The sequence below is a fragment of the Microvirga sp. TS319 genome, assembly GCF_041276405.1.
In the GTDB taxonomy this organism is placed as follows: Bacteria; Pseudomonadota; Alphaproteobacteria; order Rhizobiales; family Beijerinckiaceae; genus Microvirga.
On record NZ_JBGGGT010000001.1, the window covers coordinates 1 to 57,671 of the forward strand.

Annotated in this window: 41 protein-coding genes (1 of these 41 running past the window's edge); 29 read left to right on the top strand and 12 right to left on the bottom strand. The window is 62.2% G+C overall.

Annotated elements, in window-relative coordinates:
- A partial coding sequence (locus AB8841_RS00005; RefSeq protein WP_370433836.1) for an enoyl-CoA hydratase-related protein occupies positions 1-499 on the top strand: 499 nt, incomplete at its 5' end.
- Positions 500-792: 293 nt separating this feature from the next.
- Here the strand turns inward: AB8841_RS00005 and AB8841_RS00010 are convergent.
- The 6 genes from AB8841_RS00010 to AB8841_RS00035 form a co-directional block, all read right to left on the bottom strand.
- Positions 793-1,392, bottom strand: a complete 600-nt coding sequence (locus tag AB8841_RS00010) for a YigZ family protein (RefSeq protein WP_370433837.1) — start codon at positions 1,390-1,392, stop codon at positions 793-795.
- A 141-nt stretch (positions 1,393-1,533) separates the two neighbouring features.
- Positions 1,534-2,694 (bottom strand): RHE_PE00001 family protein, encoded by a 1,161-nt coding sequence (locus AB8841_RS00015; RefSeq protein ID WP_370433838.1) that lies wholly within the window; start codon positions 2,692-2,694, stop codon positions 1,534-1,536.
- 262 nt (positions 2,695-2,956) lie between these two features.
- Entirely contained in the window at positions 2,957-4,105 is a 1,149-nt protein-coding gene (gene repC / locus AB8841_RS00020) for a plasmid replication protein RepC (RefSeq protein ID WP_370433839.1), read from the bottom strand.
- Positions 4,106-4,275: 170 nt separating this feature from the next.
- A complete protein-coding gene (repB, locus tag AB8841_RS00025; RefSeq protein ID WP_370433840.1) occupies positions 4,276-5,292 on the bottom strand; it encodes a plasmid partitioning protein RepB in 1,017 nt (338 codons plus the stop codon).
- Positions 5,289-6,473 carry a plasmid partitioning protein RepA gene (gene repA, locus AB8841_RS00030; protein ID WP_370433841.1) on the bottom strand — a complete coding sequence of 395 codons (1,185 nt, stop codon included), beginning with the start codon at positions 6,471-6,473 and terminating at the stop codon, positions 5,289-5,291. Before repA ends, repB begins: the two co-directional genes overlap by 4 nt.
- Before the next feature lie 2,859 nt (positions 6,474-9,332).
- Positions 9,333-10,424, bottom strand: coding sequence for a LacI family DNA-binding transcriptional regulator (locus AB8841_RS00035; RefSeq protein ID WP_370433842.1), 1,092 nt, complete (start codon positions 10,422-10,424; stop codon positions 9,333-9,335).
- Between the two features lie 93 nt (positions 10,425-10,517).
- On the opposite strand from AB8841_RS00035, the gene AB8841_RS00040 reads away from it, so the two are divergent.
- The 8 genes from AB8841_RS00040 to kduD all read left to right on the top strand — a co-directional run bounded on the left by AB8841_RS00040 (position 10,518) and on the right by kduD (position 20,359).
- Positions 10,518-11,621: a glycoside hydrolase family 105 protein gene (locus tag AB8841_RS00040; protein WP_370433843.1), complete on the top strand. Its 1,104-nt coding sequence runs from the start codon at positions 10,518-10,520 to the stop codon at positions 11,619-11,621.
- Positions 11,618-12,451: a 5-dehydro-4-deoxy-D-glucuronate isomerase gene (gene kduI / locus AB8841_RS00045; protein WP_370433844.1), complete on the top strand. Its 834-nt coding sequence runs from the start codon at positions 11,618-11,620 to the stop codon at positions 12,449-12,451. Before AB8841_RS00040 ends, kduI begins: the two co-directional genes overlap by 4 nt.
- An 8-nt stretch (positions 12,452-12,459) precedes the next feature.
- Positions 12,460-15,006 carry a hypothetical protein gene (locus AB8841_RS00050; protein WP_370433845.1) on the top strand — a complete coding sequence of 849 codons (2,547 nt, stop codon included), beginning with the start codon at positions 12,460-12,462 and terminating at the stop codon, positions 15,004-15,006.
- Between the two features lie 26 nt (positions 15,007-15,032).
- Positions 15,033-16,304: an ABC transporter substrate-binding protein gene (locus AB8841_RS00055; RefSeq protein ID WP_370433846.1), complete on the top strand. Its 1,272-nt coding sequence runs from the start codon at positions 15,033-15,035 to the stop codon at positions 16,302-16,304.
- Between the two features lie 17 nt (positions 16,305-16,321).
- A complete protein-coding gene (locus AB8841_RS00060) occupies positions 16,322-17,353 on the top strand; it encodes a carbohydrate ABC transporter permease (RefSeq protein WP_370433847.1) in 1,032 nt (343 codons plus the stop codon).
- A complete protein-coding gene (locus tag AB8841_RS00065; RefSeq protein ID WP_370433848.1) occupies positions 17,350-18,402 on the top strand; it encodes a carbohydrate ABC transporter permease in 1,053 nt (350 codons plus the stop codon). Before AB8841_RS00060 ends, AB8841_RS00065 begins: the two co-directional genes overlap by 4 nt.
- Positions 18,403-18,430: 28 nt before the next feature.
- Positions 18,431-19,519, top strand: a complete 1,089-nt coding sequence (locus AB8841_RS00070; RefSeq protein WP_370433849.1) for an ABC transporter ATP-binding protein — start codon at positions 18,431-18,433, stop codon at positions 19,517-19,519.
- Between the two features lie 81 nt (positions 19,520-19,600).
- A complete protein-coding gene (gene kduD, locus AB8841_RS00075; protein WP_370433850.1) occupies positions 19,601-20,359 on the top strand; it encodes a 2-dehydro-3-deoxy-D-gluconate 5-dehydrogenase KduD in 759 nt (252 codons plus the stop codon).
- Between the two features lie 484 nt (positions 20,360-20,843).
- Here the strand turns inward: kduD and AB8841_RS00080 are convergent, their stop codons facing one another.
- Complete coding sequence (locus tag AB8841_RS00080) at positions 20,844-21,482, bottom strand: TetR/AcrR family transcriptional regulator (protein ID WP_370433851.1); 639 nt, start codon at positions 21,480-21,482, stop codon at positions 20,844-20,846.
- Between the two features lie 226 nt (positions 21,483-21,708).
- On the opposite strand from AB8841_RS00080, the gene AB8841_RS00085 reads away from it, so the two are divergent.
- The 8 genes from AB8841_RS00085 to AB8841_RS00120 all read left to right on the top strand — a co-directional run bounded on the left by AB8841_RS00085 (position 21,709) and on the right by AB8841_RS00120 (position 31,327).
- Positions 21,709-22,878 (top strand): efflux RND transporter periplasmic adaptor subunit, encoded by a 1,170-nt coding sequence (locus AB8841_RS00085; RefSeq protein WP_370433852.1) that lies wholly within the window; start codon positions 21,709-21,711, stop codon positions 22,876-22,878.
- Complete coding sequence (locus tag AB8841_RS00090) at positions 22,875-26,021, top strand: efflux RND transporter permease subunit (protein WP_370433853.1); 3,147 nt, start codon at positions 22,875-22,877, stop codon at positions 26,019-26,021. Before AB8841_RS00085 ends, AB8841_RS00090 begins: the two co-directional genes overlap by 4 nt.
- A gap of 73 nt (positions 26,022-26,094) precedes the next feature.
- A complete protein-coding gene (locus tag AB8841_RS00095) occupies positions 26,095-26,625 on the top strand; it encodes a TetR/AcrR family transcriptional regulator (RefSeq protein WP_370433854.1) in 531 nt (176 codons plus the stop codon).
- Between the two features lie 499 nt (positions 26,626-27,124).
- A complete protein-coding gene (locus tag AB8841_RS00100) occupies positions 27,125-27,772 on the top strand; it encodes a YoaK family protein (protein WP_370433855.1) in 648 nt (215 codons plus the stop codon).
- A gap of 329 nt (positions 27,773-28,101) precedes the next feature.
- Complete coding sequence (locus AB8841_RS00105; RefSeq protein WP_370433856.1) at positions 28,102-28,272, top strand: hypothetical protein; 171 nt, start codon at positions 28,102-28,104, stop codon at positions 28,270-28,272.
- A complete protein-coding gene (locus AB8841_RS00110) occupies positions 28,269-28,988 on the top strand; it encodes a BON domain-containing protein (protein ID WP_370433857.1) in 720 nt (239 codons plus the stop codon). The genes AB8841_RS00105 and AB8841_RS00110 overlap by 4 nt, the downstream gene beginning before the upstream one ends.
- A 152-nt stretch (positions 28,989-29,140) precedes the next feature.
- Positions 29,141-30,094 (top strand): NADP-dependent oxidoreductase, encoded by a 954-nt coding sequence (locus AB8841_RS00115; protein ID WP_370433858.1) that lies wholly within the window; start codon positions 29,141-29,143, stop codon positions 30,092-30,094.
- A 219-nt stretch (positions 30,095-30,313) separates the two neighbouring features.
- Entirely contained in the window at positions 30,314-31,327 is a 1,014-nt protein-coding gene (locus tag AB8841_RS00120) for an SDR family NAD(P)-dependent oxidoreductase (protein ID WP_370433859.1), read from the top strand.
- Between the two features lie 447 nt (positions 31,328-31,774).
- On the opposite strand, the gene AB8841_RS00125 is transcribed toward AB8841_RS00120, so the two are convergent.
- Together AB8841_RS00125 and AB8841_RS00130 are read right to left on the bottom strand one after the other, a co-directional pair.
- A complete protein-coding gene (locus AB8841_RS00125) occupies positions 31,775-33,580 on the bottom strand; it encodes an ABC transporter ATP-binding protein (RefSeq protein WP_370433860.1) in 1,806 nt (601 codons plus the stop codon).
- 62 nt (positions 33,581-33,642) lie between these two features.
- Positions 33,643-34,629 carry a beta-glucosidase gene (locus tag AB8841_RS00130; RefSeq protein ID WP_370433861.1) on the bottom strand — a complete coding sequence of 329 codons (987 nt, stop codon included), beginning with the start codon at positions 34,627-34,629 and terminating at the stop codon, positions 33,643-33,645.
- A 755-nt stretch (positions 34,630-35,384) separates the two neighbouring features.
- On the opposite strand from AB8841_RS00130, the gene AB8841_RS00135 reads away from it, so the two are divergent.
- Both AB8841_RS00135 and AB8841_RS00140 read left to right on the top strand, forming a co-directional pair.
- Positions 35,385-35,984 carry a phosphotransferase family protein gene (locus tag AB8841_RS00135; protein ID WP_370433862.1) on the top strand — a complete coding sequence of 200 codons (600 nt, stop codon included), beginning with the start codon at positions 35,385-35,387 and terminating at the stop codon, positions 35,982-35,984.
- Positions 35,981-36,241 carry a hypothetical protein gene (locus tag AB8841_RS00140; RefSeq protein ID WP_370433863.1) on the top strand — a complete coding sequence of 87 codons (261 nt, stop codon included), beginning with the start codon at positions 35,981-35,983 and terminating at the stop codon, positions 36,239-36,241. The genes AB8841_RS00135 and AB8841_RS00140 overlap by 4 nt, the downstream gene beginning before the upstream one ends.
- Before the next feature lie 122 nt (positions 36,242-36,363).
- On the opposite strand, the gene AB8841_RS00145 is transcribed toward AB8841_RS00140, so the two are convergent.
- The gene (locus AB8841_RS00145; RefSeq protein ID WP_370433864.1) at positions 36,364-37,797 is read right to left on the bottom strand and encodes a short-chain fatty acyl-CoA regulator family protein; all 1,434 of its coding nucleotides are present in this window, start codon (positions 37,795-37,797) and stop codon (positions 36,364-36,366) included.
- 134 nt (positions 37,798-37,931) lie between these two features.
- Here AB8841_RS00145 and AB8841_RS00150 point away from each other — a divergent pair, with 134 nt between their 5' ends.
- From AB8841_RS00150 to AB8841_RS00180, 7 genes are all read left to right on the top strand, one after another.
- A complete protein-coding gene (locus AB8841_RS00150; RefSeq protein WP_370433865.1) occupies positions 37,932-39,464 on the top strand; it encodes an acyl-CoA carboxylase subunit beta in 1,533 nt (510 codons plus the stop codon).
- Positions 39,465-39,753: 289 nt separating this feature from the next.
- The gene (locus tag AB8841_RS00155) at positions 39,754-41,754 is read left to right on the top strand and encodes an acetyl-CoA carboxylase biotin carboxylase subunit (protein ID WP_370433866.1); all 2,001 of its coding nucleotides are present in this window, start codon (positions 39,754-39,756) and stop codon (positions 41,752-41,754) included.
- Positions 41,754-43,688 carry a methylmalonyl-CoA mutase family protein gene (locus AB8841_RS00160; RefSeq protein WP_370433867.1) on the top strand — a complete coding sequence of 645 codons (1,935 nt, stop codon included), beginning with the start codon at positions 41,754-41,756 and terminating at the stop codon, positions 43,686-43,688. Before AB8841_RS00155 ends, AB8841_RS00160 begins: the two co-directional genes overlap by 1 nt.
- The gene (scpA, locus tag AB8841_RS00165) at positions 43,685-45,856 is read left to right on the top strand and encodes a methylmalonyl-CoA mutase (RefSeq protein WP_370433868.1); all 2,172 of its coding nucleotides are present in this window, start codon (positions 43,685-43,687) and stop codon (positions 45,854-45,856) included. Before AB8841_RS00160 ends, scpA begins: the two co-directional genes overlap by 4 nt.
- A 919-nt stretch (positions 45,857-46,775) precedes the next feature.
- Positions 46,776-49,073 (top strand): FdhF/YdeP family oxidoreductase, encoded by a 2,298-nt coding sequence (locus AB8841_RS00170; RefSeq protein ID WP_370433869.1) that lies wholly within the window; start codon positions 46,776-46,778, stop codon positions 49,071-49,073.
- A 1,211-nt stretch (positions 49,074-50,284) separates the two neighbouring features.
- Entirely contained in the window at positions 50,285-51,688 is a 1,404-nt protein-coding gene (locus tag AB8841_RS00175) for a M20/M25/M40 family metallo-hydrolase (RefSeq protein ID WP_370433870.1), read from the top strand.
- A 317-nt stretch (positions 51,689-52,005) separates the two neighbouring features.
- On the top strand, positions 52,006-52,737 hold the full coding sequence (locus tag AB8841_RS00180) for a hypothetical protein (RefSeq protein WP_370433871.1): 732 nt from the start codon (positions 52,006-52,008) through the stop codon (positions 52,735-52,737).
- Between the two features lie 140 nt (positions 52,738-52,877).
- Here AB8841_RS00180 and AB8841_RS00185 read toward each other — a convergent pair whose 3' ends face one another.
- Entirely contained in the window at positions 52,878-53,258 is a 381-nt protein-coding gene (locus tag AB8841_RS00185) for a DUF488 domain-containing protein (RefSeq protein ID WP_370433872.1), read from the bottom strand.
- 1,529 nt (positions 53,259-54,787) lie between these two features.
- Complete coding sequence (locus AB8841_RS00190; protein WP_370433873.1) at positions 54,788-55,372, bottom strand: acyloxyacyl hydrolase; 585 nt, start codon at positions 55,370-55,372, stop codon at positions 54,788-54,790.
- A 512-nt stretch (positions 55,373-55,884) separates the two neighbouring features.
- On the opposite strand from AB8841_RS00190, the gene AB8841_RS00195 reads away from it, so the two are divergent.
- The 3 genes in view from AB8841_RS00195 to AB8841_RS00205 are tightly spaced (at most 57 nt apart) and all read left to right on the top strand, a layout consistent with a single transcriptional unit that may run on beyond the window.
- Entirely contained in the window at positions 55,885-56,721 is an 837-nt protein-coding gene (locus tag AB8841_RS00195) for a transporter substrate-binding domain-containing protein (protein WP_370433874.1), read from the top strand.
- A 57-nt stretch (positions 56,722-56,778) separates the two neighbouring features.
- On the top strand, positions 56,779-57,441 hold the full coding sequence (locus tag AB8841_RS00200) for an amino acid ABC transporter permease (protein ID WP_370433875.1): 663 nt from the start codon (positions 56,779-56,781) through the stop codon (positions 57,439-57,441).
- Positions 57,442-57,445: 4 nt separating this feature from the next.
- Positions 57,446-57,671, top strand: partial view of an amino acid ABC transporter permease gene (locus AB8841_RS00205; protein ID WP_370433876.1) — the 5' end (the start) only. The gene runs 434 nt beyond the window's last position; 226 of the gene's 660 nt are visible here — the first part of the coding sequence; it begins with the start codon at positions 57,446-57,448; the stop codon falls past the right edge of the window.

Sequence of the window (57,671 nt, forward strand, 5' to 3'; positions counted from 1 at the left end):
GCTCGTGCGCCGTCTCCGCGCGTTCCGCTGCCCCGTCATCGCCGCCGTCAACGGCGTTGCCGCCGGCGCGGGCGCGAATATCGCGCTGGCCTGCGATATCGTCATCGCGGCGCGTTCGGCGCGCTTTCTTGAACTGTTTTCCAACCTCGGCCTGGTTCCCGATTGCGGCGGAACCTGGTTCCTCCCGCGGACGATCGGGACGGCCCGTGCCAAAGCCCTGGCCCTCCTCGCAGAGCCGCTCTCGGCCGAGCGGGCGGAAGAATGGGGGCTCATCTGGCGGATCTGCGAAGACGAGATGTTGCTGACTGAGGCCAAAGCGATGGCCGCGCGCCTCGCATCGAAGCCGATTCTCGGCCTGACATTGATCAAGCAGGCGCTGGAGGCTTCCGCGACCAACGACCTGAGTGACCAGCTCGACCTCGAGCGCGACCTGCAGCGTGAAGCGGGAAAGGATCCCGGCTACATCGAGCGGGTGCATGCGTTCATGGCAAAGCGCTGAGATTCAGCGTGGGGCTCCCCCGTCTTGGGACAGGTCCGGGATGAGCAGGAGAGCCCGCGGGAGCGTTTAAGCAGGTTCGCGGGTGACATGGCCGCAATTTATGCCGAGGCGTCGATGAAAGCCGCACCAGGACACGTCGTCGAGGCCCATTGATCGGTCAATGGCGATCATCGATGGAGCGACGAAGAGCACGCCAATCGCATGATCTGATCGGCTGGGGCCATCCACCTCAGGACCTTCCGACCTGAAGCCCGAAGGTCCCGTGGAACCGCCGTCGACTGCCCGGCTATCCGTCACGTGGAGATTGTCGGTGTCGTCCTGATGGATGCCCGTCCGCCGGTGATGTCCATGACCATCCGGGCAATGGCCGGGGCGTTCGCTTCAGGCAAGTCCACCGAGAGCGTTGCGCCGGATTCGGTGAAGCTCTCCTGGCGGATCCGGACGTCAGGCGTGCCCGTCAGCCGCGCCTTCACCAATGCAAGATCGGAAAAGACCACGACGATGATGGCTTCCTGTACGGGCACGATGTCGACCAGTTGCCCCGCCCGCAGACAGGCCGCAGCCGTTCCGCCATAGGCCCTGACGAGTCCACCGCTCCCGAGGAGAATGCCCCCGAACCAACGGGTAACGACAACCGCGACATTGTCGAGGATCAGCCGGTCGATCGCCTGCAGGATCGGCTTGCCGGCGGTGCCGCTCGGCTCACCGTCATCGCTGCATCGGTAGCTTTGGCCGACCCGCCAAGCCCAGCAATTATGGTTGGCCTCCTTGTCCGCATGCGCGGCAATGAAGTCCCGGGCATCCTGCTCGCCCGCAATCGGGCACGCAGTCGCGATGAACCGGCTCTTCTTGATGATCTGTTCGAGCGAGGTGAGGCGTTCCAAGGTCAACATGAGATGCAGGAAGGGTCGGGCCGACTTGGCAATGTCGGCAACAGATGTGAGTGTTCGTCTTCGTTCATGCCAATCCGATGCACGAATGCCTTATGGATGATCAAGCGGACGGTCGATGTGCGATCCGGAGATGGGGGCATCCTACACGATCCCCCATGCACGATAGCGGGTTCGGCCGGTGAGCTCGCGGGGCAGTGCGCCGCCGAGCTGCGCCAGCATGAGATCCACAGCCTTGGGTGTGACCTTCATCAGCTTGGCGGCGAGCGGCACTGTCACCAACGGACGCGACAGGAACAACTCGACCAGTTCCGGCAGCTTGGAGTTCGAGCGGCACTCCTTGGTAACCCGCTGCATCAGTTCGCGGGCAAGAATGAGCCGGTCGAGGTCCCGGTTGCCGATGCCAATCGCCTCCTCCACCATTGAGCAGAAGCCCTGGAGTTTTTCGAGTGCCCCTTCCCGGCCTTGCGGCCGGAATTTCGACTGCTTGAATCCGGCCGCGAGGGGAAGCAGATGGCTGGTCAAGCCCCGCGCCCGGAGGATGGCTCCGGCCATGATGAGACCGAGCCATGGCAGGCGGGTATAGAGGTTGAGATCGAGCCAGGCGTTCCAGGCAATGGCCGCGGCAGCGATCGCGGGCCAATGGGTGGTCCTTTTCACAACGTCGAGCCACAGATCTTCATTCTCGGTTTCGTCGAGGTCAGGATCGTAGACCAGGTGCGACCGGGTTTTCAGGAGCGGGGTTTCGCCGGCCAGCACCTTGTCGGTACGTTCGAGCAGGGCATCGATCTCGGCGAAATGCGCCTTCCACGGATCGGCATCGTTGGCGAAAGGCAGATAGGCCTCGTCGTCTTCCGGATCCGGCTTGCCCTTTGGCCGGTTGTGATTGCCCTCCCCTCTTCCGGGCCCGCTGCCACGCAGGGCCGCCAGGCCATCGATGGAGAGCGGCCAGGGAGCCGGACGCGCGAGTGCAGTCCGGCGGGCCCTCAGGGTTGTGGCGGCGCGCGTGAGCTCGTGGGTCGGATGGCGGATATCCATGCCGGCATCGTGGAGCACCAGATCGCCGATCTCGACCAGGTGTCCGTCGAGCATCAGCGCCCGCACGGCTTCCATCATGTCGCAGCGCGACTGCCAGCCGGTGGACAGCCCGCTTGCTTCCAGGCGGGCGTCGAAGCGAAGGATGCTGATCGTCAGCTGCTCGAGCCGACCAGCTATCGTCTCCCAGGGCAGCTCCGGCAGATCGTAGGAGCGGGGAACCGACCATTCTTCATCATCGAAGCCACTTCCTTTGCCGATGAAAGCCACGCTTGTATCCTGCGCCTAAGTTATTGATGCTATGAGATATAGCGTGGACGGACGTAGCTAAGCAAGTCATCGCTACGATGACGGACTGCTTGGAAACGAGCCTTTGAAGTCATATTCGACGGGTCATGAGAACCTCTACCCTTTCCGATCGGTGAAGAACTTCATTCGTAATCGACCCGAAGAGGATTTGGTCAATGGTTCGCTTTCGGAGAGGAAAATCGTCATCTCACTCGGATGCGAGCCTCTGGGATCGTTCGTGTGGCTAGCTCATTCTCCTCCGGCGCATTGCTTGGAGTTCTCCTTCGAGATTGAGTTTTCCGACCTTCACCATCCGAACCAGGGCGCGGAAGTAGCCGCCGGGATTCCGAATCCGGGATTCTCCGGCCGATACGTCGTCATCGTAGAGTTGCAGAACGTAGATTACAGCCGCTGCCGCTTTGACAGGGCCGATCTCAGCGACAGCTTCGTTCCATGCACTTTCATGGGCGCCGAGCGATGCCCGCAGATAGCGCCCTGCCCCGACGAGATCGGGGAGATCACGGATCGGTTTTCCGAAATCCGCCGTAATGGGACATGCCTCGACGATCAATCCCGGTGTCAGTTGAGGTGTCGATCGGCCCTTCGATGGAGGAGCCTCGATTTCATTGAGAGAGCCGTTTGTACAAGACTCTCTGGGAGATTCTTTTTCTGTTTCTATGTGTCGGTCCCAGAGTCCGCCATTGCCGGTCTGATCGTATGCTTCTTCGGCCAGATTCCTCAGGTTCTGCCAGTCTTGCAGCAGGTCCGCGGGAAGCTCTTCCGTTGAGCGGGCCGGGGTGCGGCTTAGAAGCTCTCTGTAGCGATTTTCGAGGTTGGAGCGATCCACGGTCGGGGCATGCTGAGCGAGGGCGCTGATGGCCTCCTCCGTGGCCCGTCTCGCAATCGTGACCTCATCATAGGTTCTCTTGCGGATTTCACGTGTGATCTTCTGTTCGGCCAGCATCGCGGTCCATTCTCCCCGCCTGGCGTAAATCGGAGTGAGATCGAAGCCGTAGGCATCGATGACGTCGCCCGCCACGTTACGGATCGCGTACCGCTTCCCGTTCGGAGAATCCTTCGCCACGATCAGCTTGAGGTCCGTGAGCTGTGCCAGGATACGCCGGATCGAGCGGTCATTGAGCCCCGTGCGGCTTGCCAGGTGATCGTTGGATGGCCACACCAGCAGCTTCTCCCATTCCTGCTCGCCCCAACAGGCGACGAGCTCGGAGAGCACCAGACGCTGCGCGGGGCGTAAGGCAAGCGCCTTCTCCGCATCTCGGGTGGCTGTCGAGAGTTCCTTTCGCGTCACCGTGCAGCCTGCCTCTAGGGCGAGCTTCTTCGCGACCAGAGCGGCATGAACCAGCCGCCGGCCTCCTGTCGATGCAATTTGCACCACACCCTCCTTATCGAGGGCAAAGCGAGATCGTTCACCGGCTCGGTGTCTTGACACTCGATTCGTCTGGGTGGATAAGAATGGTGTGACTTATCCTTGCCACCCAGTGGTGAGATCCAAAGGCCCCGAGGTCGCCAAACCTTGGGGCCTTTTGCTTTGCCGCGGTTACATCACGAAGTCCCCTCCTCCCTCGCCTCGGCATAAGCCTCGGCCAGGACTGGAAGCTGTTCGACGAGGTATGCCGCGAATTCCGCGTCAAATCCCTTGTCGAGACTGATCCTCAGATCGCGGCCGGCATGACTGACCTTGGCGACCTTCCGACCAGAAGCAGTTGAAATCATCCGAGCCCCTCCTCTACCGGACTGGGCGCTCTCGACGACCGGCTTCTTCGTGGCGACAGAGAGCACACGGGAGAAGCGGGTGTCGGTATCGAGGCTTGCGAATATCGGCTCGGCGATCGCGCTCTCGGCTGCGCTCCGGGCCGTTGCGTTCGCCAGCGCATCCGCGAGCGCGATCCAACGCGCCCTACCCGCTTTCGGGGCCGGGCCGATGGCGCTTGCGATGGTCTCGGGGATCGATTTCGCGACCGCGATGTAGCGGCTCAGATCCGCTTTGTCGGTGGACAGCGCCTGCATGATGACGGTTCGGTCGAAATCGAGAGCTTCGAGATGGAGTGCAAAGAACGCTTTCTCGATGAATGAGAGGTCTCGCCGGTCGAGGTTCTCCTTGCCCTGAGCGACGACGAGTTCCTGATCGGTCAGGTCGCGCACGACGGCCCTGACCTTGATCCCGAGTCGGCGGGCCGCCCTCACCCTTCGGTGCCCGAAAGCGATCTGATAGCGGTCCTTGGCGTTGGGATGCGGGCGCACCAGGATCGGTACCTGCTGACCGCTTTCCCGGATGCTTTCTGCAAGGGCATCGAGGCTCGCATCGGTCGCGTCCGCCATGCGGTCAGACACGAAGGATCCGTCGAGCAGGGTGGGATCCAACTCGATGATCGCGGATCCGGCTTCCACCTGATCGCGGATGTCCGTCAGTTGCTGCAGCGAAGCGCCCATGGCGGCGATCGCGCCGCTGCGGATGCGTGGCGCTGGCGCCGATTGAGGGGTCGCGTTGGGAGCTCCCAACTTCTCGGATGATTTGGCCGACGCCGAAAAGATGGCGTCCATTGCTGTCTTGCGGCTCATGCTGCACGACCCCACGCTTTGCGGACCATTGCCTCGACCTCTCCATTCACGGCATCGAGTGCCTCGATGGCGCGGTCATATGTTTGACGGTTCATGGACTCACGGCCGACCTCGTAGAGAGTCTGCTTGGTGAGGCCCGCGTCCGACACGGCCGACGACTTCACCATGGGGCTGGTGAGAACCGATTCGCCGAAAAGGTTGCGCAACAGAGCGGTAATACGGGTTTGCGGTCCGTCCTGAGGCTCGTAGCGCGTAATCAGATACCGCAGCGCGTCGTAGCGGATCACGCCCCCTGCCCCGCGTACAACCTCGAGAAGGTCGTCCGTCATGGCGAGGAACTGGGACATGGACGCGACGTCGAGCATCTGCGGATGAACGGTAATGAGCAGCGAGGTTGCCGCGCACAGCGCCGACAGCGTCAGGAAGCCGAGCTGCGGCGGGCAGTCGATCACGACCACATCGTAATTGTCGGCGACGGAATCGAGAGCCTTGGCGACCCGTTCGAAGAAGAGCTGATCGCGCTGGCGCGACGTGAGGGCCTTGGGGGTCTCGTGCTCGAACTCCATGAGCTCAAGATTGCCGGGCACGATGTCGAGACCGGTGAAGTAGGTCGGCCGGATGATCTCGGACAGCGGGCGTCTCTCCTCGCCGTAGCGGATTGCGCCGTACAGGGTTTCGCCGGGCCCGACGTCGATTTCGGGCTGTACGCCGTGCAGGGCCGACAGGCTGGCCTGCGGGTCGAGATCGACAGCTAGGACACGATACCCCTTGAGGACGAGATATTGGGCCAGATGCGCCGAGGTCGTGGTCTTGCCCGATCCACCTTTGAAGTTGACGACGGAGATGACCTGGAGATGCTCATCACCCTGGCGTCGCGGTGAGAATTTCCGGCCCGATTTGGTGGTCTCGTCGAAGAATTCGCGCAACGCATGAATGTCGGCCAGCGAATACGACCTCCGGCCATACTGGGTGATTTCCGGTTGCGGGCCCTGGCCTTCGATGGAAAGCTGCCGGAGCCTGCTGTCGGAGATCCCGAGGAGTTTCGCAGCCTCGCCGGAGGAAAACCGGCGTAGGACCTTCTCGGCGCTGGGGGGGTAAAAGGCGGCTGCCATCGCGTGCAGCTGCGAGCGTAGGATCGCAGCGTGCTCGCCGATGGCGGAGCCCGATTCGGGAGACGGCATTGCAGCGTCTGATCGCACAGCTTGCTGTTTCACGGCGGTCCTTTCATTTACGGCAAATCGACAAATACACGCCTAATACCGTAAGGGTTAATGGATTCTGCGATTCGGTTCGAGAGTCGAGTCTGTTGGCAAGTCCCAATGGCATTTAGCTGTTGAGAACCGAGACCTGAAAACGGTGTGAATCTGTTGCTGCGCAACCGATCCCACGTTCAAACTGGGTCCGATTCGGACCCGCACGACAGTGCGGCACGTCTCAAGATGCAACTCAATACTCATTCTCGATCGCCGCGATGGGGCCGCACGCAGAGCCTGCGTCAATGGGCGGTCGATCCTGCAGCTTGTTCGGCAGCGCCACGCTTTGCCGCCTGCGGAAGGCGCCATGCCGACCGAGGGGCGCGGGATGGAGGCGCAGGGGAGCATTAGCGCATCGTGCGGAAAAGTGGACCCGGTTTTTCGCAGGAAGGATGCGCTCACCTAAGAAGGGAGCACCGGATTCAATCCCAAGAGTGGATTCCACTTTTCACGTCCGATGCTCGAAGAGAGCGACCGAATCTCTCATGGATATGGCTCCGGCGCAGACGACTCCTGGCTCAGAAGGCGAGGTATTGCTCTGAGGGGTCGGGCGGCTCGCCGTTACGTCCTGCTCAGGGGAAGGCACTCATTGAAGGCTTTGAAGCGCATCGGGAAGCCGCCAATTCCACCTCAAGGGGCACACACATAAAGAAGTCCGGGTTTTACCGTGAGGAGGGCTGCGAACCAGATGTGCATGCATCGGTGCAGTGCGGCGTCGGGATCTCCATTGTGGCAGTCGGTCCAGGGCAAGGGCGCGTTTGCTGCGAGGCAAACCTTATGGAGTTGACCGGCCGTACCTTAACGGACGGTCTTGATCCTTTCGGGCCCAACAGTCGCTCAAAGGGCCCCATGCTCCCGCACCGTTCTCGGCCATGCGGAGCAAGGAAAGCGGCGGCCTCTCCATGCAAGCGAGGCCAGGATCGTCGCGGAAGAGCCTCATTGCCGTCAGACCGGGACCCTTGGGTGTGAGGGCCGATCAAAGGTGAGGCAAGGGATTTGAAACGCGGGGTGCCGCCATAAGAGTTGAGCGTTCCGCGTCGTGATGATGCTCTGTATTTGGCATTCATCGTCCTTGGAGTTGGGAGCTCCCAACGCGGAAAACGATGCGAGCCTTTATCCATCTCAGCGCCGATGAGATGAGCTGTTAAACCGGTCGCATGGCCTCTATCCGAGCCGTGGCCGCGGATCGCGGACCGAGCGGGCACACACGGCATATTCCAGCTTCCTGCAAGCGCTCGACGATCTTTCTTGGGATCCCGAGACATGGCGCTCCCGTCCGACATTGGATCAAACATCACGCGTCTCTTCCAGGTCTGAAGACCAAAGACGGCCATGCAGGGCCGAGCAGGGGGCGCCACGCCCCGACACAGGTGCGGCCACGATGCTCGTTGCGAGGGGCACCACTCATTACTGCCCACTCGCATCCAGCCTGTAGAGCGGGCACAACGGCGATGCAGGCTGCTGCGTCTATGGCTTTCGGTGCCTGTCGCCGTGCCGCTAGCGCATCGTGCGGTCCCAGCGGGCCGCGCGAGCCAAAAGTGGACCCGGTTTTCACGACCGTGGCCCTTCGGGTCCGCGCCGAACGATGCGCCATTCAAGGAGTGGAGCATCGGGTTGGATCCCAAAAGGAGGGCCACTTTTCACGTCCGATGCTCTAGATCAGCCGGGGCTATAAGCCGGCCCTCGGCAGAAGCCCGGACAGAGCCGGTCAAAGCACTATCGGGAGGGGAGGGGATGATTCGCCGGTTCGCTCGTTGTTCGGAAGCCAGGGCGCCTGAAAGGATGGACTGGCGAGACCCATCGCATGTCTCTCCGCGACCCGCCGCGCGCGATCCTCGACATCGCTCGAGTGCCGAAGGTCGGCCTGACTGACGCTGGGGGCGCTTATCGTTAGCGCATCGTGCGGATCCGGCGGTACTTCTGGGGTATGGCACTCTTGGGGATAATGTGTCTGGCGGCAGGGAAGGGCCTGTCGATGGAAAGTTCGTGCCGGAATGCGCAATGCCAGCCGAGCCTGAGGCCGGGCAATGGCCGGTCGAACAAGGCACTGCCGCCAAGGCTGCGGCAGCCGCGTTCGTGCCGCCGATCTCACCTGACGACAAGGCGCAGCGGGAAGGCGGTTGCCACATTCGATTATCCCGGCAATGCTTTGGTGCGGAAACCCGGGCAGTCCTCAAATTTACGCCGTGCGGACAGACCTTGAAGGTATGGAATCGGAGCGAGGCAGCGGGTGCCCCACCTTGCCGAATGGCCCTTCCGGGCTCGAAAGGACACTTTTTAGTCCACCCGCTAAGTCATTGATGATACGAGCAACACTCCGACATGAGGAAGCTAGGCAGGACATTGCTACGATGACATGTAGGCGGTTTCCGGCATCCGGGAGAAACGTCTGTCCCTGCCGCAAACAGTCCTGACCGCTGGCCTTGTAGGACCGCGCATTGCCCCATGCTGGGGGCACTGATGTGCCTTTCTAAACCCCATCAGCGTGCTTCTGAAAAGCCCTCTTCTCGTCATGCGGTTAACACGAGTTGCCCAAAGCCATATCCAGGCAAACCGCCGTTTCCTCCTGTCGCAGCTTGGGAACCCATGCGCAGCATCGGCCTCTCGACATGGGGCTCCTCGGAACGGCTCTCCTCGGACCGGATGCGGAGTCATTCACTCCCTTGCATTCCCTTGTCGCGGGCGAACAGGCCCCTCGGCGGGCCTGGATCGAAAAATTGTGTGCCTCGGTTCCCAAGGATGGAGCTCTGATGCGCATGTAGCGGGAGGCGCTCCAAGGAACGGAGATCAGCTCTTGAGCGTCGGACCCAGGCGTCGATCAGCTTGTCTTCCACCCCGCTTCCGGGCCGGGGCTGTCGAATCCCGTTCGATAAGGCGGCAGGCGAGTTCTGTCCGGCGTACGACGCGTTGTCCCTGCGTGGAGAGCTCAATCAGCGTCTCGACCGCTGCCTCGCCCAATTCGCGAGCCGGAATGTGCATCGTCGTGAGGCGTGGCGTGAGGAGGTCCGAGATCGGCAGATTGTCGATCCCCATGATTGAAATCTCATTCGGGCAGTCGATCTGGCGGGCCGTCAAGGCCGAGAGGGCTCCGAGCGCAAGGCTGTCGGCGGCGCAGAGAAGTGCCGTCACATGGAGCGTTCCCTTGTCGAGGCGCTCGCCGATCGCACGCTCGGCACATTCCGGTGTCCAGTCCTCGACGCTGATGACATTTTCGTCGGGGTAGGGCAGCCCGTGCTCGGACAGGGCATCCCGCCAACCCTCAAGACGCCGCCGAATTGTGGGGCGGCCAGGACGCATGACGAAGCCGATATTCTTATGCCCCAGGCCGATGAGATAGTCGCAAGCCATGCGTGTCGCAGAGCGGTTGCAGGGGCTGACGCTCGAAATGCGCATGAGCGGATCGTCACCGTTGATCAGAACCGCCGCCTTGCCGCTCTCATGGATGCGCTGCATGACCTGAGCGTCATCGATCGTCAGAAGGAGCACGCCGAGGAAGTCCTCTCGATCAAGCGCGTCGATGAGGGGGGCATGGCTTTCTTCCGGGTCGGGAAGAGGCACGAGGGAGACGTCGATCTCCCGTAACGCGGCGGCGGACTTCAGGCCCTCCAGCACATGCCAGGTAAATTGGGTGCGGCTGTAGTCGGTCATCGCAGCCTTGCTGGCGAGCACCGCAATTCGGGCGCCCTGAACCGTATTGGGCAAGGGATAGCCCGCGTTTCTCGCTGCCTGAAAGATTTTCCGGCGCACATCCTCTCGAACGCCCTTTTGACCCGTCAGGGCACGGGACGCCGTACTGATGGAAACGTCACAGGCCATCGCGATATCGCGAAGGCGGCTGCGGGCGACGGGTTTCGAGGAAGGAAATGGCTTTTGCGACATGCCTACACGCTGCAAAAAATTTTCATGTTGCGCAATTACCCTTAGTGATGAAAAATCATTTCAACAACAATCGGTGCCCGGGAGGCAGCGCATATGAGGGAGGGAGGGCGTCTCACGCGCCAACTCGACCGTCTGGTCGCAGGCATGGTGGCCTTGCGCCACGACGGAGCGTTCGACGAGCCGAATCTCGACGGCACTCCTGGCGATTACATCAGCTTTGACGGGTGGGAATGGCCTCAGGGTGTCGGTCTCTACGGTCTGGTCCGCTACTGGGAGTTCACCGGAAGCAACGAGCATCGCCGTCTGATCGAGGCTTGGTACGAGCGCCAACTCGGCAAAGGCCTCCCCAGGCTCAATGTCAATACAACCGCCCCCATGCTCGGTCTGTCCATGCTTTGGGACAAGACGCGGGACGAGCGCTGGCGCGTGCCACTCGAGCATTGGGCACGTCTCGTGATGAACGAGCTTCCCCGCACCGAACAAGGCGGCTTCCAGCATGTCGTTTCAGACGGCGTGAACCCGGGAGAGCTCTGGGACGATACGCTCTTCATGGTGTGCCTGTTCCTGGCGAATTACGGTCGCGCCGCAGGCCGCGACGATCTCGTTCAGGAATCCGTCCGGCAGTTTCTGCTCCACGCGCATTACCTGACCGATACCGAAACCGGCCTCTGGTTCCATGGCTGGACCTTCGATGGGCGACACAATTTTGCACGCGCGCGCTGGGCGCGAGGCAATGCGTGGATCACGGCGGGTCTTCTCGACTTCATCGAGTTGGGCGGCATCGCCGGCGGTGTCAGGGACTATCTCCTCGGCTGCCTGCGGACGCAGGCCGGCTCCCTTCTGCACCATCAGGATCGCACCGGGGCCTGGCATACCCTGATCGACGACCCGTCGTCCTATCTCGAGGCATCCGCAACGGCAGGCTTCGGCTACGGCCTCCTGAAAGGCGCACGCCTCGGCGCCTTGGGCGAGGAGGCACGGCAGGCTGGTCTTCGCGCCTTGGATTATGTGCTCGCCCATATCGATGAGGACGGCACGCTGCAGAATGTCTCCTACGGCACGCGCATGGGACGCGATCTGCAATTCTACCACGACATTCCCATCCAGCCGACGGCGTACGGTCAGGCCCTGGCCATCCTGCTTCTGGCGGAGGCCGTCCGTCACATGAATGATGCTCAACAGGAGTCCGCGGCATGATCGACGTCCGCTACGGTGCAGCACCCGAAACCATCGGTACCTTGTCGACCGAGAATCTGCGCTCGACCTTTCTCGTCGAGCACCTGTTCCCTACGGATGATATCCGCCTCGTCTATACTCACATCGACCGCATGATTCTCGGCGGCGCCGTTCCAGTCGGGAAACGCGTCACCTTCGGCGACGGCGCCGCTATCGGCACGCCGCATCTCCTGTCGTATCGCGAGATGGGTGTCGCCAATCTCGGTGGAAGCGGTCGCGTCGAGGTGGACGGACGGACCTTCGATCTCGAAAACCGCGATATCCTCTATGTCGGACGCGGCGCGCAGCGACTGACCTTGTCGAGCGCAGACAGCGCCAATCCGGCGCGGTTCTACATGACCTCCGTGCCCTCGCAGACGGATTATCCGCACCGGCTGATCACCCGCGCCGAGGCGAAGCCTTTGGAGCTGGGAGAAGAGAAACGTTCGAACAGGCGTTCGCTGCGCATGTATATCCATCCCGAGGTCTCGCCCTCCGCGCTTCTCCTCATGGGCATCACCGATCTTTCTCACGGGAGTGTCTGGAACACCATGCCGCCGCATCTGCATGAGCGGCGCATGGAAGCGTATGTCTACTTCGATTTGGCGCCTGATGACCGCGTCATCCACCTGATGGGCCGCCCCGATGATACCCGTCACCTCGTCGTCGCGGATGGCGAGGCGATCCTCTCCCCGGCCTGGTCGATCCATATGGGCGCGGGCACAGGTCCTTACGCCTTCGTGTGGAGCATGACCGGTGAAAATCAGGAATACACCGATGTGGACCCGGTGCCGGTTAGCGCCCTGCGGTGAGAAGAGCCATGGCGAGAGACATGTACCTGACCCATCCCCTGAAACCCGGCCAAGCTGTCGGCCACTGGCAGCTCGGCGACATTCATGAGGAGCGTTACGACGTTCCGGACCGTACCATGGAAGGGAAGATGGACGCCTTCTTCTTCCTGACCAAGGACCGCAACTTCATCCCCCATCAATATGCGTGCCGCACGGATTTCATCGAGCAGTATCGCGGCAAGGCCCCTCGGCCGACTACGCGCTTCGAGCCGACCCGCGTCTGGCTGCCTTTCGGGTCTCCACGGGTGGACCTGTCGGGCTTCTGGTTCCGGGCAACCCGGGTCGAATGCTGGGCGCGCACGACAATCGACAGCCCATGCGATCAGGTGGCGCGGTTCAGCTTCGCGACATGCGGCGGCGCATTCCTGGAGGCGAACGGCCGACGCGTGGCGGTGCTGACCCGGTACCAGCGCAATTTCGAGGAGCGCATCGAGATCGAAGTGCCGCTGAAGGCGGGCAGGAATGAAGTGCGGGTCTGGTTTGCCGATCTCTGCGAGCGTGATGCACGTTACTACTTCAGTCTCGAGCTGATCGCGGGCGAAGGGCTGTCGGTCGGTATGCCGAGCGCCATTGATGGAGCGCGTGCCCTCGCCCTAGAGAGCATGCTCGAAGGCATGCGCTTCGAGAGGTCGTCTTATGGGCGAGGCGAGGTCGCCATCGTGTTCGACAATCCCGCCGCCGGTACGCTCGACGTCCATGTGGAAGTTCGTGGCGACTTTATGTCGACGGAGGATACCCTCGAATTTCACAGGAAGCTCCCGGTTGGTGCGAACCGCGTCGTTGTCGCCGATACGGGCGAATTGCCAGCCGATTTCAGGCATTTCGACATCACGCTGCGGGATGGTGACTTCTTGGCGACGCGCGTACTGGGCGTCGAGATCTGTCATCTGGACGAGCAGCCTCCCGCTTCCGCCGACATCAAGGTGAGGGTTCAGGCCGTTCTCGACCATGTGGCCGAGCGCGGCGAGCGCGACATGGTGGCGGTGCTGGCGCGGCTCGCCGTGAACCGTGGTGGCCCGGAGACGGATCGCATCATCGAAACCTGCCTGCCGATCATCGGCGATTGTCATGACTGTGCAGATTTCCTGCTGGTCCCGCTCCTGTGGTCGCGCATTGTCTGGCCGGAACGCATCGCGCCGGAGACCCGGGCGCGCATGGACGAGGTGATCCTGCGCTTTCGCTACTGGATGGATGAGCCCGGCAACGACGTTATGTGGTACTTCAGCGAGAACCATGCGCTGCTGTTTCACACCGCCTGTCATCTCGCCGGAACGCTCTTCCGGGATGCAACCTTCACGCGCTCAGGGCGCAAGGGCCGTGAGCAGGCCGAGATCGGCCGACACCGCCTCCTCGAGTGGCTGACGCATTTCGAGGCCTGCGAGATGGCCGAGTGGAATTCGGCGCCGTATTTCCCGATCGATTTGAAGGGCCTGTGCGCCCTTTACGCGCTTTCACCCGACGCCACCATTCGCGAACGCTCCGGTGCCGCCATCCGCCGCCTTCTCGAGATCATGTCCCTGTCGAGCCACCACGGCATGATGACAGCCTCGCAGGGCCGCAGCTATGAGCATACGCTCCGGCCAGGACGTACGCTCGAGCTGTCGGGCATCTCATATCTCGCCTTCGGCACGGGATCGCTCGGCCGCCGCTTCCATGCCCTGCCGCAGCTCGCTCTGTGCTTTGCCGAACATGGCTTGACCGTCGATCCGGACCTCGCCGCCATCGCCGACCTTAAAAGGGCCGGATCCTATGAATGGCGCTACAAGCAGGGCGAGAACGGCATTGCCTCGCTCTATCACTTCAAGTCGAAGGATTATGCCCTGGGCAGCATCGCCGCCTATCGCTGGGGCGAGTGGGGCTATCAGGAAACTGTCCTGCATCTGCGTTTGGGGGAGCGCCCGGAATCGCAAATCTGGATCAATCATCCGGGCGAGGTGATCCATAGCGGCTACGGCCGTCCTTCCTATTGGGGCGGGTGTGGAACGGTTCCGCGCGTTCACCAGTATCGTTCTCTCGCAGTCGTGGAATTCAACGTTTATTCGATGCAACCGGACTTCACCCATGCATGGTTGCCGGAGGCCGAGATGGATGAGGTCATCCGCGACGGGAACCGCATCCTGGTGCGGTCCGGCGATGGACTTTGCCTCCTCGTTGCAAGCGCTCCCTTCGGCTCGGTGACAAGGGGACCGGCAGCGGGATGCGAAGTCCGCTTGCCCGGACATATCGGACGCTGGATCGTGCGCCTTTCCGACGTCGCGACAGAAGGTGGCCTTGAAGCCTTCGGACGACGGTTCGCCGACTTGGCGGCGGAAAAACGGGACAATGACATCATCGTCATTCATGACCCTGATTTCGGCCTCGTGGCCTGCGGCCCCGATGGGGTGGTGCGCACAGCGAGGGAAGTCATCGACCCGAAGAGCTGGACGTTGTCGGGAGAGTTGAAAGCCTTGCCGGAAGGAAGACGTGTGACGCTGCCATCCCGGCACAAAAAAGAAGAGCAACTTAAGATTGCCTGAAACACATTCATCATGGGAGGAAAGTGATGAAGGGACTTAAAAGTCTGACCTGCGGGGCCCTGGTCCTCGCGCTCAGCGCGGCCGCCGCCCAGGCGGCCACGGAAGTGCGCATCATGTGGTACTCGGACGGAAATGAAGGCGAGGTCCTGCAGGATCTCGTAAAGCGGTTCGAGGCTCAAAACCCCGAGATCAAGGTCGTGGTCGACAATGTCGCCTTCGGCGTCGTCAAGGAACAATTGCCAGTGCAGTTGGAAGCCGGACGGGGACCCGACATCGTGCGTGTGGTCGAGCTGAAGTCGCCTGCCAAGCACTGGCTCGATCTGCGTCCTTATCTCAAGGACGCCGCGACCTTCGAGAAGAGCTTCAGCAATACGCTCGACTGGATGCGCGAGGATGGCAGCAATGCACTTCCGGGCTTCATGACCCAGCTCACCATCACCGGCCCTCTGGTGAACACCACCCTCTTCGAGCAGGCAAGCGTTCCCGTTCCGGGTGAGAAGGCAACGTGGGACGAATGGGCAGCAGCTGCCAAGAAGGTTGCCGACAGCCAGAAAATTCCAATCGCACTCGCCTTCGATCGCTCCGGCCACCGCTTCATGGGGCCGGCGATCTCGATGGGTGCGAAGATCATCGGTTCGGATGGTAAGCCTGCGGTGGTGGACGATGGCTTCAAGGCCATGGCCCAGCGCATTGCTGACTGGCACAAGAACGGCATCATGCCCCGTGAGATCTGGGGCGGCGTCGCCGGAACGACCTACAAGGGCGCGAACGATGAGTTCGTGAACGGCCAGGTCGCCGTGTACTTCTCGGGCTCCTGGCAGGTCGCCCAGTTCTCGCAGAAGATCAAGGACAACTTCGACTGGTCCGCTGTGCCCGAGCCGTGCGGGCCTGCTGCCTGCACCGGTATGCCGGGCGGTGCCGGTCTCGTTGCGGTAAAGTACACGACCCACCCACAGGAGGTGGCGCGCGTGATGGAATATCTCGCAAGTGAGCCCGTGGTGCGCGAATTCTCCGAGCGCACCCTGTTCCTGCCGGCTCACCAGGGGGTCGCCGCGAAGGGCGTGGATTTCAAGACGAGCGATCCGAACGTGAAGAAATCCCTGGGCATCTTCCTCAAAGCGACCCAGACCGCCGATCCGCTCGCGCTCAAGATGCAGAGCTACCGGTGGTCGGGCCCGATCTACGCCGCCGTCGTCAGCCGGCTCGGACAGGTCGTTGCCGGCGAGGCGCAGCTCTCCGACGCTTATGCCCGCATCGAGGATGACATCAAGCAGAAGGTCAGCGAGGCCTCCCGCTAAAGCTGAGAGGTGCCGCCATGAGCACCACGATCCCCGGAATGCGAGGACAGGCGTTCAGCCTGTCCTCCGTCCTGGTTCTGCCGTTCCGCATTCTCATGGGCCTGCTGAACGCTCCCATGAGCGCCGTGCAGCGTCGGTTCGGCATCGGCGGGGTGGGGGCCGTGTTCCTGGCTCCGAACATGCTGATCTTCAGCATCTTCGTGCTCATTCCCGTTGCCATCAATGCTGCGTACTCCCTGACTGGCGGCACCGCGATCTTCTTTGACGGGCGCTATTTCGCCGGTTTGGACCAGTATCGGACGCTGCTCTCCTGCAACGACTACACGACCCCGTCCACCTGTCTCCAGGACGCCTTCTGGCAGAGCGTGCACAACACGGCTTTCTTCGTGATCGTGCAGGTGACGGTGCTCGTGCTTGCCTCGTTGGGAACGGCACTTGTCCTCAATCGCGAGATGCGGGCACGCGGCTTCTGGCGCAGCGTCTTCTTCTTTCCCGTCCTGCTTTCGCCGGTCGTGGTCGGCTTGATCTGGAAATGGATCTTGCAGCGTGACGGACTGCTCAACGCACTCCTCCTGAATTTCGGGTTTGAGCGGACGTTGTGGCTTGCGGAGCGCAATTGGGCCATGTTCTGGGCTGTTTTCGTGTCCGTCTGGGCGCATCTCGGCTTCTATGCGCTGATCCTCCTGGCCGGTCTCCAGGCGATTCCGCGCGATCTGTACGAGGCTGCGATGATGGACGGAACAGGGCGCCTACGCACCTTCTGGCGCATCACTCTGCCGCTCCTGTGGCCCAATCTGCTCGTCGTCATCATTCTGGCGCTCATCCGCGCCGTTCAAGTCTTCGACGAAGCCTTCGTACTGACGGGCGGCGGTCCGGGCACCAGCACCATGTTCATGACCCAATACATCTATGAGACGGGCTTTGCTCATGTTCTGCGCAATCTGGGGCTCGCATCGGCAGCTTCCATCCTCATGGGTGTCGTCCTGGTCGGCCTTACCGCCTTGCAGCTCGTGGTCTCGAACAGGCGCGCCAGAAAGGAAGCAGCATGACCGCACTCGCGACCTTCATTCTGCGCCGGCGTGGCGGCACCGGCTGGCATTGGACCGATGTTCTGGCCTATATCTGGCTCGCTATGGGCCTCGTCCTGATGTTCGGTCCGGTCCTCTGGCTTGTGGTCTCGTCCTTCAAGTCGCCGGGGGCTCTCGCGGAATTCCCACCGACTTTTCTGCCGCTCGGCACACAGACCGCGATGGTTCAAGGCCACGATAACCCGCTGCCGCTCTATCGGGTGGTGCAAGGCGACGGCACCGAGCGGGTTCTCGCCCAGGTGCGGCGAGTCGGCATCATGGCGCAGATGATCGATCCGGGGAATCCAGATACCGTCATCCGCGTGCCGATCGACAAGCGCATGCCGGTTCGCGAGATCAGCCTCGCCACCACGAACTACAGCGAGCCGCTGCAGCAGTTCGACTTCGTGCGCTATTTTCAAAACTCACTCTTCGTGACCATCACGGCAACTCTCATAACGCTCGTGGTGAATTCCATGGCGGCCTACGCCCTCTCGAAATATGAGTTCAAGGGCCGAACGGCGGTGCTCGGCATCATTCTCGCCACCTTGATGGTGCCCCTGTCCGTCATCGTCGTGCCACTCTATCTCGTGGTGAATTCACTCAACCTGTTCGATACGCTTTGGGGCGTGATCTTGCCGACAGTTGCGACACCGACCGGCGTGTTCCTGCTGCGGCAATACATGCTCACGATTCCTGACGAGCTGCTTGATGCGGCGCGGATGGACAAAGCGTCGGAGTGGCAGATCTACTGGCGCATTATCCTGCCGCTCGCGGCTCCGGCATTGGCCGTGCTCGCCATCTTCTCCGTGATGTGGCGATGGAACGATTTCCTGTGGCCGCTGATCGTTCTATCCCGCAAGGAGAACTATACCTTGCAAGTCGGTCTCAATGCCTTCTCGGGCGAATTGAACGTGCAATGGCACTACGTGCTGGCCATGACGGTTCTGTCGATCATTCCAGTCGCCGTCATCTTCCTGTTCCTCCAGCGCTATATCACTGCAGGCATCGCCAATACGGGTCTGAAATGATGCGCGCCGAATCCAGAAAGACCATGCCGTGAGCCACCTTGTTCTTCGCCATGTCATAAAGGAGTACGGTGCCGTGCGGGTGCTGCATGGCATCGATCTCGAAGTCAGGGACGGCGAATTCGTGGTCTTCGTCGGCCCGTCCGGCTGCGGAAAATCCACGTTGCTGCGGACGATTGCGGGGCTCGAGCGCACAAGCTCAGGCGAGATCAGGCTCGACGACCGGCTCGTCAATGAAGTTTCGGCTGCTGACCGGGGACTCGCCATGGTGTTCCAGTCCTATGCGCTCTACCCACACATGAGCGTGCGCCAAAATCTGGCTTTCGGGCTGGAGAACACCCGAATGCCGCGAGATGAGATCGACAGGCGCGTATCCGAGGCCGCCAAGATGCTGCTGATCGAGCCGCTTCTGAACCGCAAGCCACGCCAGCTCTCCGGCGGTCAGCGCCAGCGCGTCGCGATCGGTCGCGCGATCGTGCGCCGGCCTGGGATCTTTCTCCTCGACGAGCCCCTGTCCAATCTCGATGCGGAGCTGCGCGTGGTGATGCGTGCAGAGCTCGCCGCACTCCATAAGCGCCTTGGCGCTACGATGATTTATGTCACGCATGATCAGACGGAGGCCATGACACTTGCCGATCGCATAGTCGTTCTGCGCGACGGCAAGATCGAGCAGGTCGGCACGCCGCTCGAGCTCTACAACAATCCCGCCAATCGTTTCGTGGCTGGATTCATCGGTTCGCCGCGCATGAATTTCATCGAGGCCGAGATCATTCCCGTTCCTGGCGGGATCGGAATCCAGGTCAGCGGGAAGCCGCAGAAGTTGCCATCTCTCGACCTCGCGCCCGGCTCCAGGATCGTCCTCGGCATCCGACCGCACGCCGCAACCGTTACGGAAAGTGATCAGGGCACCCTTCCGCTTGAGCTTACCCTTGTCGAGCAGCTTGGTGCGGAAACGATCCTGCACGGCAAGACGGATCGTGGGGAGACATTCACGGTATCGGCGCCGGGGCAGCGGCGCTTCTCCATAGGGGAGCGGATCGGCATTGAGGTCGCCCCCGAGGCGATGCATGTTTTCGATGCAGAAGGCAAAGCTCTGCCGCGCGTCTCACATGACGCTTGAGAGTTTGGACACTGCCGCCCTTTGCAGACCACAGCGGCAGCATCGATAAAACGCTATCGTGATTTTCAAGGTGCAACGATCATGTCAGTTTCTTTCGATCTGCAAGGCAAGAGGGCAGTGGTTACGGGAGCCAATACGGGCATTGGGCAGGCGATCGCCGTTGCTCTGGCCGAGGCCGGCGCCTCCATCGTCGGCGTCGGTCGCTCGCCGATGGATGAGACGGAGGCGCAGGTTCGTGCATCGGGATCGACATTTGACTCCGTCAGAGCTGATCTTTCGAGCCTCGAGCCGATCGAGAAAGTCATGAGTGCCGCGAAGGAAGGCGGCGGGCGGATCGATATTCTCGTCAACAATGCCGGAATCATCCGACGTGCGGACGCTATCGATTTTACCGAAGCCGACTGGGATGACGTGATGAACGTCAATCTCAAGTCCGTATTCTTCCTGTGTCAGGCGGCGGCCCGACATATGCTGGCGGATGGAAAGGGCGGCAGGATCATCAACATTGCTTCGCTTCTCTCCTTCCAGGGGGGTATTCGCATTCCCTCCTATACGGCAAGCAAAAGCGGGCTCGCCGGCCTCACGCGCCTTCTGTCGAACGAGTGGGCGGCCAAGGGAATCAATGTCAACGCCATCGCGCCGGGTTATATCGAGACCAACAACACCGAACCGTTGCGGCAGGACCAGAAGCGTAGCTCCGAGATCCTTGGGCGCATTCCGGCTGGGCGCTGGGGTCAGCCGGAGGATATCGGAGGAGCGGCAGTCTTCCTGGCCTCACAGGCAGCGAACTATATTCACGGCATCGTCCTGCCGGTCGATGGAGGGTGGCTGGCCCGCTAGAGCCTTTTCCATGAACTTCGGTTCACGGAAAAGGCATTTGTTGTTTGAGAAAGACGCCTTTTCTTCGCAAAACCGGCATCCACTTTTGCGGAAAAGGCTCTAGCGCATCGTGCGAAAAAGTGGACCCGGTTTTTCGCGAGAACGGTGCGCCCCTCGAAACGGGAGCCTCGGACGTGAAAAGTGGGAGCCGGCTTTGCGTGAAAAGACGTGCAAGACCATAGACTGACAGCATCGCATATGGGTTCGATTTCACGCCCGGCGCTGTAGCGCGGCCCGCTGGGTCCGCACGATGCTCTAGGCGCGCCACAGCAGAAGTGACCGGGAGCAGCCCCGCACCGAGGGTCTATCCGTTTCGGTGATGTGGAGGACCGGCGCTGGTCAGTGAAACGCAGCGCCGGTACGAAACCGATAGCCCTCGATGCGAGGGAGGGATCTGTCGCTGCGAGGGGGCACAGGATCGCAACAGATCCAAGCGGGAGTGCGCTTACGGGAAGGGCGCATTGTCAGGCCGGGGTAGAAGGCCATTGAGAAGAAGATCCACCGCGATCTCGAAATGCCGTTCCATGTCGATGGGGCGGCGATCCGAAAACAAAAGCATCGAAATGTTCAGGGACAGAGCAGGCGCGAGCAGAAGTTCGGGGAACTCCAAAATGGAGGACGGACGGATCTCACCCTTCGTCGATCCAGCCTCGAGGCTTTGGCGCAAGCGTTTGACCACCGGACCCATGAAATTCTGGTGATGCTCGTCGATCAATTCCGGGAACCGGCTTGCCTCGGCGATCAGCAGCCGAAAAATCTCTCGGCTCCGTGGATCGGTGGAAAGAATCCGATACAGGTAGCAAAGGTAGGCGCGCAGGAATTCCGGAGCGGTCGATGAACTGCTTGCAGCGAATTCTTCGGCTTGAACATGGAGTGGCCGTGAGAACTCCCGGACCATCGCCACGAAGACCTGCTCCTTGTTCTCGAAATAGAAGTAGATCGTACCTTTGGTGACCCCGGCACGAGCCGCGACATCCTCAAGACGCGTGGCGGCGTAACCCTTCTGGACGAATTCCTCGAAGGCTGCCTCTAGGATCTCTCCGGGACGTTCTGCCTTGCGGCGGGCTCTGACACCTCCGGTCATTCGATCGCTCTCATCCTTCCCTTGCTGAACGCAGGCGCCCATGGGTTTTCCCAGCACGATCATTCAGGACAGGCAGTGGGGCGACGCACAACAGGCACCCTTCTGCTTCCACCATCTTGCTGGCCCACCAAGGTTTACAACTGGCTGACCCATAGGTCAATAAATGTTGACTAACCCGTAAGTCAATGAATATATGCGGCGCACAATCAATCAACCGAGTCTCCCGATGACCCGCCTCCTAATGTCGGCAGCCCGTCTCCTTTTGCCCGCAACCCTGCTCCTCACCTACCTCTCAGCAGCCAGCGCGCAGCAACCCGGAGGGGCTCAAATGCCGCCCCCGCAGGTGACTGTGACGAAGGTTGAGGCGAAGGAAGTACCTGTCACCTATGAGTATGCGGCCCGGATCTCGGCTCATCGCGAGGTCCAGGTCAGGGCGCGTGTTGGCGGGATTCTGCTCAAGCGCAACTTCAACGAAGGCGCAAGCGTCAAGGCCGGGCAGGTCCTGTTCGAGATCGATCCCGCTCCTTTCGAGGCCGAGCTTGCCCGTGCCAAGGCGCAGCTTCAACAGGCCCAGGCGCAATACAACCAGGCCGTCCGCGATGCGGAACGCGCCCTGCAGCTCTATGCAAAGGGCGCAGGCAGCGAGAAGGCCCGCGACGACGCGATCTCGGCCAAGGAGCTTGGCGCCGCCGCCGTCGCGGCTGCCGAAGCACAGATGCGCACGGCCCAGCTCAATCTCGACTACACCCAGGTCAAAGCGCCTATCAGCGGCATCACCAGCCTGGAGCAGGTGCCGGAAGGCAGCCTGATCGGTACCGCTGGGGACAGCAGCCTGCTGACCTCGATTACCGAGCTCGATCCCGTCTACGTGAACTTCTCGTTCGCCGATCGGGAAGGCAGCGAGATCCGGCGCATCCTCGATACCCGGTCCTCGAACGCGTCGCCGACCAAGAACCTCAAGGTCAAAATTACCTTCGGCGACGGACAGCCCTACGATCAGGACGGCACCATCGACTTCACGTCCAGCAGCATCGACACCGAAACCGGAACTCTGCAGGCCCGCGCCATCGTCAAGAACTCCGATCGCCGTCTTGTCCCCGGCCAGTTCGTGCGTGCGACCGTGACCGGACTGACCCTCAATGACGCCATCGTGGTGCCCGAGGCGGCCGTGATGCAGGGCCCGCAGGGGCAGTTCGTCTATGCCGTGAATGAAAGCGGTCACGCGGAGGTGCGTCCGGTTCAGCTCCGCCGACAGGTCGAGGGCGGCTGGATCGTCGCCTCGGGCCTAAGATCGGGCGACAAGGTCGTCACCGAGGGCGTCATCAAGGTCCGTCCTGGCGCGCCGGTGACAGCCACGGTCGCCTCCAACGACACTAGCGTGGTGGTAAAGCAGTGAACCCGCGTTTCTTCATTGATCGGCCGGTCTTCGCCGCCGTCATCTCCATCGTCATTGTTCTCGCCGGCGCCCTTGCCATCCGGGTGCTGCCGATTGCGCAGTATCCCGAGCTGACGCCGCCTCAGGTGGTCGTCAGCGCCACCTATCCCGGCGCGAGCGCCGAGACGGTGGCTCAGACGGTGGCCGCACCCCTGGAGCAGCAGATCAACGGCGTGGAGGGCATGCTCTACATGCAGTCCTCGAACTCGAGCGCCGGTACGATGCAGCTGACCGTGACCTTCGCTCTCGGCACGGATCCGGACCAGGCCACCATCGACGTCAACAATCGCGTGCAGCGCGCGACCCCGCTTCTGCCCTCTGAAGTGACACGCCAGGGCGTCACCGTTGCCAAGCGCTCGACCTCGATCCTCGGCATGGTTGCGATGTTCTCGAAGGATCCGCGCTATGACCGGACTTATGTCGGCAACTATGCGCTCCTGAATGTCATCGACGAGCTCAAGCGCATCCCGGGCGTCGGCGACGCCTCGGCCCTCGGTTCGCTCGATTACTCGATGCGCATTTGGCTGCGCCCGGACAAGCTCGCGCAATACAAGCTGACGCCGACCGATGTCGCTGCCGCGATCCGTGAACAGAACGCTCAGTTCGCCGCCGGCCGCTTCGGCGACGAGCCGACCGACAAGTCGGTCGCCTTCACGTACTCGGCCACGACCATGGGCCGCCTGCCCGACAGGGAGGCGTTCGAGAACATCATCCTGCGCTCGGACGCGAACGCCGCGGCGCTGCGCCTCAAGGACGTCGCCCGTGTCGAGCTCGGTGCGCAGAGCTACACGGTCACAGCCGAGCTCAACGGGACACCGGCCGTCCCCATTGCCGTGTATCTCCAGCCTGGTGCCAACGCGCTCGCCACCATGGAGGCGCTCACCGCCCGCATGGAGGAGCTCAAGCAGGCCTTCCCAGAGGGGATCGATTATCAAATCCCGTTCGACACGACCAAGTTCATCAAGGTCTCGGTCGAGGAGGTCATCCATACCTTCATTGAGGCCATCGTGCTGGTCGTCGCCGTCGTGTTCCTGTTCCTGCAGAACTGGCGCGCCACTCTGATCCCGGTCATTGCCGTGCCGATCTCGATCATCGGGACCTTCGCAGGCATGTACCTGTTCGGCTTCTCCATCAACCTGCTGACCCTGTTCGGCCTGGTGCTGGCCATCGGCATCGTGGTGGACGACGCCATCGTGGTGCTGGAGAACGTCGAGCGCATCATGTCGACGGAGCGCTTGCCGCCGCGTCAAGCCGCCATCAAGGCCATGGGCGAGGTCACGGGACCGGTCATCGCCATCGTGCTGGTGCTGTGCGCCGTGTTCGTGCCCGTCACGTTCATGGGGGGACTGGCCGGCGAGATGTACAAGCAGTTCGCCGTCACCATCGCGATCTCCGTGACGATCTCCGGCATTGTCGCGCTTACACTGACGCCCGCACTATGTGCGCTGATCCTCAAGCCGGGCCACCAGGAGCCGGCTCTGCCGTTCCGATTGTTCAACCGCGCCTTCGACCGGCTCACCGCCGGCTATACGGCCGGGGTGCGCTTTCTGGTGCGCCGCGTCGTCGTAGGCCTGCTGATCTCGGCGGGTGTTGTCGGCGCGACCGGATACCTCTTCATGACCATTCCGGGCTCGCTCGTGCCGGACGAGGACCAGGGTGTTCTGTTCAGCATTGCGATTCTGCCGCCTGCGGCCTCGCTGAGCCGCACCCAGGCGGTCGTGGACACGGCCAGCCAGAACTTCCGGAACCATCCAGCCGTGGAGAACGTCTTTGCGGTCTCGGGCTTCGACCTGCTCTCCGGGAGCATGAAGACCAGCGCAGGCACCTCCTTCGTGTCGCTGAAGGATTGGGCCGAGCGGGTGGCGCCGGAGCTCGACGCTCGCAAGCTGGCGGGACCGTTCATCGGCATGAATGCCGGCATCAAGGACGGCATGGTGCTCGCCTTCAATCCGCCGCCCATCATGGGGCTGAGCACAACGGGCGGTTTTGAGCTCTATCTGCAGGATCGTACGGGCGGTGGCGTCGCAAGCCTCAACGCGGCCACCGCGAAACTGGTCGAAGCCGCCTCCAAGCGTCCGGAGCTCGCTGGCGTAAGGACGACTTTCGATACGAACGTTCCGCAATACAGGATCGATCTCGACCGGGAAAAGGCGAAGGCCTTGAATGTGCCGATCAACTCGGTCTTCGAGGCCATGCAGAGCACGTTCGGCAACCTTTACGTGAACGACTTCACGCTGTTCGGCCGCAACTACCGCGTGATGCTGCAATCGGAATCGAACTTCCGTCAGACTCCGGACGATCTCAGGCACGTCTTCGTCAAGGCGGGTTCGGGCAGCATGATCCCGCTCAGCACGCTCGTGACGGTCGAGCGGGTCATCGGCCCCGATCAGCTGGAGCGCTTCAACGCCTTCAATGCCGCCAAGGTGACGGGCAATCCTGCCCCCGGTTACACGTCGGGCCAAGCCATCGCGGCGATGCAGGAGGTGGCCCGGGAGGCGCTGCCGGAGGGCTTCCAGATTGCCTGGACGGGCTCCGCCTATCAGGAGCTGGAGACGGGCGGCACCGGATCCCAGGCGATGATCTTCGGCCTCGTCATGGTGTTCCTGATCCTGGCGGCGCAATACGAGAGGTGGAGCCTTCCCCTGGCGGTCATTACGGCAGTGCCCTTTGCCCTGTTCGGCGCTCTCGTGGCCATCTGGCTCCGCGGGCTGACCAACGACGTGTACTTCCAGATCGGACTGGTCACGCTCATTGGCCTCGCGGCGAAGAACGCGATCCTCATCGTGGAGTTTGCCGTCCTTCGAAGACAGGAAGGCGCGAACGCAATCGACGCAGCCATCGACGCGGCGCGTCTGCGCTTCCGCCCCATCGTGATGACGTCCCTCGCGTTCATTCTCGGTGTCGTTCCGCTCGCCGTCTCGACAGGCGCGGGCTCCGCGAGCCGCCATTCCATCGGCACGGGCGTCATCGGCGGTATGCTGGCCGCAACCTTCATCGCGACCTTCCTGATCCCGATGTTCTACCGCCTGATTGCATGGCGACAGCCGAAACCCAGGGACGACGAGGAAGCTCTGCCAATCGCAGCGCCGTCCGAGGCCTCATAACATGACAGGAGTGGTCTGGTCGCCCTTCCGTCAGCAGAGCGGCCAGACCGAATGAAGCCATCATCCTTGCACCATGACAGCACAAACCGATCGTCCCTCCATCTCGGCCCATGATCGCATCCTGGACGCAGCCGAGGAACTGATCTGCACCGGTGGAATCGCTGGCTTCACGCTCGATGCCGTTGCTCACGCGGCAGGGCTCAGCAAAGGCGGCCTTCTATACCACTTCAGCTCCAAGGACAGTCTGATCTCGGGCCTGCAACGCCGCATGGCCTCGCGGCTCGAGCAGACGCTCCGGGACGCGGAGCGTCAACGGGAGCCGATCCTGGAGGCGTTCATCCGCGAATTGCGCCAGGACTACGAATCGGGCGGGCGTCGGTTTGCACCGCTGCTCCTGGCGCGTGAGCAGCAGGACCCATGCCATGAATTGCAGGCTTTGATGACCTGTCTCGTGCGGCAAAGCGGTCGGGAAGGCACGGAAGCGACCCTGCTCCTGTTGGCGGCCCTTGGGATGGTGCTCTCCAGTCTAGCCCGACTGCCCTGCATCAATTCGCAACAGGCTGCGGAACTCTTTGACGAGATGCTGGCAATTTGTAGCAAGTAGCCGAAGTGGGATCGGTCCGGACCGGAACAGGGCCAAGGGTGAGATCAAGGCCCGATTCTGCGCAAGGGCTCTTCTTCACGGGCGCTCGCCCAATTCTCGGGAAGTAGTCGGAACGACGGCCGCGATGTGCTATCGTTCTTCTGCTCCTCGGTGCTGAGCGACTTCCGAGGCTCGCCGATCGCTTCCGCTACGGTCTCGAACATTGCCTTGAGATGCGGCGATGGGGCTTTAGATAAATCCCCCGTGCCTCGGTATGCGAGAATCTCATCGTCGAACAACGGTCAACGCCGGTCGCCTCGACTAGGCTATTGAGCCGGTTGCAGGACGATTCTGAGCTATGCAGTGAATCGGCGATGGTGGATCTGCATTCCCTGGGCGCGATACGTGGAAATTCCTTTCAGCGTGCCGTCTGAAAACCAAGGCCGCAGTGGACGTTCCTGAGGGTGATTGGCCTGCGCCAACTCAAATATTGAGTGCGCTCGTGCAGATATGAGGTGTCATGCGGCTCTTCATCGGACTCCTCCTCACGGCTGTCGCAGGCTGGGTGGATGCCATTGGATTTCTGCAACTCGCTGGGCTCTATACGTCCTTCATGAGCGGAAACACCACGCAACTCGGTGTCAGCCTCGGAACGACGGGCGGATTTGCCCGCATTCTGCCATTGGCCCTTGTCGCTGCATTCTTCACTGGGGCTTTTACGGGCAACCTGTTGGCCTTGCTGTCGGGCCGCTGGTGCCTGCCAACGGTTCTTGGGATGGTTGCCTGCCTCGTCGGCCTCGCCTTCTGGATCTTCGGCTCAGGCGAAGCGGTTCATGGCGTGTCTCTGCTTCTATCCGGAGCCATGGGAGCTCAAAACGCAGCCTTGCGGCAGGTGAAAGGCGTTCACGCAGGGACGACCTATGTGACCGGCACCCTCTTCAGCGCGGGGCGGGATCTCGCTGCGGCTGTTCTGGGGAAGGGGCCTCGCTGGAGATGGCTTCTTCACGTCGCGGTCTGGCTCTTCCTGATGGCAGGCGCAGCAGGCGGAGCCGCCACGTTCGGCCACGCCGGTCGATGGTCCCTCGGCCTCCCGGCGATCCTATTGGCTTTGCTGACGGGCACGGCATTGATCTGGGTGTGGCGTGCGAATCCGAAAGCGGAGAGTTGAATTGTTCCGCTTGATGTCCGTGAACCTTCACGCAACAAAACTCAATGCAAGCGCTGAAGCCGGATAACGCAGAATGCAGGTCCGGACAGAGGCGCGATTGACAGAGCGCACTGCAACAGCGGCAAGGCAACGAGAGCAAAACCGGCAATAAGGAAGCGAGACTGCTCGCCACCGGAACGCATCCACGCGCCTCTCGTTGCCCGGTTGGCTGTCCAGGACGGCAGCCGAAAGGTGTTGATCGACAAGGAGCCACGCTATGGCCGATAAAGACCGTTGGAGGAACGAGCAGGAGCACCACAGCTATCGCGAAGATGATCGCGAGGGCTGGCGTGAAGAAGATTACCGTCGCGGTGGCCGCGGGGGTGGGTACCGTGGCGGCTACGGCCGCGGATCGGATGAAGGCTATAATGCCCAGCGGGGCCTTGGTGCTGGGAGTTCCGGATATGACCGGACTCAGGCTCGCGGTGGCTATCGCGGCGACCAAGACGCTGAAAGCATGAGCGACCTGTATGGTCGCGGTGCCTATGGCAGCGTCTATCGCGAGCGCGATTTGGTGGATCCGCGCGGCGGGCTCTACCATGGAGGCGGATATGGCGCTGAAGGATATGGCAGCGCATATCAGGATTATGGACGCGGCAGGCCTAACCGTGACTTTGGAGGCAACGACTACAACCGCGGTTTCTACGGTGCCGATCAGGGACGGGGTGGTCGCGCGCGTGGACCTCATCGGGACAGCTGGGGCTATCGCGGCGAGCGAAGCGGCTGGGATCGCTTCAGCGATGAGGTATCGTCCTGGTTCGGCGACGATGAAGCGGCACGTCGCCGCGAACAGGATGCCCGCCAGGGCGATCAAGGTGCGCAGCATCACCGTGGCCGTGGTCCCAAGGGCTATACCCGCTCCGATGAGCGTATCCGCGAGGACGTCAGCGACCGTCTGACGGACGATCCTTTCGTGGATGCTTCCGAGATCGAGGTAAGCGTCTCGAGCTGCGAAGTGACGCTGTCCGGTACGGTCGACAGCCGGGAGGCCAAGCACAGGGCAGAAGACTGTGCGGAGCGCGTATCGGGCGTGCGGCACGTCCAGAACAACCTACGGGTCCAGCAGTCGGGCATGGGGCAGGGCACCGCCGAGGGCGCCGCAGGGAGCGCAGGGGCCGTCAGCACGACGGCGGACATGAGCGGTACAGGTCGTCAGAGGGCGGGTACGAACACCTAGCGCATCGTGCGAAGAAGTGGGAACCGGTTCTTCGCGAAGAACGATGCTTCATCAAAGATGAGAGCAAGCATTCTGATCTCGTCAGAATACTTGCTCTAAGTCGAGGCGTCCGGGCGCAGCACGACTGCGCCCACTTCTCACCATCAGCCTCCTTGGAGATCGCCATGACTACAATGAAGGCAGTCCGCATACATCGCTTCGGTGGACCCGAGGTGTTGATGCTCGATGATGTACCCTGGCCCCAGCCGAAGGATGACGAGGTTCTCGTACGAGTCCATGCGGCCAGTGTGAATCCAGTCGACTACAAAATCCGAGCCGGCTCCTACACGGTAAAGGATGATCAGCTTCCGTATACTCTCGGGCGTGACCTCTCGGGGACGGTCGAGCTTCTGGGAACGCGCGCCCACACCCTCAAGGTAGGCGATCCGATCTTTGCGTTCATCGGTGTGGATCGAGGAACCTATGCCGAATACGCCGTGGTCAAAGCCATGGAGATGGCCGCCAAACCTGAGACGATCGACCATGTGCAGGCGGCCGCCGTGCCTCTCGCCGGCCTGACGGCCTGGCAGGGCCTGTTCGATCATGGTCAGTTGCAGGCTGGGCAACGTGTTCTCGTTCATGGTGGGGCAGGGGGAGTTGGTCACTTCGCCATCCAGTTTGCCAAGGCTAAGGGTGCGACTGTTCTGACCACTGCGTCAGGCACTGACCTCGATTTCGTGCGCGAACTCGGTGCGGACGAGGCCATCGATTACAAAGCCGACCGTTTTGAAGACCGTGCACGCGACATCGACGTTGTGTTCGATCTGGTCGCCGGAGAAACCCAGGACCGCTCCTGGAGCGTACTGAAGGAGGGCGGCATTCTGGTCTCGACATTGGGCGCGCCTCCAGCTGAGAAAGCAGAACAGCACAAGGTTCGTGCCGCAGGGTATCGGGCTCGTCCGAATCCGGCGCAGCTGAGCGAGATCGGACAGCTGATCGATGGTGGTCAGGTGCAGGTCGCCGTCGCCCGGACGTTCGCGCTCGCGGATGCAGGTGCAGCGCAGACATATCTGGAACAGGAGCATGTGCGCGGAAAGGTCGTTCTGCAGGTCGCCGACAAGACCTGACGGGGCTCCTGGCGGCCGATGAATGGTTCAGTCAGCCAGGAACGGAATTGCTCATGGAGATCAGCCAACGACGCACAAGCGACCAAGCGATCAGATGGGAGCACTCTAACCAGCACTGAGAGCATCGGACCAAAATGGGCTTCCACAGGTGAACATTACCAGGCACGAGCAGTTTTCGACTGAGCAGCTCGCCTCACCGCTGCAGAACAGGAATGTGGAATGAGCGATCATCTCTGGATACCTGATCACGCAGGCAGCACCCCTCTACCCCCACGCAGAGCAATCCTAGTCGGTGGGATCGCGGCTGCGGCCTTCGCGGGCACCGCCGCCGCGCAGTCACCGGAGAACGCTCCCACTGCAGGTCCGGTCAGGCCTGGGCGCGGCTCGCAGCTCACGGGCAAGATCGGCGTGGTCACCGGGGCGGCCCGTGGGATTGGACGGGCCATCGCCGTTGAGCTGGCGGCCAATGGGGCCGACGTCGCAGCGATTGACATCTGCGGCTTTGTCTCGCCCGCATCCAACGCTGCTCCCGCCACGCCAGAGGATCTTGCGGAGACGATACGGCAGGTGCAGGCAACCGGCCGGCGCGCGCTCGCCATCCAGGCCGATATCCGCAATATCGAAGCGCTTCGGGAAGCGGCTGATCGTGTCGAGGCTGAGCTTGGTCAGATCAACGTGGTCGTGGCCAACGCGGCCATTCAGCGGTGGAAACCGCTTCTCGAGATGGATGACTCGGATTGGCGCGACGTGATCGACAACAATCTGAACGGCACGGCCAACACCATCCGGGCCTTCGCGCCCAAGATGGTGACCCGAAAGTCCGGTCGGATCATCGTGTTGTCGTCAATGCAGGGCAAGCACGGGACCAAGGATGCGAGCTCCTATTCGGCGTCGAAATGGGGCATTCTCGGACTCATGAAGAGCGCCGCAATAGAACTCGGCCCACATGGCATAACTGTCAATGCGCTGATCCCAGGTCTCGTCGATACGCCGCTGACCCATTACGAAACCCGGTACCGGGAAGCGATTGCCGAAACCCAGTCCAATCCACCCGAGCATCCCACCCCCGAGCAAGTCTGGAACGCGAGAAAGGTCCAGGTACCACTGAAAGTGGGTTGGCTGCGGCCGGAGGATGTCTCGCCGGCCGCTGTCTTTCTGGCATCCGATGCCGCTGCGATGGTCACTGGTGCCGAGTACGAGGTCACAGGCGGAGACAGCGCGCATAACGTGTAAGTTCACACAGGCCGCTTTCCGCACGATGCGCTACAGCATCGGACGTGACATCGAACCCACATCCAAGGCAGTCAGTCTATGGTCTCGAGCATCTTTTCACGCAGAACCGGTTCCCCCGTCTTGCGTTCGATGCTCGCGTATCCACAACAATCCTCTCAACGGTGGGCTGGAGCGCGCTTCCACCTGGACCGACCGACAAATCGGAGCCCATCATCGGGGCGACCCGCGCGGGACAATGCTAGGCAATGGTCCCGAGAGGAAGGGACGATCCTTCGGAATTGGTGCGCGGAAGCAGAGCGGTATGAGTAAGTTCGTCCGGTCGGCGAACTTGAGCGCCGAGCTGACCATCGATGCCCATTGCCGTATCGGGCGCGTGCAGTAGGTTATCCGGGACAGCCCTTGGGAAGATCCGTCTGGAGGGTGCCCAGGCAATGAAGTATGTATCTGTCATGCGACATTCTCCATGACCTCGTCTATGGATAAGCCCTCCGCCTGAAGGCGCCACATGGTATCGAACACGCCGCCACGCTGGCGCAGTTCCGCCGCGGTTCCGTCCTCCACGATCTGCCCTCCCTTGACGACGATGATGCGATCAAAGGCTGTGAGCGTGGAGAGGCGGTGGGCAACCGCAATAACCGTGCGACCGCGCATGAGGCGCACGAGCGAGCGCTGAATCTCCATTTCCGATTCCGTATCGAGCGCCGAGGTCGCTTCGTCCAGAATGATGATGGGAGCATTCTTCAGGAATGCCCGCGCAATGCCGATCCGCTGGCGCTGGCCACCGGAGAGCTTCATGCCTCGCTCCCCGACGAGCGTATTGTAGCCTTCGGGAGTGGCACGAATGAAGCTGTCGCAGCACGCGGCGCGGGCGGCTGCATAGACCTCCTCGTCGCTCGCGTCCGGTCTGGCGAAGCGGATATTCTCCATGAGGGTGCGGTGAAACAGGGTGATCTCCTGGGGCACCACGGCCAGTGCCGCACGAAGAGAGTCCTGCCGGACTTCGGTGAGACGCTGTCCGTCGATGAGGACTTCACCGGATTGCACGTCGTACAATCTCTGCAGCAAGTGGATCAGGGTGGACTTTCCTGCCCCTGACGGACCGACGATCCCGACCTTCTGGCCAGCCGGAATCCGCAAATTCAATCTATGAACGGCATCGGATCTGGTATTTCCGTAGGAGAAGCTCACGTCCCGGAACTCCACAGAGCCGCCGCGGGCGACGAGGGGTGTGGCATTCGGGGCGTCGATGACGGATTGCGGCTGTGCGATCACCCGCAATGTGTCCTCGATATATCCCACGTATTGCGCGGTTTCGACGAGCGAAAGGGCCAGGTCCCGGGAGCTGTTGAGAATGCGGAAGGTCAGGGTCGATACGACCACCACGTCGCCGGGTGTAATATCGCCAAGGTCCCAAAGATATACAGCCCAAGACAGCATTCCGCCCGCCATCCCCCACAGGGCGACGTCATGCAGGGCGCGTGCCTTCTCAAGGTAGAGCCAGCTGCGGCGCTGCGCGACGGCCTCCTCCCGGAAGCCCTGGCCGAGGCGCTCCGCCTCCCGGGTCCGGGCCGAGAAGGACTTGACTGCCCACATATTGGTAATCACGTCCACGAGGCCGCCCGCCACGGTCCCGGCGTGACCTGCATATGTCCGATGCAGAGGCCGCCCTCGCTCGCCGAACCAGACGAGCCCGCCGGTAACGGCTGTCACGAAGATGGCAAGGACAAGCATCATGCGCCAATCGACCGTCAGAAACACGATCAATGCGCCAATGAACTCTATGCAGGGCGGAAGGATGCGCCACACGATCGTATTCGTGAGGGCCCCGAAATTGCCGGCTGTTGCAGTCAAACGCTGCCCGAGTGAGCCCGCCAGATTATCGGCGAAGTAGCGCATGGGCTGACCGTTCAGATAGTTGAACAGGTCGAGGCGCATGGTCACGCCGACGCCGAGAGTGGTTCGGCAGGCGAGCCAGCCTGTGATGCGCCACAGAATGCCTTCGCCGGCAATGAAGGTCACGAACAGGATGAGGGCGGACCAAACTGCCGCGTTCGCCTCGCGGGGACCCGCCATTGCGTTGACGAGGAGCTTCATGACGTATTGTACAGCCACCGCGCATCCTGCGGCTCCAACGACGGTGAAGAACAACGCGCCGAACTGCCACGGGCGGCCGCCGATATAGTGAAGAACGAACCGGTAGGGCCCCTGCAGAAAGGTGGATGGCTCCGCCGTGGGCCGATCCGGGTGAGCCATGGCAGCGCTCGACCGGCTAAGTCCGGCGTTGATCAAGGGACTCGCTTCCCGCCACATCAATCCTACTCCGCTGCGACCGAGGACACAGGGCCGCTATCGCCGGTGTCGAACACATCAAAAAGGGCCCGCTGCTGTTGCAGCTCACGAGCAAGCCGAGGGAAAACCGCACGGCGCCCATGCCCGTCAGGTTCGGTCAGGAGGCCGACGCTGCAGGTGCGCTCGTTATCCCAGCCAGGGTAGTCCGCGACCGGGTAGAGACAGATACCCTCGATCGGAACACCCACGTCCAGGGCAGCATGCACTTCCGAGCAGACATAATGAAACCAGGAGCAGCGGCCACACCCCTCAGCACCGGTTTCTGCGACGAGAAGCGGACGCCGATACCGCAGATGGACCTCCTCCAGCAAACTGTGCAGAGGCCGGTATGCATGGTGTCCCATGGGAATCGTCGAGCCGCCGTGATACCATTGATTGTCGGGATAATAGTTAAGCCCGACGATATCGAGGTAATCCAGCGTGCCGCCCAATCCGGGCTCCTTGGCACCGCACAAGATGTCGAGCGCCTCGAACTGAGCCTGCTGGTAGGTTTGTGCGCTTTTGACGTATTCTGCATCGCCGATGCCCGCTTCCACATTGATCAGGGGTTCCGCCGTGATGAATCGTGCCCTCGGGTCGACGGCGCGAATGGCATCAACGGCCGCGATCGTGGCGCGCACGAGTTGGCGCTTGAGCTCCGCGCCCCGGCCCCGGCAACAGGGGTTGAAACGACCCATTTCGCCGCCAGCCCAAGCCCAGAAAGATATTTCGTTCACGGGACAGTATACGGGCACATGGCGGCTTTCCTCCTTAGTCAACCGGGCTACCGCGGAGGCAAAGCGCGCAAATCGATCAATGAAGACAGGGGACCAGATGTCGAGATGGTCGGGATAGCCATAGTGGCACAGGTCCCAGATAATGCGCGTTTCGATAGCCTCAGCGGCCCTTAGCATCGGCAGAAAGCTGCTCCAGTCGTAGCAGCCCGGCATCGTCTCGATGAGATGCCACCGCAAGCCATCCCGGACAGCCCGTATTCCATGCCGCGCGAGGACCTCGTAATCCTTCGCCGCAAGTCGGTCATGCTGTGTGCTTGCCAGGAGATCAAGCCTGCGCCCGTCGCCGCGCCAGTGACTTGAACATTCGAATCCACCCAGGATGAAGCTCCCGAATACAGAAGCGCGATCAGATGAAATCATTGGCGTGATTGCTCCGACCCTGCACAAACGTGGGTAAGCGTGAGTTGTTGGAAACTTGTACGGTATAGCGAGCAACAAATGGCGGACTATACCGTGTTCACACACAAACTTAGCTGGGTCGCAACCCGGCTACCAACGAAGTGCGTTCCGCATTGTTCCTGTACCGTTTCGATAGCTTTTGGCCGTTCCCTGTTCATGTTGAATAGAGAACGGAACGCTCGGTATCGGTGTTACTCCAGAAGAGTACGCAACGTGCGCGGCCACGCTTCTCATAGGTTGATGCGAGTATCACGACGAGTTCCCAGCATGCCGTTGAATTTGTCAGGATTGCGAGGATCGATCGGTAAAAGACCGGAATACGATGTCGGGCAGAGAACAGACAATTCCTTCGAACTGCCTGAAAATGGCAGAAGCTCCTTCTAAGAAGAATCTCTCATGCTGGAAGCGTTTCATTCCTGATCAGGACGCTCTTTTGAGGGAAGTGGTGTTACCGACTCCGATCCTAGGCGCGATGAGCAGCACTTGGTTGGATCCTCACCAGCACCCTTTTGAATGGCCAGACGGATAAGCTGATGAGAGAAGAGGTTCAGCTTGCACCGAAATTCAAGCCGACCAGCGCCGGGAGGCTGTCAGGAGCTCTGAAGAAGGCCGGCGTTCTCGTTCCCAACGTCGTTCTCGATTGCGAGGATAGAGAGATCCTCGGAACACCCTTCTACATCATGGATCGTCTCGAGGGGCGTGTCTTTCATGACGGTGCTCTTCCTGGCGGGTCGAGCGACGAGCGTCGACACATGTACCGTTCTCATGCTCAGGCTCTGGCGGCTCTTCACAACGTCGATCCGGCAAGCGTCGGCCTCTCGGATTACGGAAAGAGCGGCAACTATTTCGCCCGCCAGATAGGGCGCTGGACGAGACAGTGGGAGCTTTCCCGGACCCGCACGGATGCCAATATCGACCGGCTGATCGAATGGCTTCCGAAGACCATTCCCGAGGACGATGCTACGGTCGTGACGCATGGCGACTTTCGGATCGGTAACATTATGATCCATCATTGGGAGCCCCGGGTGATCGCAATCCTCGATTGGGAATTGTCCACATTGGACACCCTCTGGCGGATTTGGCTCATGCCTGCATGGGGTGGCGTTCCGCCCCGCACGAGTACGGCGGGTTGATCGGCCTGAACCTGACTGCTCTTGGCATTCCGAGTGAGGCCGAGTTCACCGAAGCCTACTATGAAGCGGCCCGTCACAGGCTCAGGATGAACCGCTTTCACATGGCCTTCGCGCTTTTCCGCTTTGCCGTCATTTTCGAGGGAATTGCGGCGCGGGCGAGGGCCGGCAATGCCGCTGATGCCAATGCTGCAGCCATCAGTCCTCTGGCGGCGAGCTTCGCGCAACATGCCGTTGATGCGCCGGGCCGCGACCCATAGTCTTGGCCCGGCGCATCGTGCGGACCCGGCGGGCCGAGCGAAAAGTGGGCCCGGTTTTCCGCTAAACGATGCGCTGCCCTATAGCGGCAGCTTCGCCTCGCATGTCTGCTTGCAGCCAAAAGCTACGATCGAATGTCCTTGAGTTGATATGGCACGATGTTTCGGCTGTCAGGATTGACGTCGATCCCCTTGTCGAAGGGCGGTATTGCACGCTGAGGGCAATCTGATCTGTCGCAAAGCCTGCAGCTGATTCCGATCTTGACGACTGCCCTAGGGTTACGCGCGTCGATGACGTCCGAATAGACGAACTCGTTCGCGTGCGCCAGTTCGCATCCAAATCCGACCGCATAGCGAAGACGAACCGAGTCGAAACGCCCCCCTCCCTTCGTAATCGCATGAGCAACCGACAGGTACTGATCGCCATCCGGCATCTCGGCAATCTGGACAAGGAAGCGATCTGGCGCTTCGAACGCCTCATGGATGTTCCAGATTGGACAGGCCCCGCCATACCGCGCAAACTGAAGTCGTGTTGCACTATGGCGCTTCGTAATGTTTCCGGCGCGATCCACCCGCAGGAAGTACATCGGGACGCCTTCATTCCCAGGTCGCTGAAGGGTAGAGAGCCGATGGCACACCTGCTCGATGCTGACACCGAACCGAGCTGCGAGGCGCTCCACGTCATGCCTCGTCCGGCGTGCCTCTTCGGCAAAGCGGGCATACGGCATGAGCAAGGCGCCGGCGAAATAGTTCGCCAAGGCTGCGGTGCAGACAGCCCCGGCATCCGTCCCCTGAAAAGAGGCGTCAGCCACAACCGCCTCGATGGCGTCAGAGAAGGCAAGGATCGCCAGATGGCGCGCGACGGCGAAAGCGAGTGTCGCTCGAGGCAATGTGTCGTTCAGCAACAGCACTCTGCGAGCGCGGTCCAAATTGCTGACGAAGGATGTGCCGTCAGACGGCGAAATGCGTGACACCGATATGTGATAGTTCGTCTCAAGATAGCACGAGAGGCGATTCAGCAAGCTATCCGGACCTTCGGCAATCCGGGATGAGAGGGCCTCGGCTGCTCGATCAAGGGAATCGACATAATTGCCAATAAAGTGGAAGAAATCCCTGACCTCTTCGAAAGCGGATTGCCGGCTGCCGAAATTTCCTTCGGTGGCCCGTAGCGCGTCGTCCAGTGAGCGGTACTTTTCCTCGACCTTTCGATAGACTCTGTGAAGGTCGATCAGGGCCCGTCCTAGCTTTGGCGCATGAAGCGCGGCGTTTCTGAGCTCCTGGAGCGGAATATCGAGACCGCTGAAGACCGGATCTCCGAGCACTTCCCGAAGCGTTGCCGCCAATCGAATGTTGTCGTCGCTGGAAAAGGCCGAGACATCGACCCGCAGGACACGCGCCAGCTCTACGATCACTGTCCCGGAGAGGCTTCGCTGGTTCGTCTCGATCTGGCTCATGTAGCTGGACGAGACGCCAATCCGCCTGGCCAGGTCGATCTGCGTGAGCCCACGCGCCTCCCGCAAATCGCGGATCGCCGCGCCAGCATAGATCTTTCGCTTCATGCAATTATGCCAACTTCACATTCTTGCATATTCACATGAAAAATCTTGTCTCCGCAAGCTGTATTGAGGAGAGAACATCACAAACACGTTTACTTCATCGTCTCTACTCCGGCTTGCCGAGGAAAGGTCCAATCATGAAAGACATTCTCGAACGGCTTGAGGAGCGGCGGGGGCAGGCCCGCCTCGGCGGCGGCGCCAAGCGCATTCAGGCGCAGCATGGCCGCGGCAAGCTCACGGCGCGCGAGCGCCTCGAGCTGTTGCTCGACACGGGCTCGTTCGAGGAGTTCGACATGTTCGTCGAGCACCGCTCGGCGGATTTCGGCATGGACAAGGCCAAGATCCCGGGCGACGGCGTCGTCACCGGCTGGGGCACGGTCAACGGCCGCACGGTCTTCGTCTTCGCCAAGGATTTCACCGTGTTCGGCGGCTCGCTCTCCGAAGCCCATGCCCAGAAGATCACCAAGATCCAGGACATGGCTCTCAAGATGCGCGCTCCGATCGTGGGCCTGTTCGATGCCGGCGGCGCCCGCATCCAGGAGGGCGTGGCCGCGCTCGGCGGTTACGGCGAGGTGTTCCGGCGCAACGTGATCGCCTCCGGGGTGATCCCGCAGATCTCGGTCATCATGGGCCCGTGCGCGGGTGGCGACGTCTATTCGCCGGCCATGACCGACTTCATCTTCATGGTGCGCGACCGCTCGTACATGTTCGTCACCGGCCCCGACGTGGTCAAGACCGTCACCAACGAGACCGTCACGGCCGAGGAGCTCGGCGGCGCCAAGGTCCACACCACCAAGTCGTCGGTCGCCGACGGCGCCTACGACAACGACGTCGAGGCGCTGCTGCAGGTGCGCCGCCTGCTCGACTTCCTGCCCGCCAACAACATGGACGGCGTGCCGGAAATCCCGAGCTTCGACGACCCGGACCGGGTGGACGCCAGCCTCGACACGCTGATCCCGGACCATCCCAACAAGCCCTACGACATGAAGGAGCTGATCCTGAAGGTCGTGGACGAGGGCGACTTCTTCGAGCTCCAGGAGGCGTATGCCAAGAACATCCTGACCGGCTTCGGGCGCCTCGAGGGCCGCACGGTGGGGTTCGTGGCCAACCAGCCGATGGTGCTGGCGGGCGTGCTCGACTCGGATGCCTCGCGCAAGGCGGCGCGCTTCGTGCGCTTTTGCGACGCGTTCAACATCCCGATCGTCACCTTCGCGGACGTGCCGGGGTTTCTGCCCGGCACGGCGCAGGAATATGGCGGCCTGATCAAGCACGGCGCGAAGCTGCTGTTTGCCTATGCGCAGGCGACGGTGCCGCTGGTGACGGTGATCACGCGCAAGGCCTTTGGCGGGGCCTATGACGTGATGGCGTCCAAACATATCGGCGGCGACGTCAACTATGCCTGGCCATCGGCGCAGATTGCCGTGATGGGAGCCAAGGGCGCGGTGGAGATCATCTTCCGCCAGGATCTGGGCGATGCCGACAAGATCGCGGCGCGGACCAAGGAATACGAGGACCGCTTCATGTCGCCGTTCGTGGCGGCCGAGCGCGGCTATATCGACGAGGTGATCATGCCGCATTCGACCCGCCGGCGGATTGCCCGGGCGCTCGCCATGCTGCGGCACAAGGAAACCGAGCAGCCCTGGAAGAAACACGACAACATTCCGCTGTAGAGGGGGGAGAGTATGAGTGACAGCAGAAATGAAACTACAGAAGTCTCCTTCGACGCGGTCGCCAAACTTCTGTGGGACGTTGGTGAGCTTGGTAACGGTAGAGATGAAGCGCACAGCCGTATCGACGAGATGTCCCGGCTCCTCTGGTCCATCAGTGAACGAAATTCAGACGAGCGCGCGGCCGCCCCTTCAACGTTCGCGAGCTGACTGCTCCCATTATGGCCTGTGAACTATTCTCGAACTGCCCTGCCGGCCCATCGTTCCTCCTTCCCTTGGATAGACCTGATTCATGTTCGACAAGATTCTGATTGCGAACCGCGGCGAGATCGCGTGCCGGGTGATCAAGACCGCCCGGCGCATGGGCCTCAAGACGGTGGCGGTCTATTCCGAGGCCGATCGCGACGCCCTGCACGTCGAGATGGCCGACGAGGCCGTCCCGATCGGCCCGGCCGCGGCCGCCCAGTCCTATCTCGCGATCGAGAAGATCGTCGCGGCCTGCCAGGCGACCGGCGCCCAGGCGGTCCATCCCGGCTACGGCTTCCTGTCCGAGCGCGAGGCCTTCGCCACCGCCCTGGCCGAGGCCGGCATCGTGTTCATCGGGCCTCATCCCGGCGCGATCGCCGCCATGGGCGACAAGATCGCGTCCAAGAAGGCCGCCGCCGCCGCCGGGGTCTCGACCGTGCCGGGTTATCTCGGCGTGATCGACGGCCCCGACCAGGCGGTCGCGATCGCCGACGAGATCGGCTACCCGGTGATGATCAAGGCCTCGGCCGGCGGCGGCGGCAAGGGCATGCGCATCGCCCATGCCGCCGCCGAGGTCGCCGAGGGCTTCGCGCGCGCCAAGTCGGAGGCGGCCTCATCGTTTGGCGACGACCGCGTCTTCATCGAGAAGTTCATCACCGATCCGCGCCACATCGAGATCCAGGTGCTCGGCGACAAGCACGGCCACGTGATCTTTCTCGGCGAGCGCGAATGCTCGATCCAGCGCCGCAACCAGAAGGTCATCGAGGAGGCGCCCTCGCCGCTGCTCGACGCGGCCACCCGCCGCCGCATGGGCGAGCAGGCGGTGGCGCTCGCCAAGGCGGTCGGCTACGATTCCGCCGGCACCGTCGAGTTCGTCGCCGGCCAGGACAAGGCGTTCTACTTCCTCGAGATGAACACCCGCCTGCAGGTCGAGCATCCGGTGACCGAGATGATCACCGGCATCGATCTCGTCGAGGAGATGATCCGGGTCGCGGCCGGCGAGCCGTTGCGCCTGCGCCAGGCCGACGTGCGGCTTAGCGGCTGGGCGGTGGAAAGCCGCATCTATGCCGAGGATCCGGTGCGCAACTTCCTGCCCTCGACCGGCCGCCTCGTCACCTACCGGCCGCCGCCGGAGGGCACGGCGGATGGCGTGAGCGTGCGCACCGACACCGGCGTCGATGAGGGCGGCGAGATCTCGATCCATTACGATCCGATGATCGCCAAGCTGGTGACGCATGCGCCGACCCGCGCGCAGGCGATCGCCGCCCAGGCGCAGGCGCTCGATGCCTTCGCGATCGCCGGCATCCGCCACAACATTCCGTTCCTCTCGGCGCTGATGCAGCACCCGCGCTGGAAGAGCGGCAAGCTCTCGACCGGCTTTCTCGCCGAGGAGTTCCCGCACGGCTTCACGGTGCCGGCGCCGGAGGGCGCGGTGGCGCTTCGCATGGCGGCCGTGGCGGCGGCGATCGATCACCTCATGAACGAGCGCAAGCGCCAGATCTCGGGCCAGCTGCGCCCGGCCGCCGCGCTCCGGTTCGAGCGGGAGCGGGTCGTGCTGCTCGGCGCCGCCCGGTACGACGTGGTGATCGAGGACCGCGACGGCGGCGTTGCCGTGGTGCTCGACGGCCAGTCCTGGCCGGTGGTGTCGGCCTGGCGGCCGGGCGAGCCGGTCTGGACCGGCACGGTCGGGGGCGAGGCCATCGCCGTGCAGGTGCGGCCGCTCCTCAACGGGGTGGCGCTGGCGCATGCGGGCGCGGCGGCCGAGGTGCGGGTCTATACCCGGCGCGAGGCGGAGCTGGCCGCGCTGATGCCGGCGCGCCAGGAGGCGGATACGGGCAAGCGGCTGCTGTGCCCGATGCCCGGCCTGGTGAAGGCGATCAGCGTCAGCCCCGGCCAGGAGGTCAAGGCGGGCGAGCCGTTGTGCATCGTCGAGGCGATGAAGATGGAAAACGTGCTGCGCGCCGAGCGCGACGGCACCATCGCCAAAATTCACGCCAAGGAAGGCGATAGCCTCGCCGTCGATGCCACCATCATGGAGTTTGCGTAATGGTGGCGATGGACGATGTGTCTTTTGCCGCTGATTTTCCTGCCGCCACCCGCGAGCAGTGGCTTGCGCGGGTCGAGGCCGTGCTGAAGGGAGCCGATTTCGTCCAGACGCTGGTCGCGCGCAGCCAGGACGGGCTTGCGATCGAGCCGCTCTATCCCAAGGCCGAGGGCGCGGCCGGGATCGCGCGCGCCGAGGCCGGGCGCTGGCGGGTGGCGCAGCGGATGGACCATCCCGAGCCCGCCACGGCCCGCGATCTCGCCCTCGCCGATCTCGACGGCGGCGCGGACGCGCTGACCCTGGTCACCCGCCACGCCCCGGCCGCGCGCGGCTTCGGCGTCGCGGCCGCCACGCCCGCAGCCCTCGACCAGGCGCTCGCCGAGATCCGGCTCGACCTGATCCATCTGCGCCTCGATGCCGGCGGCCACGGCCGGGTCATGGCCGAGCGCCTCGTCGCGCTGGCCGAACAGCGCGGGCACAGGCTCGCCGAGCTCTCGCTCGATCTCGGCCTCGATCCGCTCGGTGCGATGGCCGCGCTGGGACACCTCTCCGCGCCCTGGGACGCGGTGGCGGCCCGCATGGGCGCGGTGCTCGCGGATCTGAGCGCAAAAGGCTTTGCCGGCCGGGCCTTCCTGGCCGACGGGCGCGCCTACCACGAGGCGGGCGCGAGCGAGGCGCAGGAGCTGGCGGCGGTGCTGGCGACCGCGCTGACCTATCTGCGCGCGCTTGAGGCGCAGGGCCATTCCCTCGATGCCGCGCGCCAGAGCCTGGCCTTCCTGCTGGTGGCGGATGCCGACGAGTTCCTGACGGTCGCGAAGTTCCGGGCGCTGCGCCGGCTCTGGGCCCGGATCGAGCAGGCCTGCGGCCTGGCGCCGCGCCCGCTGCGCCTGCACGCGGAGACCGCCTGGCGCATGACCACGCGGCGCGATCCGTGGGTGAACCTGCTGCGCGCCACGCTCGCCACCTTCGCGGCCGGGATCGGCGGCGCGGATGCGATCACGGTGCTGCCGTTCACGGCGGCGCTGGGCCTGCCCGATGCGTTGGCGCGCCGGCTGGCGCGCAACACCCAGCTGATCCTGCTCGAGGAAGCCCAGCTCTGGCGCGTGGCCGATCCGGCCGCCGGCGCCGGCGGCTTCGAGGCGCTCACCGAGGGCTTGTGCGAGCGCGCCTGGGGCCTGTTGCAGGCGCTCGAGCGCGAGGGCGGCCTGGTCGCGAGCCTGCAGCAGGGCGCGCTGCAGGGCCGGATCGCGGCGGTGCGCGCCCGGCGCGAGCGGGCGGTTGCGACCGGCCAGGAGCCGATCACCGGCACGAGCGCGTTCCCGAACCTGCACGAGGCGCCGGTGGCGGTGCTGCGGCCGGCCGTTCCTGCGCCGCCGCCGCAGCCCGGCCCGGCCGCCGTGACGGTGACGCCGCTGCCGTCGCGGCGCACGGCTGAAGGCTTCGAGCGCCTGCGCGACTGGGCGGACGCGCATCTGGCCCGGACGGGCGCGCGCCCGAGAGTGTTTCTGGCCAATCTCGGGCCGGTCTCCGCGTTCACGGCCCGGGCGAGCTTTGCCAAGAACGTCTTCGAGGCCGGCGGCATCGAAGCCCTGATGAATGATGGATTTCCGGCTCCTCATGCCCTTACAGCTGCCTTTGCTGCATCAGGCTCGCAGATCGTCTGCATCTGTTCATCGGATGAGGTTTATTCTGGACCAGCTGAGGCCGCAATCACGCCGAACGAGACAGCAGCTGAAGAAGCAGCTCGAGAACTGAAGAGGGCAGGGGCCTCGCTCGTGTATATGGCTGGACGTCCGGTCCTTCGCGAGGATGCACTCCGCTTGGCGGGGGTTCAAGATTTTATCCACTACGGATGCGATGTGTTGGCTGCAGTCGCTTCGATCCGTTCAGCCATTGAGGAACCCACCTCAAATCGAGGAGAGGGCAGAGTTCAATGACACGCATACCGGATTTTTCGCAGCTTGGCTGGGCGGGTGGTTTGCAGGTCTCGCCCGCTGGGCCGGCCGCACCGGAGGGTGCGGCGTGGCTGACGCCGGAGGGCATCGCCGTGAAGGGCTCGTACGGCCCGGCCGACCGGGCCGGGATCGACTTTCTCGACACCTTTCCGGGGCTGGCCCCGTATCTGCGCGGGCCCTACCCGACCATGTACGTCACCCAGCCCTGGACCGTGCGCCAGTATGCCGGCTTCTCCACCGCCGAGGCCTCCAACGCCTTCTACCGCCGCAACCTCGCGGCCGGCCAGAAGGGCCTCTCGGTCGCCTTCGACCTTGCCACCCATCGCGGCTACGATTCCGACCATCCCCGCGTCGCCGGCGATGTCGGCATGGCCGGCGTCGCCATCGACGCGCTCGACGACATGCGCACCCTGTTCGCCGGCATCCCGCTCGACCGCATGAGCGTCTCGATGACCATGAACGGCGCCGTGCTGCCGATCCTGGCGCTCTTCATCGTGGCGGCCGAAGAGCAGGGCGTGCCGGCCGAACAGCTCGCCGGCACGATCCAGAACGACATCCTCAAAGAGTTCATGGTGCGCAACACCTACATCTACCCGCCGCAAGGCTCGATGCGCATCATCTCCGACATCTTCGCCTACACCGCGGCCCATATGCCGAAGTTCAACTCGATCTCGATCTCCGGCTACCACATGCAGGAGGCCGGCGCGACCCAGGACCTCGAGCTCGCCTACACGCTCGCCGACGGCGTCGAATACATCCGCGCCGGCCTCGCCGCCGGGCTTGCCATCGACCAGTTCGCGCCGCGGCTGTCGTTCTTCTGGGCGATCGGCATGAACTTCTTCATGGAGGTCGCCAAGTTGCGCGCCGCGCGCCTGCTCTGGGCCAAGCTCGTCAACGGCTTTAATCCGCAATCCGAGAAGTCGCTTCCTCTGCGCACCCACAGCCAGACCTCGGGCTGGTCGCTGACCGCCCAGGACGTGTTCAACAACGTGGTGCGCACCTGTGTCGAGGCGATGGCGGCGACGCAAGGCCATACGCAGTCGCTGCACACCAACGCGCTCGACGAGGCGCTCGCACTGCCCACCGACTTCTCGGCCCGGATCGCCCGCAACACGCAGCTGTTTCTGGCCCAGGAAAGCGGCACCACCCGGATCATCGACCCGTGGGGCGGCTCCTATTACGTCGAGCGCCTGACCAGGGAACTCGCCGCCACGGCCTGGCGCCATATCCAGGAGGTGGAGGCGCTCGGCGGCATGGCGAAGGCGATCGAGGCGGGCATCCCCAAGCTGAAGATCGAGGAAGCCGCCGCCCGCACCCAGGCGCGCATCGATTCCGGCCACCAGAAGATCATTGGCGTGAACGCCTTCCGTCCCACGGACGAGGCTTCCATCGACATCCTGAAGGTCGACAACGCGGCCGTGCGTGCGCAGCAGATCGAGAAGCTGAAAAAGCTGCGCGCCGAGCGCAACCAGACGGAGGTGGATGCAGCCCTCGACGCCTTGTCCCAGGGCGCGGCCGGCACCGGCAACCTGCTCGACTTAGCGGTCAAAGCCGCACGGGCGAAAGCAACGGTGGGCGAGATCTCGGCCGCGCTCGAGCGGGTCTGGGGCCGCCACCGGGCCGAGATCCGGGCGATTGCCGGCGTCTACAAGCGGGAGGTCGGGACCGCCTCGCCGGCGGTGGAGACGGTGCGCCGGCGGGTGGCGGCATTCGAGCACGCCGACGGCCGCCGGCCGCGCATTCTGGTCGCCAAGATGGGCCAGGACGGGCACGACCGCGGCCAGAAGGTGATCGCCTCGGCGTTTGCCGATCTCGGCTTCGACGTCGACATCGGGCCGCTGTTTGCGACCCCGGCGGAGGCCGCGCGCCAGGCGGTCGAGAACGACGTGCACATCGTCGGGGTGTCGTCGCTGGCGGCCGGGCACCTGACCCTGGTGCCGGAGCTGCGGCGGGAGCTGGCGCAGTTCGGGCGCGAGGACATCATGATCGTGGTCGGCGGCGTGATCCCGCCGCAGGATTTCGCGGCGCTCTACCAAGCCGGCGCCGCGGCGATCTTCCCGCCCGGCACGGTGATCGCGGACGCCGCCGTCACCCTCATCGACGATCTCAACCGCCGCCTCGGATACGGCCCCAATCACGCCGCGGAGTGAGCGGAACAAACGGCGTCGTGATTGTCCGATCGTCCCTCCCGTGAATCGCTGGAATTCGACGTCGTGATTGTCGGCGCCAGCCCTGCAGGTCGGGCGCCGACGACCGGGCTCACGCAGTAGGCGGAGCTCTTCGTCGCGATGGTCGAGAAATGATGGCCGAGAAAGAGGCTGCCATGATCCTGGAAGGTCAGGCGTGCGCCTCCACTCGCATGCTGGCATGTGCTTGAGGCACGTGTCGGTATCCGGGTGGCCGATACAATCCGTTGGTTATCGAGGCGATGGGCCGAGCCGTAGGACATGGAGACGCTCCTGGGCGCGCAGAGAGCCAGGGGCGCCCATCTTCCGGGTCTCCGATTACGGTCTCGTCGGGGACCTCTTCATGATCCCGCCCCAACTCAACGGCGCTCTTGGTGCGGACCGCCTGACTCGGAGAACCTGACATATGTGCAGCGTACAGCTGTACAGCTGCCTGCGTGCGCGCATATTCGGGCCCCGACCGCGGCATTCGTTTCCCTTGTGCATTCGGGAGTTGGTCATGCCGAACGGGAGGCGGGCTCGCCAGCCATCGGCCCATGCCTTTCGCAATGAGGTCGTTCCTGAGCCGATTGCAGTGGTCGACCGCATCGATGCGATCGACCGCGTGATCTCGTCTCGAGAGATGTCATATCCGCACCCGCCAGATGATCGGGTGCGCCATCCCCGAGTGCATTGATCGGCTCCATCCTTTGGGATGGCTGTACCCAGTGCCGGAGGTGGCGCGCGGCCCCTGCCATGCCCTGGGGTGGTGAGCGGTTCGGGCGAGCTGGTCAACGGTATCGAATGGCGGTCGTTCCCACGGAGAGATGGAACTTCCAGCGTCCAGGCTTGTTCCGAACTGAGCCGCGTCAGTCCATTAGCATAACCGTCGTAGGGGGACCCGATGAGCAAGCCCGAGGAAACCGTTCAGCGTCCGGACACACCCCATTATGAGGACGCCACCGGCGGCTGGGGATCACTCAAGGGAGTCGGTCGCATCCTTGCCGATCAGAAGCCGTCCTTCGGCGCCTTCCGCACGCTGATGCGCCAGAACAAGCCGGGCGGGCACATGTGCACCTCCTGCGCCTGGACCAAGCCTGCGCAGCCCCACCTCTTCGAGTTCTGCGAAAACGGCGCCAAGGCGACGATCTGGGATCTCACGCGCGACCGTTGCACGCCCGACTTCTTCGCCGCACACAGCGTGACCGAGCTGCGCGGCCTGTCGGACCACGAGTTGGAGGAGACGGGGCGGCTCACCCATCCGATGCGTTACGACGCCGCTTCGGACCGCTATGTCGAGACGACCTGGGACGAGGCTTTCGAGGGGATCGGAGCGAAGCTCAGAGAACTCGACCCCAAAACGACCGTCTTCTACATGTCCGGCAAGGCCAGCCTGGAGACCGCCTATCTCTACGCGCTATTCGCGCGGCTCTACGGACACAACAACTTGCCCGACAGTTCCAACATGTGCCACGAGACCACGAGCGTGGGACTCGAAAAAGTGATTGGAATCGGAGTGGGCACCTGCGTGCTGTCGGACTTCGATCATTGCGACCTGATCCTGTTCTTCGGGCAGAACACGGGGACCAACTCGCCCCGTTTTCTCCATACGCTCAAGTCCGCGAAGGAACGCGGTTGCAAGATCGTTACCTTCAATCCGATCCGCGAGAGAGGACTCGTCGAGTTTGCGGATCCCCAGAACCCCGCCCAAATGACGGTGAAGCCCGCGACCCGAATCTCGGATATCTACCTCCAGGTCCGCCCCGGCGGCGACATCGCGGCGCTCGCGGGGATGTGTAAGCGCGTGCTGGAGCTTGACGCCGAAAGAGGAGGCGGGATTCTCGACCGGGCCTTCATCGAGGCGAACACGACAGGATTGGAAGAACTCACGGCGCGGCTCGGCGAGGTGTCCTGGGAGGAGATCGAAAGGGAATCCGGTCTGCGCCGCGAGGAGCTCGACGAGGTGGCGGAGATCTATGCCACGTCGAAGAACACGATCGGCATCTACGGGATGGGACTAACCCAGCATGTCAGGGGGTGGCTCAACCTCGCCATGCTCGTGAATCTGCTCCTGCTGCGCGGCAACATCGGACGGGAGGGGGCCGGCATCTCGCCCGTGCGAGGGCATTCCAACGTGCAGGGCCAGCGCACCGTGGGGATCACCGAGAAGCCTAAGAACGTGCCGATGGACAAGCTCAGGGAGCTCTTCGGCTTCGAGCCGCCGCAGGAAGAAGGACGCTCCACCGTAAATCTGGTCGAGGGGCTGCTCGATGGCTCCGTGCGGGGCTTCATCTCCCTGGGCGGCAATCTTGCCCGTGCGATCCCCGACCGGGAGCGCGCCGAAGAGGCCTGGCGCGGTCTCGACCTCAACGTGTATGTCGCAACCAAGCTCAACCGCTCGCACCTGCTGCCTGGACGGGCCACCTGGCTGCTGCCCTGCCTGGTGCGGGCCGAGGAAGATATGCAGGCGACAGGGCCGCAGGCAGTGACGATGGAGGACAGCCTGAGCATGATCCACGGCTCGCTGGGCAAGCGCGGTCCAGCCTCGCCGCATCTGAAGTCCGAAGTCGCTATCGTGGCGGGAATCGCCAAGGCGACGCTGCCTCCGAATCCCAAGGTGAAGTGGGACGAGTGGACGGGTGATTATGGGCAGATCCGCGACCTGATCGAGGCCACCTACCCGGATAAATTCGGTGACTTCAACGGACGGCTCTTCACGCCGGGCGGATTCTATCGGGGCAACTCCGCGCGCGACCGCGAGTGGAAGACGGAGAGCGGGAAGGCCCAGTTCACCGCACCCGAGGTGCTGACTGCCCTGGGCAAACCACCCGAGGGCGAGGAGATCACACTGATCACGCTGCGTTCCAACGACCAGTTCAACACCACGATTTATGGCTTTTCAGACCGCTTGCGGGGACTATCGGGGCCGCGCGACATTCTCCTCATCAACCCCGAGGAGATGGGGCGGCGGGGCCTCTCGGAGGGGCAAGTGGTGACCGTCGAATGTGCGGTGGAGGATGGCACCGAGCGGGTCGTGCGGGGGCTGAAAGTCGTCCCCTACGACCTTCCGGATGCTTGCGTCGCGGCCTATTATCCCGAGGCCAATCCACTGATCCCCGTAGACTATCATGACGAGTTGTCCAAGACACCCGCCTACAAGGGCGTGCCGGTTCGCATCCGTCATGATGGAGGAGATGCGTGAAGAGGCGCCGGAAGGGACCTGTTGCGGCCTAGCTCCTCCGCAGACGGCTCTGTGGCAAACATTGATGCAGGTCGAACGGGAGCTGGATGGGGCGCAGGTGCATGGTGCTGCGCTCACCTTCGGCCTGTGCGGATTGTCACCCTAGCGCATCGTGCGGCCCCGGCGGGCCGCGCAGCGAAAAGTGGACCCGGTTTTCACGAACGTGGCCCTTCGGGTCCGCGCCGAACGATGCACCACTGAAGGAGTGGAGCACCGAACGCGAGAAGTGGTAACCGATTTTGCGTGAAAAGATGCTCGGGACCATAGACTGACAGCGTCGGACACGGGTTCGATGTCACACCCGATGCTGTAGGGCATTATGGGTTTCGGTCTTTCACCTCAAAACGGCTTGATTAACTTCGCGTTAACCATAGAAACGCGAGATAAGGCGATGCGAAAGATCCATCCCGGCTTCATAGCGCTCGCCGTCCTGGCGGGACCAGCCTCCATCATCCTTGCGCACCAAAAACTTACCGACGTGCAGGAGCTCCATCGTCCGTCCGACATATCCGCCGCAATCCGGCAGGCATATTCGAAATGCACAAAAATCGAGCGGCCAACGAGGTCGCATCGGTGCGACGAATACATCAGAGCTTTCGACCACTGCGCCGCACAGCACGCTTCATGCGATCCCAGCTCGGTCTATGATGTTCTCGTCAAGTTGAACTTCGCACCCCGAGACCTCGGACCTGGACCGACGACGAAGCCGTTGTGAAACTCATCCCAATTATGCAGCATTCGTCGCCAGATGATGCCCATATCACGGGACCGCATCGCAAGGCACCAGCCGCGCACATGCAGCGGTCTTTGGTCGGCCTCCATCCCGGTCTCATCCATCCTCGGCAGCGTCCGTTACAGATCTGTCGTGCACTGTCCACCCTTTCGTTCAGGGGGAGTGCTGTCTGTCCGCCTGGTTCAGGTGCGTCCGAGTCGCTTGCATTCTCCGCATTGATTCAGCTCATCATAAAAGGTTTGACCCAATCCATGGCTCTGGGTTCCACTGAGTCCGTGATCAGGAGAAGCTGGAGTGGTCATGGTCATACCTGACGCATCGACGATCTCTGTACGGCCATCCTCGCGATGATCGGTGTCGGGTGCTGTCCGGACAGTAAAGCCATGCTCTTTGCGATTGCTCCGATTTGTTCGACGTTATCATGACAAGCGGGGAACTTATGTCAGAGTCTTTGCGCTCATTGGAGAGCGGGTCAAAGAACGGCCCACAGACCGGCGATTATCTTGATCAGGCAGAGATACGGGAAACCTACCTTGAGGAGCTTATCGCATTCTTGAGGATGCCGACTATTTCGGCGCGAGGGGACATGGAGCCGATGCAGGCCGCCGCAGATTGGCTGGTCCGGCGGCTTCAATCCCTGGGCGCGCAGACCCAGCTGCTCGAAAGCTCCGGTTTTCCCATCGTCTATGGCGAGATCAAGGGGGACAGCCCTCGCAGCATCCTGTTCTACAATCATTACGATGTGCAGCCGCCGGAACCCTACGAGGCCTGGAGCCGCGATCCCTTCGAGCCGGCGATCAGCGACGGCTACCTTTTCGCGCGGGGCTCCGACGACAACAAGGGCTCCTTGATGTCACGGATCCACGCCGTTGAATCCGTCCTCAAGGAGAGAGGTAGCCTTCCCGTAACGGTGAAATTTCTCTTCGAGGGGGAAGAAGAGTCCGGTTCTCCCAGTCTTCCAGGAACAGTCCAGCGCTATCGGGACCTTCTTGCGGCGGACGCGTGTATTTGGGAAAATGCCCGTCGCGATGATGCCGGCAATCCGAGTGTCGCCCTCGGGAACAAGGGAATGCACTCGTTCGAGTTGCGGGTTCGCACGGCCAATACGGACTCGCACTCAGGAAAGGCCAATATCTATCCCAACGCGATCTGGCGTCTGATCTGGGCGCTCGCGAGTCTGCGGAGTTCCGATGGTACTATTCTCGTCGATGGCTTCTATGACGGCGTTCCGCCTCTCTCCCCGGCCGATGAGGAGCTGTGTCGCAACACGCCGGCCAATGGAGTGGCCCAGGCGCGCAAGCTCGGCCTGACGGAGCTGATGTCGGGCAATGATAATCTCTCGGTCAATCACGCTCTCTACTACACACCGTCATTCAATATCCAGGGAATCACCGGTGGTTACACGGGTCCCGGCCATAAAACCATCATCCCTTCCGAAGCGTTTGCCCGGATCGAGTGCCGCCTGGTCGGTGACCAGGACCCGGACGACATTGCGGCGAAGATCGCTCTCCAGTTGCAAAAGAACGGCTTCGGCGATGTGGAGATCATCAGCAATAAGGCCGGGGCCTGGCCTTACCGGACAGCGGTCGACCATCCCTTCGTGCAGTTGGTGAGCCGAACCGGCGCGGAGGTCTACGGGCGGCCGGTTGTGATCATGCCGAGCTCGCCGGGAACCGGACCGCGTTACGTGTTCAAATACGTGCCGGAAATGCCGATCGTCGCGTTGGGAGTCGGGCATGCAAATAGCCGGGCTCACGCACCGAACGAGAACATCGCCATCGAGGATCAGTTCCTGACCACGAAGCATGTGGCCAGCATTCTGCGCCAGTTCGCGGGTGTGTAGACGCACGATGATATCGAGCAAAAAACTGAGAAGAGGGTCCAGAAATGAAGCGAAAGTGGTTTGCGGGCATCTCAGAGAACGATGCGCTCATCTGAGAAGGGAGCATTGGATGGAAGCCGAAAAGGGTAAATCCACGTCCCGCGTCCGAGGCCCTCGTGTCAATGCCGGGCCCGGTACGACGGAAAGCGTACGACCAAACTGGCCTCCATAAGATTAATGGCTGGTCAACGCCTGTCGGGCATCTTGCTCATGCGCCTTGAGATTGTGGATAGGGGCTGCGCAATTGAAAATGAATCCCATGAAGTGGTCGATCTGAGATGTCGGGCTGGCGAGACGAGAGAAACGAAAAGGCGCGAGCCCGATTGGAGAGGCGCCTGTCGGAGCACTTTCCTGCATGCGTTCTATCGCATGCGCACAGGCAGCCGTTGATTCCGCCCACGCAACGGCGCGCCATCGAGTCGTATTGGCGTCATCGTCCGCTTCTGGCAGATCGGTTGGCTCGGGCACTCGCGGCCAAGAGCGGGCAACCCGCTGGTTGGCAGTGGCGTCTCGGTTCCGGTAAGGAAGAGGGAGTGCCGATGTCGTTCCGGGCGCCGCCATCTCCGTACCGCGAGCCAGCCTTCTCGCTTGGACCAGGGCACTGCTGCGTCTGTGGGCAGCCTGTCTATCGATTGGGATGGCACCGCGATCTCTGGGGTGACGGCACATCCAACAAGAATGCCACTTGGCATGCCGCTTGTGTCGTCGCTTGGCAGCTCTGGACCGCGCCAGCCGATCATGTGAGAGCGCTCAAGCTGCGCCAGAACAGGAAATGCGCGACGACGGGACGTCGTCTGCTGCGAACCGCCGAGGTGGACCATCGTGTTCCGCTCTTCGCAGTCTGGTCCCAACATCGTGTGAAATCTTGGCCGGACCTGTTGGCCTTCTGGGGCGTTCCCAATCTCCAGGTCATTAATCGGGCGGCTCATGTCGAGAAATGTGCCGTAGAGGCTGCGCAGCGATCGGAACGACGGAGAGTTCCACCGAGCGACGAACCGGCTCACGGCTGACCTCTATCCTGCGCCCGAAGGGAGTGGCCGGCTTCAACGACGGTCGCGATATGGACACGTCAATCAAGGGAGTAGCGCCCGGCCATGATCCCTCCTGCCATCAGAAGATCACGGTTTCGCTCAGGGGAAAACCGGAGAGTCTAACTTTTCGTCCGGTGATCCAGAATGAGGTCTCTCAAAACAACAGCATCATTGTGCGCTTCATCGTGGGCTGAATACACCAATGTGACCGGCCCACGCCGTGCAAGGGACTGCAGCCGCTCGAGAAGGTCAGGCCTCTGGTGCACCTCCATCGCATAGCGACTGCGGAATTCCTCCCAACGCTCGGGGGCATGCCCGAACCATTTGCGAAGATCGGCGCTTGGCGCGATGTCCTTCATCCACTCATCCAGAGCGGCGGATTCTTTGGAGACCCCGCGGGGCCAAAGCCGGTCGACGAGAATACGGGTGCCATCCTGAGCAGCAGGTGGCTCATAGGCCCGCTTGAGCCTGACATTTGCAGCTGGAACCTTTGTGCTCATTTGGAACGACCTGAACGTTGCGGCGTGATCGGGGGAACATATTTTTTATGTGTCACGCGGGCCTTGTGACAACGTCCGAGCGGGTCTGGATCCTATACTCGAGAAGTTTTGCGAATGCAGGCTTGATCCGGGCAGGCAATGCAGTATTTCCCTGGAGGTTACGCATCCACGGCATCGGACGTGAAATCGAATCCGCCTCCGACGCAGTAGGTTTCCGTTTTCGAGCATCCTTTCACGAAAAGCCGGGTCCACTTTCTCGCACGATGCGCTAGCGTCCGGTTCGTCTGCTTCAGCGACATCGTTCCCGAAGTGGGGAGTATTGGCCCTCGGAGCGGAGTTGAACCGCTCGTCCAGGAGCACATCCTTGTTGCCTTTGTTCTCGCGAAGTTCGCTGCCTCCTCCGAGGTCGCTTGGCCGGCTTTGCGGGAGCGGTATTGAAAGCCAAGAAAGTGTCCTTGTCCTTACCCTCGGCACTTTTCATCGGAGATCCATCCATCTGCATGTTCACGCAACAACGACACGTGATCTCCCTTCGCGAAAAGAACCTGCACAGTTGGCTTGATCAAATCATCGTCTGAAGCGAAGATTGTCTCATGCTGAAACTCCTCCAACGCATCCGGCACTGGTTTCGCCGACAGCCTCCCGCTCGAGGGCTCACGGTGATCGAATATGAGGCCGTGTCTCTGATAGCATACGAAGGCAGGGCCGCTTACGAGCGAGCCCGCGAGCAGGCGGAGTATTGCCTCAGCCGAGGAAGCGAGGCTGGTTGCCGGTTTTGGTCCGATGTCGCCGTTGAGGTTGGCCGCCGGACAGGGATGATGAATACGAAGAAGACGAGAGAGCAGCCAAGGTGAGGAAGCCTCGTCTGCAGGAGTTCATCGGCCGTCATCTGCTGCCCCCTTGGCTGCAGGCTCGATCTAGAGCATCGGACGTGAAAAGTGGAATCCACTTTTGGGATTGAATCCGATGCTCCCTTCTTAGAGCAGCGCATCGTTCATTGCGGACCCGAAGGGCCGCGTCAGCGAATACCGGGTCCACTTTTCCGCACGATGCGCTAAGTCTTTGACGGACAATCCCTTCCCTGATCTCTGGCAGGTCGCCAGGTGCGGACGAGCCCCCTGACAGGGAACCAGCTTGAGTCTTTCGGAGCGGGAATGGAGCACCGAGGCGTCCGGACCATTCGCTCTCGTCCGTCGGCAGGGCGTGGGACTTGGCCGCCTGACGGAGTAGAAAATCATCCGAAGGACAGATCCTGTTTTTGACGTCCCGGATACTGTCACCGGTATCGGACCGTCGCGTGGAGGGACGACCTCCCGGTACGACTTCAGGTCATATCGGCTTCAGGATCCGATAGACACCGTCTTGACGCGACCCGAACCCGCCTCCTCACGGCCGGAGCGGACTCCGACGGATCAGACGAGCTCGTGTCCAGACATGACAACACTGCGTCATCAACAATCGCATTGCCCAACGGATGCCGTCCAGCCATGACGGTGCCAATGTGAGCCTGTCGCGGCTCCATCCTCCCCTCAAAAGGCGTAGCCCACCTTCAGGCCAAAATTGGTGAGCCCACGATTGTTCGAGCACAAGCCTGCATTCGAGAGGTGTTCCACGGTCGCCATCACGGTCCAGTTTTCCGTCACACGCATGCCGACCGAACCTGACTCGCGGAACAGGGCCGTACAGCCGAGTGCGTTGTGATGGTCGTCGATTGGATCGGTTTCGCCATTGTGGACAGCGCCGCCCAAGCTGCCTTCCACAAAAATGGCCGGCGTTATGTCGAAGGTCCATGTCAGGCCGGCATAGCCGAAGCTGGTGTTGCCAGCGAGGTTGAGGCTGCCTCCCACATGGATGCGGGGAATCAACGAATTGAGGACCGGGTCGGCTGCCGCGAACGGCCGAACCGACAGAATCTCACCGATCAAATTGGCCGATCCACTTTCCGGTCCAGTCGGGTCCTGCGCCGTCACGCCGAAGCGGACTTCCGAGATAAAGCTCGGGGCGGAGCGCGGCAGGGGAGGGAGCGGTGTCGCATCTTGCGGACGAAGGTCCGCCGCGCTGACGGCCGTCCCACCGGCAGTCAAAGCCAGCGCCGCAACGAGAAGCCGCTTCATGGATGCGCCCCCAACGATCTTGCACTTGCTTGTTCATACCCTATGAGGGGCATCTTCGCACGACCCGCAAAGTGGGTAGCCGATCAGAATTCGCCGGTGCTGGATCCTGGTGATAGAAGCCCGTCGAGCAGCGTGGATCTTTTGCTCCAGGCACAAGTGCCGGTGGGTCTGGGTGCAAGAAGGCTGGGGCCGCTGAGCCAATCGGGCAGGACATTCTGCCTCTCCTTGGAACATTGATTCCTAGGCCCATGCGCAGTGTTTCACGCCGCGATATCCCGATTGACGAGTATACCCGGCCGATCGAGCGCCTACCTGGAACGGGGATGAGGAGGCCACGGGAATCTCAAAACGGGACGAATCACCGCCACGCTTGAAAGTCCGCCTCTCAAGCTGACGGTCCTTTTTCAGCCTTACCCCTTGACAAGACATTCCCCAACGCTCCTGATGCGTTAATCCAATAATTTGGACGCATGTCCATAATATTGGACATACGGAGAACTAGAGGGAACATCATGACCATTTCACTTCGTGCCGGCTTGATGCTGGCCGCCGCCCTCCTCGGGTCCGCCCCTGCCCTGGCCCAGACCAGCAAGCTCGATGAGGTGCTGAAGCGTGGCACTCTCGTGCTCGGGACCGGCAGCACCAACGCGCCTTGGCATTTCAAAAGTGCGGACGACAAGCTTCAGGGCTTCGACATCGACATGGGCCGCATCATCGCGAAGGCGCTCTTCGGCGATCCCAACAAGATCGAGTTCGTGAACCAGTCCTCCGACGCGCGTATCCCGAACATCACAACGAACAAGGTCGACATCACCTGCCAGTTCATGACCGTGACGGGTGAGCGCGCGCAGCAGGTCGCCTTTACCATTCCCTATTATCGCGAAGGTGTCGGCTTGATGCTGAAGGCCGATGGCAAATATGCTGACTACGCCGCTCTCAAGGCGGCCGGCTCGTCGGTCACCGTTTCAGTTCTCCAGAACGTCTATGCCGAGCCCATGGTGCATGCTGCCTTGCCGCAAGCCACCGTGGATCAGTATGATTCCGTAGACCTGATCTATCAGGCGCTGGAATCCGGCCGTGCCGATGCAGTGGCCACCGATCAGTCGTCGCTCGCCTGGTACATGACGCAGAACCCGGGCCGCTACAAGGATGCAGGTTACGGCTGGAACCCGCAGACCTATGCCTGCGCTGTCAAGCGCGGCGATCAGGACTGGCTGAACTTCGTCAACACCGCCTTGCATGAAGCCATGACCGGCGTGGAGTTCGATACCTATGCCAAGTCCTTCAAGACCTGGTTCGGCAAGGACCTGCCCCCGCCGCAGATCGGCTTCCCGGTCGAATACAAGTAATGGCCGCGCGGAGCGGGAGTTCCTCCCGTTCCGCCAGTCTGAAAAGGGCGGTCCGCAATGGGTTATACGCTGAATTTCAGCGCCGTCTGGCGCAACTTCGATTTTCTCCTGAGCGGCCTGATGCTCAGCCTCGGCCTTGCGGTGATCTCGATCCTGATCGGGGCGGCAATCGGCCTTGTCTTGGCCTTCGCGCTGACGTCGAAGAAGCGATTGGCGGCTGCGCCCGCGCAACTCTATGTCACGGTGCTCCGCAACCTGCCGATTCTCGTCCTCGTGCTCTTCGCCTACTTCGCTCTGCCTCAGTTAGGCTTCCGGCTCGACAAGATAAAAAGCTTTGTGCTGGTGCTGTCGATCTACTCAGGCGCGTATCTGGCCGAGGTGTTTCGGGCCGGACTTCTGTCTATCCCGAAGGGCCTAACGGAAGCTGGGCTCGCGATTGGCCTGACGTCGATGCAAATCCGCACCTCCATCATAGCACCGTTGATGGTGCGCAACGTGCTACCATCCTTGTCCTCGACCGTGATCTCGCTCTTCAAGGATACGTCCCTCGCCGCTGCTATCGCCGTGCCGGAACTGACTTTTGCCGCGCGCAAGATCAATGTCGAGAGCTTCCGGGTTATCGAGACTTGGATGATCACGTCTGCGCTTTACGTCGTGACCTGTTTCCTCATCGCCGCCTTGATGCGTTTCGTCGAGCGCCGACTGGCCCTGCCGAGGTAAGCCGATGTCCCACTCGTTTTTCGATCAACTCTGGATCGCACGCTACGTCATCATGAGCGGCCTCGGCATGTCGGTATCGATCTCGCTGCTGGCCATTCTCGCAGGCTCCGTGCTCGGCGTCTTTGTCGGCATGGCGCTGGTCTATGGCGGTGTCGCGCTGCGTCTTGTGGTAAGGGCTTACACGGACATCATTCGTGGTACGCCGGTTCTCGTTCTCGTTCTCGCGAGCT

Excerpts from the sequence above, each read along its gene's own strand:
- AB8841_RS00185 (WP_370433872.1), bottom strand. The coding sequence starts at position 53,258 with ATGAGCACAAAGGTTCCAGCTGCAAATGTCAGGCTCAAGCGGGCCTAT.
- scpA (WP_370433868.1), top strand. The coding sequence starts at position 43,685 with ATGACACGCATACCGGATTTTTCGCAGCTTGGCTGGGCGGGTGGTTTG.
- AB8841_RS00180 (WP_370433871.1), top strand. The coding sequence starts at position 52,006 with ATGTCGGGCTGGCGAGACGAGAGAAACGAAAAGGCGCGAGCCCGATTG.
- repB (WP_370433840.1), bottom strand. The coding sequence starts at position 5,292 with ATGAGCCGCAAGACAGCAATGGACGCCATCTTTTCGGCGTCGGCCAAA.
- AB8841_RS00055 (WP_370433846.1), top strand. The coding sequence starts at position 15,033 with ATGAAGGGACTTAAAAGTCTGACCTGCGGGGCCCTGGTCCTCGCGCTC.
- AB8841_RS00110 (WP_370433857.1), top strand. The coding sequence starts at position 28,269 with ATGAGCGACCTGTATGGTCGCGGTGCCTATGGCAGCGTCTATCGCGAG.
- kduD (WP_370433850.1), top strand. The coding sequence starts at position 19,601 with ATGTCAGTTTCTTTCGATCTGCAAGGCAAGAGGGCAGTGGTTACGGGA.
- AB8841_RS00095 (WP_370433854.1), top strand. The coding sequence starts at position 26,095 with ATGACAGCACAAACCGATCGTCCCTCCATCTCGGCCCATGATCGCATC.
- AB8841_RS00190 (WP_370433873.1), bottom strand. The coding sequence starts at position 55,372 with ATGAAGCGGCTTCTCGTTGCGGCGCTGGCTTTGACTGCCGGTGGGACG.
- AB8841_RS00100 (WP_370433855.1), top strand. The coding sequence starts at position 27,125 with ATGCGGCTCTTCATCGGACTCCTCCTCACGGCTGTCGCAGGCTGGGTG.
- AB8841_RS00175 (WP_370433870.1), top strand. The coding sequence starts at position 50,285 with ATGTCAGAGTCTTTGCGCTCATTGGAGAGCGGGTCAAAGAACGGCCCA.
- AB8841_RS00080 (WP_370433851.1), bottom strand. The coding sequence starts at position 21,482 with ATGACCGGAGGTGTCAGAGCCCGCCGCAAGGCAGAACGTCCCGGAGAG.
- AB8841_RS00200 (WP_370433875.1), top strand. The coding sequence starts at position 56,779 with ATGGGTTATACGCTGAATTTCAGCGCCGTCTGGCGCAACTTCGATTTT.
- AB8841_RS00195 (WP_370433874.1), top strand. The coding sequence starts at position 55,885 with ATGACCATTTCACTTCGTGCCGGCTTGATGCTGGCCGCCGCCCTCCTC.
- AB8841_RS00035 (WP_370433842.1), bottom strand. The coding sequence starts at position 10,424 with ATGTCGCAAAAGCCATTTCCTTCCTCGAAACCCGTCGCCCGCAGCCGC.
- AB8841_RS00155 (WP_370433866.1), top strand. The coding sequence starts at position 39,754 with ATGTTCGACAAGATTCTGATTGCGAACCGCGGCGAGATCGCGTGCCGG.
- kduI (WP_370433844.1), top strand. The coding sequence starts at position 11,618 with ATGATCGACGTCCGCTACGGTGCAGCACCCGAAACCATCGGTACCTTG.
- AB8841_RS00010 (WP_370433837.1), bottom strand. The coding sequence starts at position 1,392 with ATGTTGACCTTGGAACGCCTCACCTCGCTCGAACAGATCATCAAGAAG.
- AB8841_RS00170 (WP_370433869.1), top strand. The coding sequence starts at position 46,776 with ATGAGCAAGCCCGAGGAAACCGTTCAGCGTCCGGACACACCCCATTAT.
- AB8841_RS00050 (WP_370433845.1), top strand. The coding sequence starts at position 12,460 with ATGGCGAGAGACATGTACCTGACCCATCCCCTGAAACCCGGCCAAGCT.
- AB8841_RS00085 (WP_370433852.1), top strand. The coding sequence starts at position 21,709 with ATGACCCGCCTCCTAATGTCGGCAGCCCGTCTCCTTTTGCCCGCAACC.
- AB8841_RS00160 (WP_370433867.1), top strand. The coding sequence starts at position 41,754 with ATGGTGGCGATGGACGATGTGTCTTTTGCCGCTGATTTTCCTGCCGCC.
- repA (WP_370433841.1), bottom strand. The coding sequence starts at position 6,473 with ATGCCGTCTCCCGAATCGGGCTCCGCCATCGGCGAGCACGCTGCGATC.
- AB8841_RS00060 (WP_370433847.1), top strand. The coding sequence starts at position 16,322 with ATGAGCACCACGATCCCCGGAATGCGAGGACAGGCGTTCAGCCTGTCC.
- AB8841_RS00040 (WP_370433843.1), top strand. The coding sequence starts at position 10,518 with ATGAGGGAGGGAGGGCGTCTCACGCGCCAACTCGACCGTCTGGTCGCA.
- AB8841_RS00120 (WP_370433859.1), top strand. The coding sequence starts at position 30,314 with ATGAGCGATCATCTCTGGATACCTGATCACGCAGGCAGCACCCCTCTA.
- AB8841_RS00125 (WP_370433860.1), bottom strand. The coding sequence starts at position 33,580 with ATGGCTCACCCGGATCGGCCCACGGCGGAGCCATCCACCTTTCTGCAG.
- AB8841_RS00065 (WP_370433848.1), top strand. The coding sequence starts at position 17,350 with ATGACCGCACTCGCGACCTTCATTCTGCGCCGGCGTGGCGGCACCGGC.
- AB8841_RS00135 (WP_370433862.1), top strand. The coding sequence starts at position 35,385 with ATGAGAGAAGAGGTTCAGCTTGCACCGAAATTCAAGCCGACCAGCGCC.
- AB8841_RS00150 (WP_370433865.1), top strand. The coding sequence starts at position 37,932 with ATGAAAGACATTCTCGAACGGCTTGAGGAGCGGCGGGGGCAGGCCCGC.
- AB8841_RS00145 (WP_370433864.1), bottom strand. The coding sequence starts at position 37,797 with ATGAAGCGAAAGATCTATGCTGGCGCGGCGATCCGCGATTTGCGGGAG.